Origin of the sequence: Cetobacterium sp., from assembly GCF_051658645.1 — a bacterium.
Taxonomy (GTDB): Bacteria; Fusobacteriota; Fusobacteriia; order Fusobacteriales; family Fusobacteriaceae; genus Cetobacterium_A.
Window position 1 is genome coordinate 1 of the sequence record NZ_JBOFMZ010000034.1, and the last position, 55,200, is coordinate 55,200.

General features: G+C 26.6%; 59 protein-coding genes and 1 other RNA gene. 17 read left to right on the forward strand and 43 right to left on the reverse strand.

The window, feature by feature from the left end; genetic code table 11:
- Positions 1-13 precede the first annotated feature (13 nt).
- Positions 14-112 (forward strand): IS3 family transposase, encoded by a 99-nt coding sequence (locus tag ACRCZX_RS02665; protein ID WP_438581022.1) that lies wholly within the window; start codon positions 14-16, stop codon positions 110-112.
- 24 nt (positions 113-136) lie between these two features.
- On the opposite strand, the gene ACRCZX_RS02670 is transcribed toward ACRCZX_RS02665, so the two are convergent.
- On the reverse strand, positions 137-835 hold the full coding sequence (locus ACRCZX_RS02670) for an adenylate/guanylate cyclase domain-containing protein (RefSeq protein ID WP_438581397.1): 699 nt from the start codon (positions 833-835) through the stop codon (positions 137-139).
- Between the two features lie 39 nt (positions 836-874).
- Complete coding sequence (locus ACRCZX_RS02675) at positions 875-1,360, reverse strand: helix-turn-helix domain-containing protein (protein WP_438581398.1); 486 nt, start codon at positions 1,358-1,360, stop codon at positions 875-877.
- A 158-nt stretch (positions 1,361-1,518) separates the two neighbouring features.
- On the opposite strand from ACRCZX_RS02675, the gene ACRCZX_RS02680 reads away from it, so the two are divergent.
- The 10 genes from ACRCZX_RS02680 (at position 1,519) to ACRCZX_RS02725 (ending at position 6,994) form a co-directional block, all read left to right on the forward strand.
- On the forward strand, positions 1,519-1,731 hold the full coding sequence (locus ACRCZX_RS02680; RefSeq protein ID WP_438581399.1) for a hypothetical protein: 213 nt from the start codon (positions 1,519-1,521) through the stop codon (positions 1,729-1,731).
- A 49-nt stretch (positions 1,732-1,780) separates the two neighbouring features.
- Positions 1,781-2,014 (forward strand): hypothetical protein, encoded by a 234-nt coding sequence (locus ACRCZX_RS02685; protein ID WP_438581400.1) that lies wholly within the window; start codon positions 1,781-1,783, stop codon positions 2,012-2,014.
- A gap of 24 nt (positions 2,015-2,038) precedes the next feature.
- Positions 2,039-2,233: a hypothetical protein gene (locus ACRCZX_RS02690; protein WP_438581401.1), complete on the forward strand. Its 195-nt coding sequence runs from the start codon at positions 2,039-2,041 to the stop codon at positions 2,231-2,233.
- A gap of 106 nt (positions 2,234-2,339) precedes the next feature.
- Positions 2,340-2,792, forward strand: coding sequence for a hypothetical protein (locus ACRCZX_RS02695; RefSeq protein ID WP_438581402.1), 453 nt, complete (start codon positions 2,340-2,342; stop codon positions 2,790-2,792).
- Between the two features lie 33 nt (positions 2,793-2,825).
- Positions 2,826-3,770 (forward strand): helix-turn-helix domain-containing protein, encoded by a 945-nt coding sequence (locus tag ACRCZX_RS02700; protein WP_438581403.1) that lies wholly within the window; start codon positions 2,826-2,828, stop codon positions 3,768-3,770.
- Positions 3,770-3,997, forward strand: coding sequence for a hypothetical protein (locus tag ACRCZX_RS02705; protein WP_438581404.1), 228 nt, complete (start codon positions 3,770-3,772; stop codon positions 3,995-3,997). Before ACRCZX_RS02700 ends, ACRCZX_RS02705 begins: the two co-directional genes overlap by 1 nt.
- A gap of 280 nt (positions 3,998-4,277) precedes the next feature.
- Entirely contained in the window at positions 4,278-4,976 is a 699-nt protein-coding gene (locus tag ACRCZX_RS02710; protein ID WP_438581405.1) for a ParA family protein, read from the forward strand.
- On the forward strand, positions 4,973-5,680 hold the full coding sequence (locus tag ACRCZX_RS02715) for a hypothetical protein (RefSeq protein ID WP_438581406.1): 708 nt from the start codon (positions 4,973-4,975) through the stop codon (positions 5,678-5,680). The genes ACRCZX_RS02710 and ACRCZX_RS02715 overlap by 4 nt, the downstream gene beginning before the upstream one ends.
- 64 nt (positions 5,681-5,744) lie before the next feature.
- Positions 5,745-5,924: a transcriptional regulator gene (locus ACRCZX_RS02720; RefSeq protein ID WP_438581407.1), complete on the forward strand. Its 180-nt coding sequence runs from the start codon at positions 5,745-5,747 to the stop codon at positions 5,922-5,924.
- 2 nt (positions 5,925-5,926) lie between these two features.
- Positions 5,927-6,994: a tyrosine-type recombinase/integrase gene (locus ACRCZX_RS02725; protein WP_438581408.1), complete on the forward strand. Its 1,068-nt coding sequence runs from the start codon at positions 5,927-5,929 to the stop codon at positions 6,992-6,994.
- Between the two features lie 24 nt (positions 6,995-7,018).
- Here ACRCZX_RS02725 and ACRCZX_RS02730 read toward each other — a convergent pair whose 3' ends face one another.
- Positions 7,019-7,945 (reverse strand): PBECR4 domain-containing protein, encoded by a 927-nt coding sequence (locus ACRCZX_RS02730; protein ID WP_438581409.1) that lies wholly within the window; start codon positions 7,943-7,945, stop codon positions 7,019-7,021.
- A gap of 743 nt (positions 7,946-8,688) precedes the next feature.
- Here ACRCZX_RS02730 and ACRCZX_RS02735 point away from each other — a divergent pair.
- A complete protein-coding gene (locus tag ACRCZX_RS02735; RefSeq protein ID WP_438581410.1) occupies positions 8,689-9,390 on the forward strand; it encodes an NAD-dependent protein deacylase in 702 nt (233 codons plus the stop codon).
- Positions 9,391-9,441: 51 nt separating this feature from the next.
- Here ACRCZX_RS02735 and msrB read toward each other — a convergent pair whose 3' ends face one another.
- The 25 genes from msrB to ACRCZX_RS02860 all read right to left on the reverse strand — a co-directional run bounded on the left by msrB (position 9,442) and on the right by ACRCZX_RS02860 (position 39,023).
- On the reverse strand, positions 9,442-9,948 hold the full coding sequence (gene msrB, locus ACRCZX_RS02740) for a peptide-methionine (R)-S-oxide reductase MsrB (protein ID WP_438581411.1): 507 nt from the start codon (positions 9,946-9,948) through the stop codon (positions 9,442-9,444).
- A 137-nt stretch (positions 9,949-10,085) separates the two neighbouring features.
- Positions 10,086-10,307 carry a hypothetical protein gene (locus ACRCZX_RS02745; protein ID WP_438581412.1) on the reverse strand — a complete coding sequence of 74 codons (222 nt, stop codon included), beginning with the start codon at positions 10,305-10,307 and terminating at the stop codon, positions 10,086-10,088.
- Between the two features lie 227 nt (positions 10,308-10,534).
- Positions 10,535-10,924, reverse strand: coding sequence for an ankyrin repeat domain-containing protein (locus ACRCZX_RS02750; RefSeq protein WP_438581413.1), 390 nt, complete (start codon positions 10,922-10,924; stop codon positions 10,535-10,537).
- Positions 10,925-10,942: 18 nt separating this feature from the next.
- Positions 10,943-11,200 carry a hypothetical protein gene (locus tag ACRCZX_RS02755; RefSeq protein ID WP_438581414.1) on the reverse strand — a complete coding sequence of 86 codons (258 nt, stop codon included), beginning with the start codon at positions 11,198-11,200 and terminating at the stop codon, positions 10,943-10,945.
- A 156-nt stretch (positions 11,201-11,356) separates the two neighbouring features.
- Positions 11,357-12,859 carry a glutamate/gamma-aminobutyrate family transporter YjeM gene (gene yjeM / locus ACRCZX_RS02760; RefSeq protein ID WP_438581415.1) on the reverse strand — a complete coding sequence of 501 codons (1,503 nt, stop codon included), beginning with the start codon at positions 12,857-12,859 and terminating at the stop codon, positions 11,357-11,359.
- Between the two features lie 147 nt (positions 12,860-13,006).
- Positions 13,007-13,471, reverse strand: coding sequence for a DUF2147 domain-containing protein (locus ACRCZX_RS02765; RefSeq protein WP_438581416.1), 465 nt, complete (start codon positions 13,469-13,471; stop codon positions 13,007-13,009).
- Entirely contained in the window at positions 13,452-14,399 is a 948-nt protein-coding gene (locus ACRCZX_RS02770; protein WP_438581417.1) for a hypothetical protein, read from the reverse strand. Before ACRCZX_RS02770 ends, ACRCZX_RS02765 begins: the two co-directional genes overlap by 20 nt.
- A 469-nt stretch (positions 14,400-14,868) precedes the next feature.
- Entirely contained in the window at positions 14,869-16,254 is a 1,386-nt protein-coding gene (gene brxL / locus ACRCZX_RS02775; RefSeq protein ID WP_438581418.1) for a BREX system Lon protease-like protein BrxL, read from the reverse strand.
- A 21-nt stretch (positions 16,255-16,275) separates the two neighbouring features.
- Positions 16,276-18,513: a hypothetical protein gene (locus tag ACRCZX_RS02780; RefSeq protein ID WP_438581419.1), complete on the reverse strand. Its 2,238-nt coding sequence runs from the start codon at positions 18,511-18,513 to the stop codon at positions 16,276-16,278.
- 11 nt (positions 18,514-18,524) lie between these two features.
- The gene (locus ACRCZX_RS02785) at positions 18,525-22,469 is read right to left on the reverse strand and encodes a hypothetical protein (protein ID WP_438581420.1); all 3,945 of its coding nucleotides are present in this window, start codon (positions 22,467-22,469) and stop codon (positions 18,525-18,527) included.
- Position 22,470: 1 nt separating this feature from the next.
- A complete protein-coding gene (locus ACRCZX_RS02790) occupies positions 22,471-22,902 on the reverse strand; it encodes a hypothetical protein (protein WP_438581421.1) in 432 nt (143 codons plus the stop codon).
- A gap of 9 nt (positions 22,903-22,911) precedes the next feature.
- Positions 22,912-23,724, reverse strand: a complete 813-nt coding sequence (locus ACRCZX_RS02795) for a DUF4007 family protein (RefSeq protein ID WP_438581422.1) — start codon at positions 23,722-23,724, stop codon at positions 22,912-22,914.
- Between the two features lie 11 nt (positions 23,725-23,735).
- Entirely contained in the window at positions 23,736-24,377 is a 642-nt protein-coding gene (locus ACRCZX_RS02800; protein WP_438581423.1) for a hypothetical protein, read from the reverse strand.
- A 3-nt stretch (positions 24,378-24,380) separates the two neighbouring features.
- Positions 24,381-27,734 (reverse strand): hypothetical protein, encoded by a 3,354-nt coding sequence (locus tag ACRCZX_RS02805; protein WP_438581424.1) that lies wholly within the window; start codon positions 27,732-27,734, stop codon positions 24,381-24,383.
- 2 nt (positions 27,735-27,736) lie between these two features.
- The gene (locus ACRCZX_RS02810; protein ID WP_438581425.1) at positions 27,737-28,597 is read right to left on the reverse strand and encodes a DUF4007 family protein; all 861 of its coding nucleotides are present in this window, start codon (positions 28,595-28,597) and stop codon (positions 27,737-27,739) included.
- 3 nt (positions 28,598-28,600) lie between these two features.
- A complete protein-coding gene (locus ACRCZX_RS02815; protein ID WP_438581426.1) occupies positions 28,601-30,325 on the reverse strand; it encodes a phosphoadenosine phosphosulfate reductase domain-containing protein in 1,725 nt (574 codons plus the stop codon).
- Between the two features lie 17 nt (positions 30,326-30,342).
- Positions 30,343-30,816 (reverse strand): hypothetical protein, encoded by a 474-nt coding sequence (locus ACRCZX_RS02820; RefSeq protein ID WP_438581427.1) that lies wholly within the window; start codon positions 30,814-30,816, stop codon positions 30,343-30,345.
- Between the two features lie 11 nt (positions 30,817-30,827).
- Positions 30,828-33,260: a hypothetical protein gene (locus ACRCZX_RS02825; protein WP_438581428.1), complete on the reverse strand. Its 2,433-nt coding sequence runs from the start codon at positions 33,258-33,260 to the stop codon at positions 30,828-30,830.
- Between the two features lie 8 nt (positions 33,261-33,268).
- Positions 33,269-34,396, reverse strand: a complete 1,128-nt coding sequence (locus tag ACRCZX_RS02830; protein WP_438581429.1) for an aminotransferase class V-fold PLP-dependent enzyme — start codon at positions 34,394-34,396, stop codon at positions 33,269-33,271.
- 108 nt (positions 34,397-34,504) lie between these two features.
- Entirely contained in the window at positions 34,505-35,191 is a 687-nt protein-coding gene (locus ACRCZX_RS02835) for a queuosine precursor transporter (RefSeq protein WP_438581454.1), read from the reverse strand.
- Positions 35,192-35,213: 22 nt separating this feature from the next.
- Entirely contained in the window at positions 35,214-36,179 is a 966-nt protein-coding gene (locus ACRCZX_RS02840) for a nucleoside hydrolase (RefSeq protein WP_438581430.1), read from the reverse strand.
- Between the two features lie 141 nt (positions 36,180-36,320).
- Positions 36,321-36,632, reverse strand: coding sequence for a hypothetical protein (locus tag ACRCZX_RS02845; RefSeq protein WP_438581431.1), 312 nt, complete (start codon positions 36,630-36,632; stop codon positions 36,321-36,323).
- 15 nt (positions 36,633-36,647) lie between these two features.
- Positions 36,648-37,019, reverse strand: a complete 372-nt coding sequence (locus tag ACRCZX_RS02850; RefSeq protein WP_438581432.1) for a GNAT family N-acetyltransferase — start codon at positions 37,017-37,019, stop codon at positions 36,648-36,650.
- 2 nt (positions 37,020-37,021) lie between these two features.
- Entirely contained in the window at positions 37,022-38,161 is a 1,140-nt protein-coding gene (locus tag ACRCZX_RS02855) for a GGDEF domain-containing protein (protein ID WP_438581433.1), read from the reverse strand.
- 115 nt (positions 38,162-38,276) lie between these two features.
- Positions 38,277-39,023 carry a transporter substrate-binding domain-containing protein gene (locus ACRCZX_RS02860; RefSeq protein WP_438581434.1) on the reverse strand — a complete coding sequence of 249 codons (747 nt, stop codon included), beginning with the start codon at positions 39,021-39,023 and terminating at the stop codon, positions 38,277-38,279.
- 260 nt (positions 39,024-39,283) lie between these two features.
- On the opposite strand from ACRCZX_RS02860, the gene rd reads away from it, so the two are divergent.
- Complete coding sequence (gene rd / locus ACRCZX_RS02865) at positions 39,284-39,442, forward strand: rubredoxin (protein ID WP_438581435.1); 159 nt, start codon at positions 39,284-39,286, stop codon at positions 39,440-39,442.
- A gap of 58 nt (positions 39,443-39,500) precedes the next feature.
- Positions 39,501-41,153 carry a hydroxylamine reductase gene (gene hcp / locus ACRCZX_RS02870; RefSeq protein WP_438581436.1) on the forward strand — a complete coding sequence of 551 codons (1,653 nt, stop codon included), beginning with the start codon at positions 39,501-39,503 and terminating at the stop codon, positions 41,151-41,153.
- A gap of 26 nt (positions 41,154-41,179) precedes the next feature.
- Here hcp and ACRCZX_RS02875 read toward each other — a convergent pair whose 3' ends face one another.
- The gene (locus ACRCZX_RS02875; RefSeq protein ID WP_438581437.1) at positions 41,180-41,905 is read right to left on the reverse strand and encodes a DUF305 domain-containing protein; all 726 of its coding nucleotides are present in this window, start codon (positions 41,903-41,905) and stop codon (positions 41,180-41,182) included.
- Positions 41,906-42,036: 131 nt separating this feature from the next.
- Between ACRCZX_RS02875 and ACRCZX_RS02880 the strand changes: the two genes are divergently transcribed.
- Positions 42,037-42,852 carry a ZIP family metal transporter gene (locus ACRCZX_RS02880; RefSeq protein ID WP_438581438.1) on the forward strand — a complete coding sequence of 272 codons (816 nt, stop codon included), beginning with the start codon at positions 42,037-42,039 and terminating at the stop codon, positions 42,850-42,852.
- Positions 42,853-42,880: 28 nt separating this feature from the next.
- Here the strand turns inward: ACRCZX_RS02880 and ACRCZX_RS02885 are convergent, their stop codons facing one another.
- Together ACRCZX_RS02885 and lysA are read right to left on the reverse strand one after the other, a co-directional pair.
- On the reverse strand, positions 42,881-43,582 hold the full coding sequence (locus tag ACRCZX_RS02885) for a hypothetical protein (RefSeq protein WP_438581439.1): 702 nt from the start codon (positions 43,580-43,582) through the stop codon (positions 42,881-42,883).
- A 93-nt stretch (positions 43,583-43,675) separates the two neighbouring features.
- Complete coding sequence (lysA, locus tag ACRCZX_RS02890; protein WP_438581440.1) at positions 43,676-44,998, reverse strand: diaminopimelate decarboxylase; 1,323 nt, start codon at positions 44,996-44,998, stop codon at positions 43,676-43,678.
- 165 nt (positions 44,999-45,163) lie between these two features.
- On the opposite strand from lysA, the gene ACRCZX_RS02895 reads away from it, so the two are divergent.
- Positions 45,164-46,657 carry an ABC transporter substrate-binding protein gene (locus ACRCZX_RS02895; protein ID WP_438581441.1) on the forward strand — a complete coding sequence of 498 codons (1,494 nt, stop codon included), beginning with the start codon at positions 45,164-45,166 and terminating at the stop codon, positions 46,655-46,657.
- A gap of 32 nt (positions 46,658-46,689) precedes the next feature.
- On the opposite strand, the gene ACRCZX_RS02900 is transcribed toward ACRCZX_RS02895, so the two are convergent.
- Genes ACRCZX_RS02900 through ACRCZX_RS02915 form a run of 4 tightly spaced genes read right to left on the reverse strand, consistent with a single transcriptional unit; the run spans position 46,690 to position 48,544 of the window.
- On the reverse strand, positions 46,690-47,175 hold the full coding sequence (locus ACRCZX_RS02900; RefSeq protein ID WP_438581442.1) for a thioredoxin family protein: 486 nt from the start codon (positions 47,173-47,175) through the stop codon (positions 46,690-46,692).
- Between the two features lie 19 nt (positions 47,176-47,194).
- Complete coding sequence (locus ACRCZX_RS02905; protein ID WP_438581443.1) at positions 47,195-47,389, reverse strand: hypothetical protein; 195 nt, start codon at positions 47,387-47,389, stop codon at positions 47,195-47,197.
- 15 nt (positions 47,390-47,404) lie between these two features.
- The gene (locus ACRCZX_RS02910; RefSeq protein ID WP_438581444.1) at positions 47,405-48,070 is read right to left on the reverse strand and encodes a YoaK family protein; all 666 of its coding nucleotides are present in this window, start codon (positions 48,068-48,070) and stop codon (positions 47,405-47,407) included.
- An 18-nt stretch (positions 48,071-48,088) separates the two neighbouring features.
- Positions 48,089-48,544, reverse strand: coding sequence for a YhcH/YjgK/YiaL family protein (locus ACRCZX_RS02915; protein WP_438581445.1), 456 nt, complete (start codon positions 48,542-48,544; stop codon positions 48,089-48,091).
- Between the two features lie 152 nt (positions 48,545-48,696).
- On the opposite strand from ACRCZX_RS02915, the gene lepA reads away from it, so the two are divergent.
- Positions 48,697-50,499 (forward strand): translation elongation factor 4, encoded by a 1,803-nt coding sequence (gene lepA, locus ACRCZX_RS02920; RefSeq protein WP_438581446.1) that lies wholly within the window; start codon positions 48,697-48,699, stop codon positions 50,497-50,499.
- A 107-nt stretch (positions 50,500-50,606) separates the two neighbouring features.
- On the opposite strand, the gene rpmA is transcribed toward lepA, so the two are convergent.
- From rpmA to ACRCZX_RS02960, 8 genes are all read right to left on the reverse strand, one after another.
- Positions 50,607-50,897: a 50S ribosomal protein L27 gene (rpmA, locus tag ACRCZX_RS02925; protein WP_438581447.1), complete on the reverse strand. Its 291-nt coding sequence runs from the start codon at positions 50,895-50,897 to the stop codon at positions 50,607-50,609.
- Positions 50,898-51,233 carry a ribosomal-processing cysteine protease Prp gene (locus tag ACRCZX_RS02930; protein WP_438581448.1) on the reverse strand — a complete coding sequence of 112 codons (336 nt, stop codon included), beginning with the start codon at positions 51,231-51,233 and terminating at the stop codon, positions 50,898-50,900.
- A gap of 7 nt (positions 51,234-51,240) precedes the next feature.
- Positions 51,241-51,552 carry a 50S ribosomal protein L21 gene (gene rplU / locus ACRCZX_RS02935; RefSeq protein WP_438581449.1) on the reverse strand — a complete coding sequence of 104 codons (312 nt, stop codon included), beginning with the start codon at positions 51,550-51,552 and terminating at the stop codon, positions 51,241-51,243.
- Positions 51,553-51,659: 107 nt separating this feature from the next.
- Positions 51,660-52,424, reverse strand: coding sequence for a toxin-antitoxin system YwqK family antitoxin (locus tag ACRCZX_RS02940; RefSeq protein ID WP_438581450.1), 765 nt, complete (start codon positions 52,422-52,424; stop codon positions 51,660-51,662).
- Between the two features lie 81 nt (positions 52,425-52,505).
- An RNA gene (rnpB, locus tag ACRCZX_RS02945) (RNase P RNA component class A) lies at positions 52,506-52,843 on the reverse strand.
- On the reverse strand, positions 52,840-53,403 hold the full coding sequence (locus ACRCZX_RS02950) for a hypothetical protein (RefSeq protein WP_438581451.1): 564 nt from the start codon (positions 53,401-53,403) through the stop codon (positions 52,840-52,842). The genes rnpB and ACRCZX_RS02950 overlap by 4 nt, the downstream gene beginning before the upstream one ends.
- 15 nt (positions 53,404-53,418) lie before the next feature.
- On the reverse strand, positions 53,419-54,207 hold the full coding sequence (locus tag ACRCZX_RS02955) for a Nif3-like dinuclear metal center hexameric protein (protein WP_438581452.1): 789 nt from the start codon (positions 54,205-54,207) through the stop codon (positions 53,419-53,421).
- Positions 54,204-55,040 (reverse strand): sigma-70 family RNA polymerase sigma factor, encoded by an 837-nt coding sequence (locus ACRCZX_RS02960; RefSeq protein ID WP_438581453.1) that lies wholly within the window; start codon positions 55,038-55,040, stop codon positions 54,204-54,206. Before ACRCZX_RS02960 ends, ACRCZX_RS02955 begins: the two co-directional genes overlap by 4 nt.
- Between the last annotated feature and the right edge of the window lie 160 nt (positions 55,041-55,200).

A 55,200-nucleotide genomic window follows, 5' to 3' on the forward strand; every position in this document is an offset into this window, starting at 1 on the left:
TATATCTGATTATATAAAATTTTATAATGAAGATAGGTTGCAAAAAAAATTAGGGAACTTAAGTCCCTTAACATATAGAGAAAATAATAAGCAAAAAAATGTTGATAATTAAGGTGTGCCCTTGACAGGGTACACATCATATTAAACTACATTCATAATAATATCCATATTTGTCATGATATTTCTTTGTAAACCATGAATTAGCATCTTTATTGTTTTTAGTATAGGTTTCTATTATATTATTGTATACTGTTGGTGTAATACAAATTCTTCTAGTATTATATGTATCTCCTAATCCAGATAGTTTAGAAGCTTTACTTACAGCATCACCTATCCATACTTTATTATTTATTCCTGTATCTTTTCTTCCAGCTTTTACTACTAATTCCTTATTTGTAGCAACTCCTATTCCTGCCTTTATTTGATCAAACCCTTTATTTTTTAAAAGTTTATTTAACATATTCATATATGTATTTATCCAAGATGCTTTATCCATAATTTCTACAATATCTAGTATTAATGGCGTTGTATATATACAATATACGCAATCTCCTCTAATCCCTATCTCTCTTTCATTATCATCACCACGTAAAATTTCTATTATTTCAGATGTAAAAGCTCTGATCATTTTCGAGACTTCTTCCTTATCAGATTTTGAAAAAATTGTCGTCGAATCTCTAATATCTACAAATATTGAACTAACCCAACCATAATAACCATTTGAATAAGTAAAGTTTTCATCTTTTGGTATTTTCTCTTGCTCTTTTACCTCTAATTTATTATTTAAAATTTCTTCTACTCTTTTTTTTCCAGCTTTATAATCATAAGTTGCCATAAACAAATACCTCCCCCATATATTATCTAATTAATTTACTTATTTTATATATTCATTTATAAATTTTAATACTTTTTCTTTTTGTATCTCACTAAGTTCATTCATCTCTTTGCACAACTCAGTTCCAGCATAAGAATGATTTATCTTATTTCCATCTCCTACTATAATGTGACCATTGTTGCTATTACTTTCAATATTCAATTGATTTTTGCATTCTTCTAATTCTTTTCTTAATTTTTTTATTTCTTCTGTAGCATTTATATCAAACAAATCACCGTTGTCTAAATACCCAACTATTCTATACAACTCTTTATAATCAATCTTTAAAACTTTAGCAATTCTTTTTAAATGAAATGGATTTATTTTTTTTATTTTTGCATTTAAAATATCATTTAATGTTCTTACATTTAAGTTACTCATCAAAGCTAATTGATTAAACCCTATTCCTCTTTCCTCTCTCAATTGATTAATATAATTTCCTAATTGAATCAACATTTTCTCTGTTATATCAAATGTCTCGTTCATAAAACCAACTCCTTTTATATATTAAGTTTACCTATATTACTTACTTTTGTAAATAATATTTTAAAAAAAGTGTTTACAAAAGTAACTTTATTAGTTATAATTACTTATGTAAGTATTTACTTTTCGAAATGATTATTTTTGTAATCGAAGGAGGATAAATGGAAATTAAGAAAACTATTAAAGTTTTATGCGTTATAAATGATCTCTCAATTGATGATTTAGCTAAATCACTTGACATAAGTTCAAGACAATTGCTTTATCATCATATCAAAAAAAGAAATCTAAATGTTTTAAAACAAATTGAACAAACTTTTAATTTGACACCAAATAGCCTAACTCTAAATACTGTTATATTTAAAGTTATAAGCTAATATTTTTATTTTATAAATACAGATAAAAAATTAAAATTGGAGGTCATTTATGAACATTAAACCTGAATTAATCGAAAAAATTATTGAAGAATATCTTCATTTATCCAAAACAAAAATTAAAGAATTAGAGGATAAAGTAGAGGAACATAAAAAACGTCGTGAAAAAACCATAACTCTTTCTATTCAGTTAGATAATTTAACCGAAAAATATAATGAAGTTACAAATGGAAATGAAATTCTAAAAACAAAAATTAGAGAACTAGAAAATAAAAGTAACTCATAAATTTTTTTATAACAGGAGGTTGTTATGGTAGATAAATTAGAATTGGTTGAAAATCTTATTAAAGAGATTAAATTTTATGGGCTTGAAAATGAAATTGAAACTGAGATTTCTGATATGAAAAGTTTTGAAAAAGAGTTTTTTGAAGAGGCTATACATGGTAATTATTTTTGGAACTATATCTCTATCGTCAGTAAAATTTTATTTGAACACCTTTCATAATTAAGTTGCCTACTCTCTTTTATGGTAGGCACTCTATTAGAGGTCATCATTCCCCCATGGTGGCTTCTAACAGAGTTTTTAAACAAAATATACTAGGAGGTTATCGATGAGAACAGAAAGTAGCAACTCTTTAGCACTTGAAAGGTCTATGAATCTTCAATGTCATATCATGACTTTTGAAGAGGCTCTTAGACACGCAAGTGTTAATGATAAATTGGATGACGAAAGAAGAGAGAAAATGTTTGGACTTATGAAATGGAGACTTGATATGAGTATCCATTTTGACAAACAATATGAAAAAATATTAGCTTTAGAAAATTTAGAAGAAATAAAAAAAGAGCTCTTATCATTAAGAAAAGAGACTAAGAATTTTAATGATCGATTTGAAAAAAGTTTTGAAACTCTAAAAACAGATGAACTTTACTATGAACAAATTGATGATGATGTAAGAACATACTTAATCAATTATGCTGCTAGATGTCGAGAAAAACTAAGAACTGAAAATTCAATTGTTGAAGAAAAATTAATTAGAGAAAACAAAGAAAAATTAAAAAAATAAAAATATTATAAATCAATTCTATTGGAGGAACAAATGAACAATAAAACTTTTTGGGATGCTATGCAAGATTTAAGTCCAGCACTATTTAAAACATATGCTGCTATAAATAAATTATCAGATAACGAGGTTGGATATTGCTTTGCTACAAACGAAAGTATATCTATCAAGCTTAATAAACATGAAAAGAGTATCAGTAGAGATATTAGTGACTTAATTGAACTTGGATATCTATTCGCCAATCAAATAAAGATTGGATTTAAAGTTATTGAGAGACGTTTATATACTGCTGAAAATATCAAAACTTATATGAAGGATCAAAAGAACATTTCAAAGTTAATTAAAACTACAATAGTTGAAAAAGATAAGATATTTTATTACTACAATGAAGCTAATTCTACGGGTAACAAAAGTGTTACTCGTAAATATACAGGTAACAAAAGCGAGGAAGGCACGGGTAACAATTATGGGGAGCGTACGGGTAACAAAAATGTTACGGTAACTAATACTAATATAACTAATACTAATTCTACTACTACTGAAATAAATACTAAACCTAAAAAAGAAAGTAGTAGTAGTCACTTTTTAAATATTTTAGATTCAAGTACAAAAGCAAATATCCTATCAAGTAATCCAAATATCACAGAAGCAGAATTTAATGCTCTCTATGAAAAATGCAAACTTGAAGTTCAACAAGGATTTGCTAAAAACCTAAACAGTATTCTTGTGCAATCAGTTAGAGGACTTTGGAACTTCCAAGCTAAAGAGGTTTTACCTAAACCAACTAAACAAAAACCTAAATCTGAAAAAACTATTGTAACTATAGCAAATGATTGTATTGACTTTTACCAATGTTGTAAAGACTATCACACTGTAGAAGATGTAATTCAAAAATTTCAAAAGTCTTGTACTGGAATGAATGAAGATTTAATTAATAATTATACTGAGAAACTTATAAAAGCATTGAAAGAGATCGGATAATGGAATCAAAACAAAAAGATTTAATCAAATTAAGTAGTTTACTAAATACCGAACTAAACATAGCTAAAAATAATATAGCTAAAGCTGAGCAAGATTTAAGAAAACTTAAACAAAAAAAATCAAGACTTGAAGCTAGAATTGCTAAAGTGAATGGTGAAATTGTTAAAGCTAATAACGGTGGTAAAGAGATTCCAATCTTTTTTTATAACACAAAGGGGATGGTTTAAATAGAATTTACAAAAAATAAAAAAAGGTTCAGTCCTAGAACTAAACCCTCACATAGCAATGAGAGTATAACACTAAGCCTTCTTGCATGTCAATGAAAAAATATCTTGGAGGATAAAATGATAATAAAACTTAATAAAAATGACTTAAAAATCTTATGGAGATTTTAGAAAAACATCAAATAGCTGAAATAGAAGACAGAGTGATTCCTGGTGAGGGGAAGTGTTCTTTAAAACAAATTATCGAAAAAGAGTTAGGTATTAATTTATCGGAGGTAGAAGAATGTCAGTAATCTTAATTAAAAATAATAAAGGGGGAGTTGGTAAGAGTTGGATAACTCTCCAACTTGCTCACGGACTACAACATGTTACAAATAAAAAAGTTTTGATTGTAACATCTGATAACCAGAATAACATTTTAGAATATGCTGGAATGGAAAAAACAGTTTCAAACTCAGGACTTGAAAAATGGATAAAAACTGGAACTGGTGACTTGATAAGATTAAGAGAAAATCTATTTTTTATCCCTCTCAAAACATCACACTTGAACCTACAGTCCAAAGAGAGATTAGAACGGCTATTTGAGGCATTTAAAGAGGAATATGAGTACATTTTAATAGACTCTACACCTGTTGTTGGAATAGATAAATACTTTGTGCAATTATCAGATAAAGTAGTTGTTCCTGGATTTGCAGATAAAGTAACTATAAATTCTATAACTTCACTTTTAGAAGGAGTTGAAATTAGAAAGGTCAAATCAGTTATCATAAATAAATGGACTAAAACAGCTAAAGAAAAAGAATACTATAACGGATTGAAAGAGGTCTTAGAGCCTTTTGAAATACATCTAACTGCTCCAATAAGTCAGAGTGCAACGATTGGAAAACTGATTGATGATGGAAAAACAATCTGGGAGTCTAACTCTAAAAAAATTAAAACAATACAAGAAATTTTTGTTACTGTAATCGAGAAAATACTATGAAAGCATTGGCTAGTTTAAAAGCAAAAGTACAAGAGGACTATCAAAGTTCATTTCAATTTGAAAAATATGAAATTGAGGAAAATATTAAAAAAGAAGTTATTGAAAATGAAGCTATCATATTTCGGAACTTCCGAAATATGTCTGAATCTTTATATAAAGTTTGTAAGGCTCTTTATGAAAATTCCTTAAAATTGAAAAGGTCTGAAGGTAGTTTTATGGCTTGGTATGAAAATATTGGATTAAGTAAAGATAAAGTGTCTGAGCTTTTAAAAAGATATGACTTATATATCAATTTCCCTAATAAAGCTCAATATATAACAAGCCTTTCAACTCAAGCTGTTAAACTACTTACAGGTAAGGACCTTGATATGAATATTATTTATGATACTGTGGAGTTGGAACTTATAAAGGTTGATGATATTAGATGCTTTATAGAGGCTAGAAGTACTCCAAAAGAGGATACCATAGAGCTAGATGATGGATATAAGATTGAACCTCTTATCCAGAAAGAAACTAAAAAATGTGTTAATTATAAAAACTTTGAAAAGTTAAGAAAAAATATATCAGCTATGGATTCAAAACAAATATCTCAGGTTGAAAAAGAGATTGATCTATTCCAGAAATATATCAAAGAACTTAAAAAATCTTTAGCCGATAGGAACTTAGAATTTGACAATAAAAATAATATTAAATTAATTAATTAAATAAAAACACCATATCTTATTAAATAAAACTTAAATTTTACAGGGTATAATCAGGAGGTATATTATGTCTAATATGATAGCAGTGAAAGAAGTCGCTGAACTTTGCAGTGTTGGAAATGGTAAAGCTTATCAAATAATTAGAGAAGTTAATAAAGAAATGAAAGAAAAAGGATATCTTATAATTAGAGGTAGGGTTAATAAACTTTATCTATTAGAAAGATTTGGAATAATAAAAGGAGATTAATTATGCCAGCAACTAAGGATAAGAACGGGACTTGGATGTCCCGTTTCTATTATGTAGATTACGAAGGAAAAAGAGTTAGAACTTTTAAAAGAGGTTTTAAAACTAAAAGAGATGCTCTTGAATACGAAAGAGAGTTTCTATCTAAATATAAGTTTGAAGTCAGTATGACATTTAAAAGCTTATATGAACTTTATATAGAGGATTTAAGTCACAGATTAAGACAACACACCATGATCAATAAAAAATATATAATTGAAAGAAAAATATTGCCATTTTTTAAAAATTTAAAACTGAGTGACATTACTCCAGTTATAATTAGAAAATGGCAAAATGAACTTTTAAAAGCTAAAAATCCAAGTAATGGGAATATATATAGTCAAACTTACATAAAAACTATTCATAATCAACTTACAGCTATTTTTAACTATGCTATTAAGTTTCATTCATTGCAAGAAAATCCTTGTCATAAGGCTGGAAGTATTGGAAAGAAACATGCTGAAGAAATGAATATCTGGACTCCAGAAGATTTTAAATTATTTATTGAAACTCTTAAAGATCATCCTGTTGCTTATGTAGGATTTAATATCTTGTTTTGGTCTGGAATTAGAATTGGAGAGCTACTGGCTCTTGAGGTAAAAGATATTGATTTTGAAAATGAAACTTTAAATATTAATAAGTCTTATCAAAGATTGAATAAAGAGGATGTTGTCACTGAGCCTAAAACTCCTAAGAGTAAAAGAATTATTGAAATACCTGCTCAATTGATTCCAATATTACAAAACTATCTAAAAACACTATATAAACCAAAACCTAGTACAAGATTAATTACTCATACTAAATATATTTTTGAATATGCTATGAAAAAATATTCAAAAATTGCTGGAGTAAAAAAAATAAGGATACATGATCTTAGACATTCACACGCATCCTTACTTATTCATCTGGGTGTTAATCCTCTAGCTATTGCTAGAAGATTAGGACACGAAAAGGTTGAAACAACCTTAAATACTTACTCTCATCTATTTCCTAATAGTAATAAGGAGATGATGGAGTTGCTAAGAAATGTATAAAAAGATTGAATTATCAATCTTTTTTTATTTCTTAACTCTAATTTTCTCTATATTAAAAACTTCTATTACATTTTGCTGTTCTTCATCTTTAAATATCTGAATTGCTTTGGCTTTTTTCAAAATTTGCCAATTCTTCTTTTCAATATCCTCTTTTAAAATCCAGCTTCTTTTTTTAAAGCCTCGTTTTATAAAATGTTTCTCAAGTTGTTCATTTTCAGATTCTAAAAATTTATAAGTATTCTGATAACATATATGATTTATTTTTTTTGATTCGGTATTAAAATGAGATTCTAACGTTTCAGATATTTTAAAATCAACTCTGTTTAAATTCATTAAGTATTCTACTTTAAAATCTCTATCTATATAGTTTAATTTTTTATAAATTTGAATATTATTATCTTTTTCTAAAATATATAATACTTTTTTAGATTCCCCTTCAACTAATTGTGAAAAAACATCTTTTAATAAAGATGCTGGAACAAATTTATTATTTCCAATAGCTTTTACTCCTAAAACTATTTCTTCTAAAGCTTTATCTGTCCCTAAAACTCTATCCACATCTAAATTATCTTTTTTATATCCATTATATCTCGCTTTATTAATTTTACCATTAAATAAATTACTTAACTTAAAAAAAACATCTACTTTTTTATGAAATCCATCACTCAGAACAAATTTAGGTGTTTTTATATGGTGATTTTTTATATCATTGTATATTTTAGCTGCTGGAATATCTTTATCTCTTTTTATTCCTACTAAATGAATAAAATTTTCATCTTTAAAAATTATTTCTGAAAATAATAAAAAACTTGCTTTTTTTTTGCAATCCAATTTTTTTAAATTTTTATTATCAATTTCTGAAAATACAATCAAAAAAGTTTTACCACATAAATTTTCATCATAATAACTTAAACATTTTTTTATTTGCTCTAAAACTTTATCTTCTTCCATTATTATTCCCCCTATTAAAAAAAGACCACCTTTTGAACATAGGTAGTCTTTTTTTCTCCTTATTTTTACGTTGTTCAGTCAACATATAAAATATTTAAAACAACTAACAAGCGCCTTTAGTGTACTAAATGCTTGTGGCGATATCTGAATTATTTAGGTGTAAGGCCACCTGATACTAAGCTGTATTTCTACCCTTTTCTCAATAAGATTATATTCTATTTTTTATATAATGTCAATTTTTTGTTTATTTTTTTGTTTATTTCATCTAGTTTATTTTCTTTTTATTGTTAATATTTTTTCAATGTATTTTATCCAGTTATCTAACTCTACAACTGCACCTAAAATGCACCTCTTTTATTAAAAAGGCAGTAAAAAATACTTGTTTTGAAATTTCAGCCCCCTTAAAAACATAATAAAATCAATACATTTAAAAACAAACAATTTTTTTTAAGTTGAGTGGGAATAATAATTAAAAATACAACACACCTTGATTACTAATAGTTTTCAAGGTGTGTTGTATTTTTATAACATTTTACTTTTATTTATCTGATTTTTATTTTTTCACTAGAGCATACAGCGCTCATGAACTACCACCACCCTAATAGAGAGTGGTGCTACATTGCATACTGAGTACTCGCTGTGCTACAATTGAAACTATCAAGCGATATATTGAATCACAAAAGACTGAAAACTAAAAGATTACCCTGAGAAAAAATAAAAATTTTAAAATTGGAGGAATTTACATGAATAACAAATTGGATAGGTTAGATGAAATTATAAAAATTAGCGATAATATTGTTTTTTTTGGTGGAGCAGGAACTTCTACAGAAAGTGGTATTCCAGATTTCAGAGGAAAAGATGGTCTTTACAGTCGAAAGTATAAGGGATATAATCCAGAAGAGATTTTACATATCAATTTCTTTTTACAAAATAGAAAAATTTTCAACGAATTCTTAGAAGAGAAGATGAACTTTAAAAATATAAAACCTAACAAAGGTCACCTAGCTTTAGTTAAACTAGAACAAATTGGAAAACTTAAAGCTATCATCACACAAAACATTGATAACTTACATCAAGATGCAGGATCACTAAATGTATTAGAACTTCATGGCAATATATCTCACTTTTACTGCTTAGCTTGCGATAGAAAAGAACCTGAAAATTTTAGTTGTGACTGCGGCGGTATAACTCGTCCACCTGTAACCCTTTACGGCGAAAACTTAGATGAAGAAATAACAGAACTTGCTACTAGCGCTATTAAAAAAGCTGATACTTTAATTGTTGCTGGAACAAGCTTAACTGTATACCCAGCAGCGTATTATATCCAATACTTTAAAGGTAAAAATTTAGTTATTATAAATGCCGATGAAACGAAGTATGATAGATATGCTACTTTAGTTATTAGAGATAGCTTTGCTAAAGTTATGGACTACGCTGTAAAATAAATTCTTTACTAAAGAAAAAGTGCCAAATTTAAAATGGCACTTTTTTTATTTTTACATCTCAAACTCTTTTAAAAACTCTTCATATCCCTCTTTTTCCAAATCCTCTAAAGGAATAAATTTAAGAGCAGCTGAATTCATACAATACCTCTTTCCTGTGGGTTCTGGTCCATCATTAAATACATGCCCTAAATGAGAATCTGCATATTTACTTCTCACTTCTGTTCTTGGCCAAATCAATTTAAAATCTTTTTTTAAAACTATATTTTCAGAAATTAAGGGCTTTATAAAACTTGGCCAACCAGTTCCTGATTCATATTTATCATTAGATGAGAAAAGAGGTTCTCCTGAAACAACATCTACATAAATCCCAGTTTTTTTGTTATCATTATATAAGTTTTCAAAAGGTGGCTCAGTACTATTTTTTTGAGTAACTTCATATTGTATATTTGTAAGTTTTGATTTTAGTTCTACATCACTAGGTTTTTTAAAATCTTTCCAATTTCCAAAAACTAAAGTTCCAATCATAATTCCAACTCCCATAAAAAATTTTAGTTTCATAGTATTCTCTCCTATTTCAATTCAATGCTCTCTTTCCTTTAAATACTTAAACAATTCACAATATCTTTTAAATATTTTAATTTACATTTAAAAATATTTCTGTTATTCTTTATATAGTTTTTTTATCTAATTTCATTTTAACACCCAAAGAAGAATCCACCAAATCTTCTAAACATAAATGGTGACATCCCATTCAAGTTGAATCCTATTCTAAAAAGTGCTACTATTACTATTAATATCACAATTCCCACTAAAAAATAAACAAAACTACCTCTTTTACTCGTTGAAGAATCACAACAAAGATTTCCTCTTCTTTCTATTAGTAGAAATATAATCAAAATCACTAAAATTAATACCACAAAACTCACACCCTTAACAAAAATTTGTATTTACAGGTTATAATACAAGAGATTTGTTTCAGAATTATGTCAACAATAAATTTTTGAATCTTTATTCAAAAAAAACTTGACTTTTTTTAAAATTTGAACTATAATTCAATCACACTAAGATTTTTTAAACGTTTTCCAAACAAAACCCAAAATGAAAAGGAGAGTAGATTCGCCATCTACTCTCTTTTTTAATTCTTTTATAACACTTTCAAAATCTCAATTATGCCATCAATATCATCAAAATTCATATTTGTTTTTAAATATGTTGCATACTCTAAAGATGTCATGCCCCAGCTATTTTTTATTTTTAAATTAGCACCACTATCTTTTAAAAATTGAACCATTTCAATATTTTTATTAAAAATAGCTAAATTTATTGGAGTATTTCCTTGTAAAGGCTCTTGAACATCTATATCCGCAGAATAATCTAAAAGTAATTTTACAACTGAAACATCACCTGAAATTGCAGCTTTATGCATAGGATATCTATATTCACCACTTCTATCATTTGGATCTATTCCCTCTTCTAATTTCAATTTTAATTTTTCTAATTCTCCATTTTTTAATGCATTTTTAAATTCAATCATTATCTTCTCCTTTTAATTTTACTCTGAACAAACACAAGGATATTTTGGTGTGGGTTCATCACTTAAATACTCTTCTATTTTTTCTAATCCAACAAAATTCAATTGTTCATCCCATTCTTCAACAACTAAAGTTGGAGCTGATATAACATCTAATTTTTGAGCTAAAGATATATTTTGATCTAAATCTAATATTTTTAAATCAAATCTCTTTTCAAAAAAATTAATTACTTTAGTACACTCTTTACAATTAGCTTTTACAAATAAAGTTTTTTTCATAAATTTCCACCATCCTTTATTAATTTTTAGTGCTTATTTATTCCAATTATAGCACGTTATTAGTGTTTTTACCACTATTTTTGAATAGCGGGTCGATTAACCTATAAAAAAAAGCATGAATCCTCAAATTGTGGATTCATGCTTTTTTTATATTTGTTATTTTTTTAAAAGTTGCTTTTTTTCATATTTTTTATATATAGTTAATGCTAATAAAATAAAGAAGATTGGACCTACTATCATCCAAATAGTATCATCTATTTTTCCTTTTAGAGCTGGCTCTATAATTGTTGAAACATTAGCAAATCCAACAAGTAAAACAGTAAAGAATGTTGCTAATTTTACAGATAAATCTGTTTTAAATATAACAAACGGTTTTTTTATATCTTTATTTTTCTTAAATCTCGGGAATGCTGCTGCTATAAGTAAATATGGTATCGTCATAGCAACGTTTGTCATAAGAGTTAATTTCATAAAGAATGCTTCTGCTCCTTGTCCTCCAAAAGTTATTCCTAATATGAAAAGAACAACGATTGCCCATTGACACCACATAGCATTTTGAGGCATTCCATCTTTAATTTCAGATATCTTTTCAGGCCACATCTCTTTTGGAGCTCCTTCAATCAACTGCTTTAAAGGTGAGTAAATCAATGTAAAGAATGCACCAGTTAAACAAAGTACCATTGATATTCCCATATATCTAGACATTATTTTTCCTACTGTTATTGCTGCTGTTTGACTCATTTTAAATGATAATGCAATTTGGTATCCAAGATTTTCCATACATACATATGAGAAGTTACCAATGTGAACATTTCCTTTACTTACTAAAAATTCCCAGTTTGTAAACATTCCAACAAAGAAGATACCAATAGCATAACCTACTGTTATAACAATTGCTGCTATTGTTATTCCTTTTGGGAAGTTCTTCTCAGGATTTTCTGTTTTATCAACAAGACCACCAACAACCTCTATTCCACCATAAGCAAAAATAGCAAAAACCATAAACGATGCAATTGATATACCACTTAAATAATTCTTATTAGGTGATGTGAAAAATGCAGTGCTTAATGATTCAATTGGTTGTGCTAACTTAAATCCATTATTTGCAAATACAATAAGTGCTCCTAATAGTAAAACTAGATTTAAAAGAGTAACTGCAATTCCACCAATTGAAGCAATTTTAGTTATTTTATTTAAACCTTTTGATGCTACAAATGTAAATACTGTAATTAATCCCACTCCCAATAATCCCATACTTTGAGTTGAATTTAATCCAAACAGATTTAATTGGTTCGTTAAATCTTTTCCAAAAATAGCCGTTGAAACTACAATCCAAATTCCAGAAGATATATTAACTAACCATATAACATATGATGAATACCACATAAATGTAGTTATAAATGCATATTTTGGTCCTACTGATTTTTCCATCCAAGAATAAATACCACCAGTCTCTTTTTTAAAAGCTGATCCATATTCTGCCATCATAAAGGCATAAGGTATAAAAAATAATATTCCTGAGAATATATACCAAGGTATTGCTGAATATCCCATCAAATAGAATGATCTCGGGATGTTATTAAAACCAAAAACCGAAGTAAAAATCATTAGGATTAACGGTATTAGTTTCATTTTACTGCCTGTTTGTACTTTTTCCATTTTAATTCTCCTTGTTGCAACTTTTTTATTTAAACTACCATAGTGAAAATTATATTCCATCTACTAGAAAAAGTCAAATTCTTTTCCATTACTAAGCATTTAGTGATTTAAAATACTAAAAAAACAAACAATTACAAATTAAAAAAACTATTTATAGTCTTGACTAGCTACTCTTTTCACAATCATAGAGTAGCCTAGAATACCATATTTATCAAATGCACCTCTCAATTTCAAAGTGTTTTCATCTATTAATTGAGCTGAACCATAATATTTTTTTCCATTCCATGAATCATAAATCCATCCACCAACAAGCTTATTTTTATCAGAACTTAATTTTAAATTTCCAACAACTTGTAAACCTAAAATTTTTCGATGCCTTAGTGATAACTCTGGATTATTTCTATCTATTTGCTTTAATCCTTCCATTTTGTCACCTTTAGGATAAGTTAAATCTTTTAACCAGTGTACATAACCTTTATACTGAGAGTTTTCCTTTTCAATTTCAATAACTACTTTTTTATCAGGCATTATCCAATCTCCTTCATAAGAATTTTCAACTGAAAAAGTTCTACATCCTAAAATCAAAAAGATACTAATTAATAACTTTAACATAATCTTCTAATCCTCTTAATTTAAAAAGTTCTTTTAACATTTTTTTAGCATCATGCTCAGATATTGGAAATCCATTATTTCTTAAAATAGAAAAACCATTATAAGCTGATTTAATAATTTCTTTTAAAAAACAAATAGAAAAATCTTTATCTAAATTTTCAAAGTTCTTTAGTTCAAAATTTATATTTTTTTCTAAAAACTTACTTAAAGCTAAATTTATTTTTGAAGAATCAATATCTTCTCTTACATCAAAAAGATCATCAATCGCTTGAAGGCTCATTCCAATTTCATATAATCCAGAAGAATATTTATAAAGTAACATATTTTTTTCAATCAACTTTGGTGCAACTAAGCTTATTTCTAAAAGCTTTCCTCCTATTCCACTATGAATTTTATTTAAAACATAATTAGAACTAGGATATTTCTCATATAAACTCGAATCTCTTAAACTTTCACTTAAAGCAATTGAATAAAGCTCTTCAAAAATAGAATTGCTGACATTTGAATCACCATTAGAAATCTTTAAACACTCTTTAGTTAATAAATCTTGGCAAATTAACGATAAAAAGTTATTTTTAACAACAATATTTTCTAAGCTTTTAAAAACAATAGTACCTTTTTCTTCATTATCAATAATATTATCAGTTGAAGTAACTATTTGTCTAAGAAAAATTATTATTTTACCATAACTAACTATTTTTTCAGTAGAAACTTTCGCTTCTAAAAGTATTGATAACATTAGTAAGGTAAAAAAATTCTTTTTAAAAATCTCTTTATAGCTACTATTACTTTTGAAAGTAAAAATTATATCATCTTTAAAAATAAAATTAGAAAAATCTTTTTCGATATTTTGATGAATTTCTTTTAAAATTGAACTAGAGGATAATAAAAGTTTAGCCAACTTTAAATTTTTAATTATTTGTTTCATTTTTTGAATCTCCTTCTTTATAAATAAATTTTTCATAAATGTTTATTTTTTAAATATCGCTCTAAAACATTTTGTAGCACCTTTATTATCTATTTCTATTATATTCATAAAACTATCTTTTTCATTTTTTCATCTCCTATTATTCTTCAATTTTACCACAAAAAAATAGAAGATGCCATCACGACTCTTCTACTTACACTTTTAAATATTTCACTTTTAAATAATTTTAAAACTTATAAATAATTCACTCTTAACTAAAGAACAACCTACTAAAACTTTAAACCTATTTCTCTATAATAGCTAAATTAGACAATTCCACGATTTGTTGTAATAAACATCTATAAAATTGTGTGATGGCTCTTATTTGAATCTTCTTAACTATTATTATAACTTTTAGACGTTTTTTATTGGCAAAAAAGTTTGAATTTAATTAAATATTTCAAAAGATTAATTACAAACTTATTTGATGTCAATAAATACTAAATTCAATCTTTTTATTAAAAATATTTTCTTTACTTATACTATAATTTTGGTCGCATACAAACTGTCTATATTCAACAGCTAATTCAACAATCTCTTTTAGCTCATTATCACTTATTTCACCGTGAGGATAAACAAGTTTCATCATTCCATTTACTATTCTATGAATAGCCTTTGTATCTCTTCCACTTGCTTCATCTAATCTTATTCTATTTTTAATATATTGATAATCTGTTCTTCTTAGCTTATGAATTACCTCACTAAAATAATCAGCAGCAAATCCAAAGTTTTTAGTATATGCCATATTTGGGTTTCCTATACTTTTAATCTCCCAACCTGGAACAACTCCAGCTAATCTATCTAAAAACGCAGAACTAGTATTTCCAGGATTCAAAGCATTTACCAACAGGTTATTCTTATCAAATTCTCCTGGTGGCAAATTACCTACCATCATTATCCCACATTCACTAACCTTTTCAACTCCACCACGATCAAACTTACCAGATTCTAAATATTGAAAGAGTTTTGAATATATATCTTCTGCTAATCCACTTTTCTTAATTTTATCAATTTCATCAAAAAGTAATACATCATACTGAACTAAAAGTCCATCTTGATTTGTTCCTAAATTATAAAATAGCTGAGGTCCTGTTATATTACTTCCAGATATTACTCTTGAATAAGAACTTATATTCTCATAAGCATAAGTCTTTCCTGTTCCAGGAGTCCCAAACTCCATCATAAATATATTGTTCTCAACCATTGGTATCAATCTAGAAAGTAAGATTAATTTCTCTCTCCTACTATAATTCTCATAGTTTAATCCTACAGTACTTATCATTATATTTAACCATTCATCTGAATTAAAAGCTGACCTACCTTCTTTTAACTCATCTACATCAATATCAGAAAGTTGAAAAGGTTTAAAATTGACTAATTTTGTTTCTGTACCATTATAATTAATTTCTCCCATTCCCCACAATCCATCTATCATAAGTCTGGGATGTTCTGCTAAAACAGCATCATCTGCTTCTGCATTATTTATTGCTAAACTTGGAATCTCTAATTGTGTTGGATTTTTCTTTCCTTTTCCTAAATTAATTTTAACTTTAAATTTGTCAATTACTTTCAAAACTCCATCTACTCTTAATGTGTTCTTAAACTTTTCTTTCTCTTTACTATCTATTCTATGCTCAGCAATGTATCTGTTAGTTTCTTGTAATCCACTCTCTGTTATTTCATCTTCACAAAAATACCCTAAAAGATATTCTGAAACATATCTTGGTAATCCTTGTATTTCATTTTTGATAGCCTTCGGTTTATCTACTACTGCACTTCCAAAATTGTCTTTTAGAAGGCTTTCCCATAACTCCATGACTCCTCCTCCAATAAACCTTTAAAGTATTTGTCTATTACTCTTCATTTTTTTATTCATAATTTCTTTTTGACTTTTTATCACTTTTACTTCTATATATTTTTCAAAATTATATTTTTTATCATCAAAATAAAATTCTGCTTCTAATATATCACTATAGCTATCTTTTAAGTTTTCTAATAATTTTAAAGGTATTTGTATCTTCTTATTCCCATCCAACTCAATATACTCTTTTTCATATTCTTGATATTTTAATTTAAGTTTAACATTTTGAATTATATTATTATTTTGAATTAAAATATCTAGCTCAGCTTTTGAATCATTTTTTATCTCTTCAGATTTAATATCTATCTGAACAGGTATATACTCTCTTAACTCAGACTTAAAAATTCCAAAAGGAATCATAACCTCTTCTAAACTTATTCCACCATGGTTATATTCTCCTGTTTTTTTCGGATACTTTCCATATTTATATATTAGGTAGAAATAGTTTTCTTTGTCTTTTTCTACAACTGGTAAATAATATCTATTCATCTCTTCTCTGGTTATAATATAAAAGTCTTCGTCTTCAACCATATACTTGTATAGCTGACTACATAGCTCATCATCATAGTAATCTGAATATATTTTTATATATCTCCCATGATTTTCCATCTGAAGTTTTTTTTCGTTTAATATATTTTTATATTTGCTAAAACTAGCTAACCCATCATCCGAAAGTTTTATAGCTCCATGGTCTGTCATAATAACTATATTAAAATTATCTTTATCAATATTTTGAAATAACTTATTTAGTTTAAGCTCTATACTATTTTGTAAGTATTCATCACTTAAATCTTTTATGCTATGGAAAAAGTTATCTAAATCTATTATCTCATAAAGATAATCTGTATTGTTTTCTAAACTTTCAAAATCATCTATTGATACAATTTTATTTACTGGGTATTTAAAATTATCTCCAAGCTCTATTTGATTATATTTTTTTCCACAATATAAAATTCTTTTACAATAACTAGTAACTGTAGGTATCGCACTTAATACTATTTTATCAGAATGACAATTATAACCTTTTGACTCTATATACTTTTTTATACCTAACCATATATCATATCTTAAACAATCTATAAATATATAAAAGTTTCTTTTCCCATTATTAAGAAGGTTCACACTATTTTGAAGAGAATAATCCAAACCTCTTTGCTCAGATGAACTATAAAGATTATTATAATTTTTAAGATAAAACTCTTCAAATTTTGTATTTTGTACTTTCCAAATATTATGAATGCTTTGCTTTAAAGATGATAAATCAACACAATATCTTCTTTCTAGTTTTTCCACAATTTCATTTAAATTTTTATTTTCAGAAATGCTATTATAGTTTAAATATATTGTGATAAAGTACTCTTTAAATTCTTCTAGTGTCTTCTTTTCTAATCTTATGTCTTTTTTTATAATCAATAAACTAAATATAACATTTTTCAAATCTGAGTAGTCAATTTTAAATAAATTTTCAGCTTTTTCTAAACTGCTAATTATACTTTCATAGTTTTTAAGTTGATTTAGTTTTTCTATATTCATTTTTAAGAAATACTCTTTTTCAAAATAAAGATCCCCATTTATTTCATCTAAATATTTTTCTGTTGGAAACTCTGTAAAAAGATGCATTTTTTTGCTATTAAATTTTAAATCCTCATTACACTTATCTATATATTTAGATAAATTTAACTTTTGAGCTAAAAAACTTTCTTTTAATACAATATCATTTTTGGAAATTTCGTACATCTCTTCTGTATAATCGTCATCCATAAGAACAATAAAATTACATTTTTTATATTTTGAAAAAACAACTATTTTTACAAGAATATTTATAATTTCTTTTATTTTTATATTTTTATTTTTAAAAAGAAATCCATAATTTTTCAAATGTTCTTTTTTTAAAGCTTCAAGAATTTTTTTACTATTTAAAGTACTATTTAAACTATTCAATAATATTTCAAAAATATTTTTAGAAGAACCTAAATCAATTTCAGGTCCTATCACTTCATAAATCTCTTCTATTTGAACATTTTCATAGTTTTCAAAGTCTAGAAAAAATGGAAAATAGCTTTTATTTCTAATAACTATTTCATAATTTTCATTTTTTTTATAACTTTCAAAAAATTGCTTTCTTCCTGCAAAGTAAGTTTTTAAATCTTTGACTATTATGTGCTTATGAAAAGATATATACTCTCGAGATATATCTTTTATAATTTTTACCATACCTTCACCTACTATATCTTAGTATTAACCATTCCCTTGCTTTTATACTTATGAATAATTGTTTCAAATCTATTTTTGACTTCATCTAAATCCAAATACTTTTGACCAGTACCTTGAAGTTCTAATAATAACTCTTCTGTGATTTCTTCAAAATCTATATTCTTTTCAAGTTTCAGTTCACTATTAATTAGGTTGTTTATTTTATCTTCTACTAAGCTTAGTGAATCTGCTATCTCTTCAAGCTCTGTTCCGTTTGTACCTTCATTAGAAACTCTAGTCATAGCAAATATAATTTTTTTAAAATTTTCATTAGTACCTAATTCTAGTTTTAAAGAGTCACCTCTTAATGAATCTATATAGCTTTCAAATATTCCATTTATTATTTTTTTATGTTTTGAGAACAACTCTTTTAACTCTTCTTTTTTACCTTCTAATTTCTTTAAATCTCTTTTATCACAAGATTTACAAGTTGAAATTAACCCTTCTGCATGAACAACTTCACAAGAACTGTAATTTAATAATTCTTTTACAAATTGGTCTACTGAAGATATATTTCTAAAGTTCAACACTTCTAAATTATCTATAATATCCAATTTAAGTTTCATTTCTACTAAAAATTCATCTTTTAATTTAAAAAAACCTTCATAATAAGAATCATGCCTCATTTTATACTCGTTATTATACGAATTTAAAAGCTCATTTATTTTTAAAACTATTTCTTCAATTAAAGTAATATTCAAAAAATCATTAGAATATTTTTGAACTAATAATTCTATCTCTTTTACTGATTCTTTTAAATCTCCATAAGAGTTTAAATCTATAATCTTATCATCTAATTGTGGTAAAACTGTAACTGCGTTTTCAAAGTTAGAAATAAGTGGATTTGTTATGCTTCTTATTTTTATTAATAACTCTTTAAATTTAACTATATTATCTCCAAAAGATAAGTTCTTATTTACTATGTTTGGAAGTTCAAGGACTTTTCTGAAGAAATCTTCTGGCTTAAAAGTTAGCGATACTTCTTTTAAGCTATCTACAATTTTTCTCAACTCTTTTGTTTTTACACCTTTTGATTTTAAACGTTTCTCTTTTTCATCTAAACTTTCAAATATTGTTCTAATCTCTCCATTTAAAATTCTAGCTGGATCAAAGTCATTGTTACTACCTGCTTTAAAATCACGAGCTTTACTATTTTTTACTATTCTTAAACTATTTAAAGCATCCCAAACCTTTTCAATTTCAACAGGAATTAAGAAATCATCATTTTTTTCAATTTTATAAATATCTGGCTTTTTAGATAAATCCTCTAAACTTTTAGCATCTAGATTCATATGCTTTCCTTTATCTGTTAAAATAGATATTTTCCCAGTTTTATTAGCTACAAATATATATAAATCAACCAGCTTATCTGATAATCCATAAGGCGCTGATTCTAACTTTTTATATTTTCTCTCTAAAGTAGTTTTATCTAATATTATATCCATAATCTCTTTAGAATTTTCTGTTGCATTTTCTCCTGGCATTTTTAATTGAAATTTAAATCCTTGTACAGTCTCTGAAAATTTTATTAAATCAAGTGGTGCTAATAGCATTTTTAATTGTTTTACACCAGCAGATGTATCACTTTTAGAAAATTCTCCAACTCCTCTATCTAAACATAACTTTACAACATCATTTATACCCGCTCTTGTATTAAAATTCTCTACTTTTATCTCTCTTGGGAATTTTGTATAATAATCAAATAATAATTTTTCAAAGAATACTCTTTCTGATCTAATAGTTTTATCTACTTTTCCTCCACCAAATACAAAAGTAAAGTTTCTTAAATTACAAAATTTTCTAAGATATTTATTTCTAATTTTATCTTCTAGTTTACGTCTTCTTGTAACTATTATTTTTGCTAGCTCTTCATTTGAGTGAATCTCTTTATCTGTACTTTCTATTTTTAATAGTGCACCATACTCTCTTAGCTCTTCTTCTTTGAAAGGATTCTCATTTGCAAAAGCTATACATATATTACTATTAGTTTCTTTTAACTTTTCAGCATACTGTTCTATTAAAGAATCCTTATCATAAATTTCATGAAAATCAGGAGATACAAAAATAACCTTTCCATATCCTTTATGCTGAGTTATTAAATCTAATTTTTTATTATTTAATTCTTCTAAATTAAGCTTTATTCCTTCTACTTTTATATCAAACGGGAAAAATCCCATATTGTATTTTATATCGTAATTTCTTTTTAAAAATATTCTATTTTCAGATTTTTCTAAAATAGTTTTCATTATGTTTGTAGGAGATATATTCTCCATCTGTTCAGATATTTTTTTATCTAGTTTTACTCCACCTGTTCCTGCTATTAACCTATAGGCTCCATTATTTACTATAACATTTGAATAATTTGTATTAACAACTCTATTTAAAGACTCTCTTACAACCTCTTCCCCTGACTCTTGATAAATATCTTTAATATCTTCTGCTGTAAGCTCTGATTTTGCAGAGGTCTTAGTTAAAGAACTTGAATAAGCTATTGCTATTGCTCTTAAATATTTTACAACATTGTCACTTTCAGAATAATCATTTATACTTTGATTATATATATCTATAATCTCTGGTTTCTTATTTTCTATAGCTTCTTCAAAAGCTTCAAACAAATCACTCAAATTTACCAAATTTAGTTTTCCATTTTCTTCTATCTCTTTAGAGAAATATTTTTCTTTAACAACTTCTTTTATAAATCCTAAAGTAGTTCTTGTTTTTTGAGCATATATTTGAGATATTGGCATTAAGTATTCTATTGTAGCTGGATGAATTGGATAAAAATCTATGAATTTTTGATTGTATTTTTTTTCTAAATTCAGTATATAACTTTTGTGTTTTTCTTCATACTTTCTAAAAGGTATTTTTTCTAAATTTAAGGTGCTTTTTACAAGTTCATTTCCTTGTTCAAACTTCAAAGTATGAGCTTCAAATCTTCCCATAATTTTATCAAGTTCATTTTTATTTCCAACTCCATAATTTTCTAATATATCATTTATATCTTTGTGTAAAGAAACAATAAACCCAACATTTTTTTGAGTATTTCTTGATGTTAACTGACATAAAGTTTGAATTTGTCCTAAATCTTTATTTATTCTTTTGTTTTCAATAGATGCTGTTATATATGCAGAAAATTCATCAAATATTATGACAAGTTCATTGTATCCGTGTCTAGATAATTCAACATTTACTTCATTTAAAAATTCATCGAAACTGCTAACTTCAACTTGAACAGGTAAATGTAGTATATCTTTTATCAAGTTTCTAGCTTTTTCCAATCCTTCTCTTCTATAGTTAGAAAGGCTAGCTAATAAGTCTTCATACAATTCTTGTTTTTCATCTAAGTATTCATCTATTTCATCTGAGAATTTTGAATATGCTTTTTCTAAAGTGTCTTTTACAGATGAATAAATTGAACCTATTCTTAATTCTTTAAACTCTTTTTCGAGACTTTCAATAACCTTGCTTTGGATAACATCAATAAATTCTTTTTGATTTTCAGACTCTCCGTTTATTCTAACAACAAAATATCTCTTTTTTTCTTGAATAGCTTTTAATTGAAATTGTAGCTCTGGATAATCTTTAAAGTGTTTTATCATTTTATCTGCAAGCATACTATTTTTCATTTCTAGTATTATACTCAACATAAGTAAGAAATATGATTTTCCTGTTCCATATTGCCCTGATAAAATATGAGCTCTTTTTACAGTACTATTTATATCACCACTTAATTTATCTCTTCTAGATTCACTTCTAATCATATTGAAACTTTCTAGAATCTCTACGAAAGTTTCTGCTATATCATCAGTCATTATATATTTAGAAAGCATTCTTTCATGCTCATTTATATTTAATCCCCAAGTCAAATCAACTACTGGTTCAAATTCTCTAATAGTTAAAATATCCCTAATTCTCATATTACACTCCTATAACTACATTCTTTTTTGGATAATTAGAATCGAGTAGTTTTTTTATTTTCATTATTCTAATATCTGAAAATACAAATATAACTTTATTTTTAAACTTTTGTAACTGCATCTCTTTAAAAAAATCAATAAACTCACCTTTATTAAAAAGAATATTTTGAATTACTTCCAAGTTATCTATTAACAATATCATCTCTTCGTTTTCTGATATTTTTTTTATATATTCAAAAAATTTCCCTCTATCAAATATATTTAAAGTTAGATTATTTTCTTTAAAAAATTCATAGGCTTTTTCTTCAAAATCAATATATTTCAATTCATCAATATTTTTAAAATTATTTTGTGAATTTAACTCTTTAAAATAAACATAAGCATTTATTCTAGATTCTATATTTCCATTAAAAATATTTTCTATATTTTCCATATTAACTCCCTAGGAATTTTTTATCATCATCTCTAATATATCTTCTTTTGTATACTTACTACTTTTTACTACTTGATTTAATCCCGCTGTTAAATTTATATCTATTAATCCAAGTGCTTTTATCTCTTCTAGTGTTTCAATAATTGCATCTTGGTCCATTAAAAATATTCTACCTAAATTATATTTATCATTAATTATTGAATTTATTGGCATAGCAGTTTGCCCATCTTTCCACAAATCATATATTATATATGCTCCCACTAAAGGCTCAACCCAATAAGAATGTATTTCGTATGTTGGGTTCTTCTTATCTCCTTCAACTTCTTCTAGTAATCCCATTTTTCCAAAGCCTAATTCTGAATCTGCAATTATTTTTGTAGTACTTACTATAAATTCTGGATATTTAGAATCCGCACCAAAATCTAACAAAGTTTTTTTTATACTTTCTTGTGATACTTTATTATCAAAATCTGATATTTTTGTACTTAAATACTCATTTAAAATTTCGGCAAAATAATAATGACCATCTTTTTTTTCTAACTCTGGATTTCGAGCTAAGTGATAAAGCATCAATGGTTCAATATAGTCATGTGATTCTTTTACTTTTAAATAAAATTCCCCTAATTTAGTTAAACTAATTTCCCCATCTTTTACTTCAATAGCCTCTAAGTATTTCAACCATTCTATAAATGTTACAACTTTATTTTCACCAGCTCCAGATTCTTCTTTTAAAGCATTTTTTCCATTTTCTCCGTCATCAATAATTTTTAACAACTTTAAAATATATGGTAGTTCTATTCTAAATTTTTGTTTTGAATGCATTGCTCCTCCAATTATTTGAATAAAATATTTAACATATCTTTTATTTGAATATAAAAATCTTGTTCATAGTTTGGTACTTCTCTTTTTAGTTTGTTTTTATCTTTTTCAGAAATTTTTAAAAATTCAATAATCCTATATTGAATAATTTTTTCTAAAAGATCTTTGTTTTTATCTATAAACTCTTTAAATTTAACATTCAAAATTACAGTTTCTTCTTTTATATTAAAGTTATATGGTAGCTCTTTTAAGCTTTTATAAAAAGCTCCTATTACATTTGTTTTTAAAACTTTTCTTACTAAAATTATATAGTCAATTCTTTCGTCGATTGGAATTTTTTCATAACTATAAATTCCTTCTTTATAAAATTTTTCTATTAATATATCCATAGTTGATTTTTTAGAACGACCATTATATATCGCTATATTAATTGGGTATTCTTTTTTATAATTAAAATAGATTTCTGAAAAACATACTGCTATCTCATTAAATATATCTCCTTTCAACTCTTCAATATCAATCAGAGATTTAAATAGTGATAATTTATATAAATTTTGCATCTGATTTCCCTTTGAAAAAAAATAATAAATAGCGGTTTCTACAACATTATTTGGATTAACTTCTCCTTTTTTTAAGTTCCAACCAGCTCCAGTCATAATTTACTCCCGTATCTCTATTAATATTTTTGCAACTACTTTTCTTTTTTGCTCTGTTGTTAAACTAAACCCCATATTTTTTATAGCTGCAGAAATTTTAGAACTTAGCATTTTTTCCATCACATCTAAATCTTCAAGAGATATTGTTTCTTCTCTATTTTGATACTTTATTTTTAAAGAATTTCCCTCAATATTCTCTTTCACTTCTTTTTTTAGTAGCTCTTTATCTAAAAGCTTTTTATACTCTTCTAAATCTTGCTCCCCTCTCCAATTTTGATAAGAAAAGCCTTTTATTTTTTTAGTTATACTTTGTAATATCTCTTCCACTGAACTATTTTTTAAAGATTCTAAATAATTTTCTATTTCTATATTTTCTTCTTTCGTTTCCAGATTATTAATATAGCTTTTAAAATTGTCGAACTTTTTTTTAGACAGTATTTGAACTGTTAGCTCTTCCAATTCTTTTAAAAACTGAACTTTACTTTCTTCTAAAGTTATCATTTCCAGTTCTAATTTGCTAAGTACATCCTCATATTTTTTAGTTTTGTATATTTTAGGTAGCTCATTTAAGATAAATTCTTTTGCATTACTAATCATAAATATGTTTTTATATATTTTATTTAACCCTTTTAACTTTCCAAGATACATACTTCCAACATATCTAGGTTGATTTAATAAATAATTTTTTACTCCATCTAATACCCTATTATAAATTCTATTGTCAGAACTCTTAATATGATTTTTTAATATATTTTGAAGAGCTTCGGTATAATCTACTTCATCTTTTGTTATACTATAATAAGACATTCTATACTTTTCAGGATTTTTTTCAATTGAATCTAAAATATCTAAACTAAAATTTATCTCACTATTTCCCTCTTCAAAAGAAAATACAATTTTATCTTTATTTTCTATATAAAGTATTCCTAATAAGAATGTAAAAATCCCCTCTCTTATTCCATAATCTCCGCAGTTACTACAATACTTTAAATACATATCTCTTAAAGATTGATTTTTATTTTTAAGTTCTTGTTTGATTTCGTTTATAAAATTAGAGAATTTTAAATAGTTTTCATTTTTTTCATCTTTAAAATATAGTCCTGTATTAAATAGCATCACTCTTGCAACAGAGCTTTCAGCTTTTGTATCTTTAAAATACTCTTCTGTTAATTCTATATTTTTATTTAATTTATTTAGTATTTCATGTCTTGCTCTTTTCATTGGTATAGATAACATTCTCTTATTTATAAGTTCATAATTAACGCCAATATATTTAGGATACTTAAAACTTAAAAAATCATTTGTTATATTCAATAAATCTATCTTTTTAGAAAAATACGAATCTATTCTTTTTGAAATTGTCTCTTTTATCTCTCTTTTATAAATATCTAACTCTATTTTAAGAGTTTCATTTTCTGATATTATCAACTCTTCTTTTAACAAAGCAATTCCTTCGAGTTCTTTTAATTCATTATATATTTCCAATTTTTCTGAATTTCCATCAATCAAAATATACTGATTGCTTTCTTTTAATGATTTAGCTATTTCTTTATAATTTGGATTAGATTCTATATTTGTTAAATAGACTATTCTTCCATCTTCTTTTGTATTTTCTTTTAAAAGTTCTAGTTTACCTAAATCAGAAGCATCAATATAATATTGCCCAAAATACCTATTTAATTTATTTAAATCATTATATTTTAATGGATAATATGTTCCTTTATTTAATTCCTCTTCTAATCTTTTTATATAATCAAATCTTCCTATTCTCTTTTCACAATATTCTTCTATCTTTTTTTCAATATTTAGATTTGTATTTTCTAAAAGTTTATAAAAGTTTTGATACTTCTTAAATACTATTAGTTTATTCTTTTCTAAAAAATTTAAATCCAAAGATTCAGTATTAAATATATATCTCAAAGTTTCTATATCTGGTTTTATTTCAGAAAAATTATTATTTATATATATCATTGCAATTGCTTTAACAACTCTTTTATCAAATTCTTTTTCTTTCGGTATTTTAGAAATAATCTCTTTACTAAATATATACGTTTTATATTCATTAGATTCAACTGATAGTTGTTTTATCTCTCTTTCAAAATAATCATAAAGATAATCTAATGTTATAAAATCTAATGGATTTTTTTTGTTATAAATCAAACTTTTTAATCCTTTTGGCTCATCTGAGCAAATAAAAGCAAAAAGTGTTCTTTCATTTTGAGCTAGTTTTTGAGATAAGTCAGGTAATGCTGTTGCTGTTATATAATCTAATGGATAATAATCTTTTGTAAGTTGCTTTTCATCTTTATCGTCTACAAGGCTTTTCAACAAAATTTCTTTTGTTTTTAATCCAATGCTATCTTCTCTAAAAGTTTCGTAGTTATTTTTTTGAATAATATTTTTTAAAATTTTTAAAATGCTATCTTTTTCAAATATAAGGGGTTCTTTTAAAAATCTTCCACTTACTTTTTCCCACTCATCTTTTTCAACAGTATTTTTGATTTTTCTAGTATATTGAAAAATATCTTTATGAGTTATTACTAATAAGTTTGAGTTGTTTTGTAAATTACAATACTCTGCTGTATCTTGTATCTCTTTTACATCTATATTATTTATATTTGTTTCTAAATATCTTCCAAATTCATCAAAAATATAAATAACTCCAGAATATCCATTGTCTTTTACTCCATTTTCAACATCTTGAAGTAAATCTTTTATATTTTTTACATTTCCATTATAAGAAAACTTTTCTCCACCAAAAACATTTGAATAAACCTCTGAAAATATAGTTTCAACTTTTTTCGTCTTATATTTTAATTCTTCTGAAAAATTATTTTTTTCCAATTCATTTTTAAAATTCTTATAAATATTTTTATGTTTCTCTCTCCAATAAACCAACTTTTCTTCTATAATATCTATTTTTGAAGATATATGAACATCTATATTCTCTTCTTTTAAAGCTCTTCGTACACCTGAAAAAACAGCTTCTGAAAAACTATCCATTGAATCATCTATAAATACAGTTAAATACTTTTTATTTTCATAAACTCTAAAGCTTTCTTCTATATCATAGATATTTTTTGATTTGTCTATTAAATATCTATAATCTTCCAACTTTAAATTTGAACTCAAAATGCTTGTTAATAAAGCTGTAAAATAAGATTTTCCTGTTCCGTATGCTCCTGATAAAATAATAGACCCATTAGTTTTATTTTCAATTGATAATAAAACTTTATCTAGCAACCTCATATTACTAAAGGTTGGATAGTAGGCATTTAATTTTTCTTTATTTTTAAAATCACTTCTTAAATTTATTGAGTAGTTATTCGTATTAAGTATTTTTACAATTTTTTCCATTTTTACTCTCTTTCTAAAATTAACTTGATTATATCTCTATCTGAAATATTTTTGGTCATATTTATATTTTGTAATCCCGCTGCTCTATCAACAAATAAAAAGTCTCTATTTTCAAGCTTAGAAATTATTTTTTCATACTCATTTATTTTCATTTTTATAATTCCATTTATATAAGAATATGAATCCATTACTGAGATTTGATTAAACATTCTCATTCTTCTTTTTAATAAATAGAAAATAATCTCTTCTGCTATTTCAGAATGCTCTATATTTCTAAAATAAAATTGATTGTTTTCATTTTTTAACAAATATTCTAATTTTATAAAAGGAGAATGTAAATTATCTTCAGGATCTAATTTATTATCTAACTCTCTATAGTACATTTTTATAAAAACACTAAGACTATCTTTTACACTTCTCTCAGATATTGTTTCACCCTTCTCTTTATAAAAAACCGACAAAATATTTCTCGCTTCTTCTTCACTAAAAACACTGTTTTTTTTATTTCTTATAAAAAGATTCCAAAGAACAGCATTTTCATCTTTATTATCTCTATCCATTATATATGTATGCAATAACCATAGAGTATTTCTATTTTGTAAATAAGGGTCTTTCTCTAATATTTCTTTTATATCCCTTTTTAAATAAAACTCTTTATTTCTTTTCTCTAAAATATCTAATATAGTCATCCAAAATTTTAAAGATTGAACCATAACACTTCCAATCCCTATCGCATCTATTGCACCTATATTACTTTTAGAAAATATATAATCACTTTTATTTTCTGAAACATATTCTACACCTTTTTTTATCCAACCACTTCTTAAATAAAAAGAGCTGTGTCCAACTAGTAAATCTGCCATTTTTTACTCCTTATTTTTTGTTCTTAATGCTGATGCCACCAAACAACCCATATCAAATTTTCCAATACAATTCAAGCAATTAACACATTTCTTTTCGTCTATTGAATATTTACCATTTATTACACTCAACGCTCCAAAACTACAAGTTGAATTACAAGCTTGACAATATATACAAGTATTAAATTTATTCAGTTGTTTTGTTATTTTTCCATACAAATACCTATCTTTTAAATCTATTAAAGTTATTTTTATTTCTTTATTTTTCTCTTTAAAAATAATTTTAAAAAGTGCTTCTTTATTTTTATTCAAAACAAACATCTCTTGAATTGTACCTTTAGATGAAATAATAATTTCACCAAAAGGTTTAAAAAGAGTTATAAATTCTTCATCAACTTCTCTATTGAGATTTAAAATATACGTATTTTTCTCATTAATACATTCTTTTTGCTTCATTATTGTGTCTTTACTTTTTTCAATGCCATCTCCACCTTGTCTTGCTTTCCATTTGCTTTTAGTAACGTAATCTTCAACTTTCTTAAATAAATCTTCTGAAGATAACTCTATTCCTTTTTTTAAATAAAATTGTTTAACTACTTTATTTGAAAATTCATATAAAAATTTTTCCCAATCAGCATAATCAAATCTTATTTCTGTTGAATCTTTTTTCGAAACATATATCTTGGCTAAAAATTGAGAAATATCAGAGTTGTTAGGACACATCCAACAACCTACTCTTGGAAACCCTTGCCTATAACTATGATTAAAGCTTATATTTTCAGAAATTAGATACAGCCATATATCTAAATCTAACCAATCTATAACAGGTGAGCTAACCATTCCACCGTGAATTTTAGGTGTTTTACTTACTTTTGGATATTTACTTCTTGAAGAAGATTCTTTTCTTCTAACTCCATAAAAAGTTAAAAAATCTTCATCAAAGTTTGATAGTGTTGTTCCCATAGGACCTGTTTTAAATATTGAGCAACACCAACTTTTAACTCTACTTGGTGGACCGATTTCTTTACACATTTCAAAAAAATCATTTTCTTCATTTTTTTCATCAAAAAATGGTGTCATTGGATTTTCTTCTTTAAATTTTTCCACATATCTATATGTTAAAGGAAGCTCTAATGTTGTATCTCCAAATATATGTAAAATAGATTGGTTATTTAAGGCTTTTCTAACTAAATGAGAAACTACTGTTGAATCTTTTCCTCCACTAAATGAAACCATTGAAATTCTATTGGAATATTTTTTAGAAACTTCTTCTATAAATGGATAAGCACCTATAAAATGTCCCTCTTCATCGTATTCTCTCGAGTTAAGAAGATAGTTAATATGTATACTATTTTCTTCTACAAAGTTTTTTAAAATTTTTTCTTCTACAAAACTCATCTCTTCTGATTTTTGAAATGCTAAAACTTCTTCTTTAAAAGCTTCAAAATTTTCTAAACTATTTATTCTTTTTACTATACTCTCTTTTAAAGGAATACCATCTATTATGTATCTTCCTTGCTTTGTGCACCAAACCGACTTATAGTATATCTCTTCTCCAAAATTAAATATTTTTTTCAAAAGATGTTTTTCTTCTAAAAAAACTGGTCTCAAATCTTGAGCTACTTCTATTAAGTTTTGAGACTTTATTTTTATATCTTCCGTATTCTTATCTAATATTATTGGAACATTTTTTAAAACACTCCAATATATACCCCACTCTTTCTTTGCCACGATTTTGCTCCTCTAATCTACTTTATTTCTATACCTAATTTTAAAAGTTCTTGATATGCTTCATGAACTTCATAAATTTCTGAATTATTTAAATCAATATTTTCTAGCCACTCAGCTTTTATATAAGAGTTCTCTAGTCCATATTTTTTAATCTCTTCATATGTTCTTCCTCTTGAGTCTATATCTATATTTAGCAAATGTTTATCATCTATTTCAATTATATATAATTTTTCCAAAATTTTTTTATATTCATTTCTTGAAGAATCTTTCAAAATATTTTCCAATTTTGTCTTTAATACAAACAAATTATTACTAATTTCAATAAAATTAAAGTTTTTCTTTAAACAATCATTAATTTCGTTTAAACCAAATTCAGAATCGTATTTTGAATTTATTAAAGCTTTTAATTTTCCCCCTCTTATTAATTCTATTTTTTCTATATTTAAAATTTTTGTTTTTATTAATTCTTCTATTATCTTACTAATCTCCATAAATTCTCCAATCAATAATTTATTCTGACTCCTCTTTTTTCAAGTATCTCTATAGCTTCATATATATCATAGACTTCATCTTCATTATCAAAATTTACAACTTCTAATTCTTTCATCTCTACAATCCCTTCTTTCAATGCTTGATTTGAAATATCATTAAAAGTTTTTAATTTAATTTTAACTGTATTTTTCTTATCCTCTTTATAATCAACTTCAGGAAGATTATTTTCTATTCCTGAAATTTTATTTTTCTCAACTATTACATCTTCTTTTTCATATAAATTTTGTATTATTTTACAGTATATTTCTTCAATTTTTTTTATATTTAATTTATCTAAAGGAACATCCATTTTTAACCAATTAATTACACTTAGTATTTTTGCAGCTTCCATTTGAGTCAATATATTTCTTTTAACAGATTCTGAATAAATTTCCTTAAAATCATCTAAAGAAAATCTTGTAATAATTGTAATTAAATTTCCTTTATTTAAACAATATTTTTCATAATTAGCCCATTCACCATAATTATTAATCTTATCTTTAGTTTTTGATTTTGTAGAAAACTCTTGTATTTCTATTTCCTCTTTTATAGGTGTTTCTAATATATTTTCAGCATCTCCTAATATTTTCTGTGGATAAATATCTTCCATTAAATTTTCATAGAATACTTCTAATTTTTCTAAACTCATAATTGTTAAAGGTAATTTTAGTTTTAGACGAGTTAAAACATTTGAAAAATCTCTATCTTTAACAATTTTTAAAAGCCCTCTTTTTTTACCTTCTAAATACATCTCTTTAAAATCATTTTCGCTAAAACTTTTCATTAAATTTAGTAAATCGTTTTTATTCTTAAAAAACTTCTCTTTATTAGCCCAATTTCCTTTAAAATTATATTCTTCTGTTTTTTCATAACTGGCTGTAGTTCGTGATTTTGTTACTTCTTTAAACTTATTTAAGTTAACAGGATTCTCTGAATTTTCTTCCTCTTCAGATATCTCTAAACCTTTCTCTAATGACTCTACTATTGCTTTTGAGTTGTTAACTGTTTTTTCTAATTCTAAACTCATTTTATTTTTTTCTGCTAAAAGATCGCTCGCAAATTTAGAACTTTCTAAAGATAATTTTAATTTCAACTCTTCCAGTTCTTTACATTTCTTTAAGTTATCAGATTTTTCTATCTTAACTTTTTCTTCAGATACCTCTAATGCTTTCTTTAATGACTCTACTATTGCTTTTGAGCTGTTAACTTTTTTTTCTAATTCTAAACTCATTTTATTTTTCTCTGATAAAAGATCGCTCGCAAATTTAGAACTTTCTAAAGATAATTTTAATTTCAATTCTTCTAGTTCTTTACATTTCTTTAAGTTATCAGATTTTTCTATCTTAACTTTTTCTTCAGATACCTCTAATTCTTTCTTTAATGACTCTACTATTGCTTTTGAGTTGTTAACTGTTTTTTCTAATTCTAAACTTATTTTGCTTTTCTCTGCTAAAAGATCGCTCGCAAATTTAGAACTTTCTGAAGATAATTTTAATTTCAACTCTTCTAGTTCTTTACATTTCTTTAAGTTATCAGTTTTTTCTATCTTAACTTTTTCTTCAGATACCTCTAATTCTTTCTTTAATGACTCTACTATTGCTTTTGAGTTGTTAACTGTTTTTTCTAATTCTAAACTCATTTTATTTTTCTCTGATAAAAGATCGTTCGCAAATTTAGAACTTTCTGAAGATAATTTTAATTTCAACTCTTCTAGTTCTTTACATTTCTTTAAGTTATCAGATTTTTCTATCTTAACTTTTTCTTCAGATACCTCTAATTCTTTCTTTAATGACTCTACTACTGCTTTTGAGCTCTTAGCTGTTTTTTCTAATTCTAAACTCAGTTTGCTTTTCTCTGCTAAAAGATCGTTCGCAAATTTAGAACTTTCTAAAGATAATTTTAATTTCAACTCTTCCAGTTCTTTACATTTCTTTAAGTTATCAGATTTTTCTATCTTAACTTTTTCTTCAGATACCTCTAATTCTTTCTTTAATGAGGCTACTATTGATTTTGAGCTGTTAGCTGATTTTTCTAACTCTGAAATCCACTTGTTTTTTTCTTTTTCAAAATACAAAGAATATTCATTTTTAGTTGATAACAAATCACTCTCTAATTCTTTTACCTTTGTATAGTAAGTATCTTCATATATTTTTAATTTTGCTTTAAGACGCTTTGCATACTCTTCTGAATATGCATTTTCTAGTTTTTGAAACTCTTCTTTTAATTTAATTATTTCTCCTGTTTTTTCCAAACTCTCTTTTTCTAAATTTTCTTTTAATAAAATATCATAAGCTGATGCTCGCTTTATTTCATTTCTTTTTAGAAAATCACACTTTATTCTTAAACCTTCTAACTCTTTCTCTAATTCTTCACTCTTAAACATTCCCTTTATTTTCTTTAACATATTTTCTCCTAAAACACATTATCTAAAGCTGCTTTTAACTCTTCAAAATCTTCATGACTATTAAAATAGCTTACAGATAGTCTTAATGTTCCTCCATCTGATGTGCCAATATGTTGATGAGCAAGTGGTGCACAGTGCATCCCTCTCCTAGAGGCTATATTGTTATCAATTAATATCTCTTCAAGCTCTGATGGTGAATAATCAACTCCTGTTATTGATAAAATACCTATATTATTTTCTTTATCAGAATGAATTTTCAAATCATACGAATATTCCTCTATCAATTTATACAACTCTTTAAAGTTTTTTTCTTTTTTAGCTTTGATAGAGTCTAAACCTATTTTTAATAACTCATCTGTTGCTAATTTTAATCCAATTATCCCTAATATATTTGGACTTCCTGCTTCAAATCTTTCTGGTAAATCCTCTGGCATCTCTTCGTCTTCTGATTTTATACCAGTACCGCCATACAACAGAGGCTTTAAGAATACTTTTTTATTATATACATATCCTCCAATACCTGATGGACCATATAAATTTTTATGTCCTGCAAATACTATAAAATCTGAATTTTTTGAAATTTCAGAAAAGTTTAAAACACCTCCAGTTTGACTAGCATCCAGAAGTGTAATTGCATTATATTTTTTAGCTAATTCGAATATATCTTTTACAGGCAATATATTTCCAAAAACATTTGAAGCATGATTAGAAACGACTAAATCTGGTTTTTGAGATAAAAATTGTAATTTTATACCTTCAAAATCTAAATTAAATTTATCAAACTTTAATATTTTTAAATCTATATTTTTTTCTCTACTAATTTTTTTTACGACTCTAAATACTGAGTTATGTTCAAATGGAGATATGTAAATTGTTTTTATTTGACTATAGTCTAAGCCCGAAATTATTTCGTTTAGTGAAAAAGTAGCGGACGAATTTAATACAATCTCATTTTTTGTACTAAATATTGTTTTTATATTATTGATTAAGCTATCTTTTATAGCTTTTGCATTTTTACTTTTATCAGAGTTATTACGAGTAAAATTAACTCCTAATTCTTTATATAAAACCATAGTTTCATCATAAACTCGATCAAACTTTGGATATGTCGTGGATGAATTGTCTAAATATATCATGTTTCCCCTCTTTTTCCTTTTATTATAGCACAAAATTTCTTAAATTTAAACAGTGATTCTATTTTGAAAATAAAAAATCCAAGAGTAAAAAATACTCTTGGAAATATACTAACACAATGATTTTTTAGAATCCATTTTAGTAGCTAAATATAAGAATGGTGTATCCATTGCTGCTACTATCCATTTTAAGATATATGTACTTAAGAATATCTCAAACATAATATTAATTGGGAATACTCCTGCAAATGCTAAACTGGTAAATATAATATTGTCTACAAGTTGACTTACCATAGTACTTCCATTATTTCTAATCCATAACTGTTTTGGAAATCTTTCTTTTAACTTTTTATATAAATATATATCAATATGCTGAGATATTGTATAAGATATCAAGCCAACTATCATAAATCTTGGGAACAATCCAAAAATTGATTTTAAATTACCGAATGTTTCTAAACCTTCAGCTTCTGGTGTAAATACAAGTGCAAAGTTAAGCATAAAGGCTACGACTATATTTGTAAAAAATCCAATCCAAATTGCTTTTTTAGCATCCTCTTCTCCATATTTTTCTGAAAGAATATCAGTTACAAAAAATGCACTTGAATATGCTATATTTCCTAGTGATGCATGAATTCCAAATATTTTAACTAAAACCATAACCTCAACATTAGCTATAAACATAGATATTGGAATCCATATAAATAGTCCAATTTTACCAAACATTTTATATGACCCTAAAACTACTATAAAACTTACAAACAACTTTATAATCCATAAAACTTCATTTTTTAACAATATATCAACCATAGTCATAATTCTAATACTCCTTTAATACAGTTTCGTTATCTTTTAGATTTTCTGGAAAAACTCTGTTGAAAAATAAATTGAAAAACTCTTTTTCATCTACTATAGTGTTTATAAAAACATTTTTATCTCTTTTATAAAAATCTCCTATATCTATTAAACTCTGACCTATAGCAACTCCGTTTTCTACACACTCTAGATTTGTTAAAAAACCATTGCATAAATCAGGATTTATAAAATATGCTACTGCTAAAGGATCATTTATAACACACCCTAAAGTTCTTTCTTGCATCCAATGGAAATCTACATAGAATCCTGTTACAAGGTAAATAAACTGTGCTATATCATTTTTCATCTGTTTTAGATACTCTCTGTAATTTGGTGTTAAAACTATTTTTCTAGTTACATCTAAAGGTATTAGTTCTATTGGTTTTACTACATTCTGAAAGACTATATTAACTGATTCAGGGTCAACCCAATAGTTAAACTCTGCTACTTGAGAACAGTTTCCATTAGTTCTAAAAGCTCCACCCATTGAAACAATTCTTTCTGCAGATTTTAAAATATCTTTTTCTCTCTCCACAGCTTTTGCTAAATTCGTCATTGGACCTAAAGCTATAATTGAAACATCTTCATTGCTTTTAAGAGTTTTGATTAAATAATCTACTGCTCCTAATTGGATAGCCGATTCTGGAATGTCTATTTCTGGTAAAACTTCACCTAAGCCATCCTCTCCATGAGTATCTTGAGCTGTTACAAGCTCTCTTTTCATAGGCTTGTTGTCTCCCAAATAGATTGGAATATCCTTTCTATTTAATAAATTCAGAACTCTATAGGCATTAACTCCTCCAAGTTCTACTGGAACGTTTCCAGCACAAATAGTTAATCCAATCACATCTAACTCTGGTGATTTTAATGCTAAAATCAACGCTAACGAGTCATCAATTCCTGGATCACAGTCAATAATTACTTTTTTCATTTTTTCTCCCTTTTTGGGATCCACGCAACAAAAAAGGGCACGAAAAAACCGAGCCCCTTGCTGGTTTTTTTTACAGATGGATCTCCCAAACATCTTTTTTCTATTTAGTTCGATAGCAATTATAACATACAATTGCTTTTTTTACAATTTAATAATATAAAATTTAATTCTATTTACTACAATTGATTCTTCTTTTTTCTTGCTTATATTATCAAATTTAGCATGAGTATATCTTCTTACAAGTTTAGTTGGATAATCTAAAGCTGTTCTCATAGCTATTACTTCCATTGTACCTAAAAGTTCTGCTCTATCATTTGTAACTAAATAATCGTCTGCTCCATAAGAAAATAAAACTCCTTTGTAATATCCATCAGGTTTAATCATCTTAAAATTAAAATTCTTTCCAGTTTGTTTTACTAAGTACTGCCCTAAAGCTGCTATTTTGTCTTTCATGTTTTACCTCTTTCTTTAGATTTCTCTTTTTATTTTTTCACAAAACTTTTTTGTTTTGAAATTACCATTATGTGTTTCTAATTCTATTTTATAACTAGGATTTTCTTCTTTTAAACGAGCAATTATAAAGTATCCTAATCCTTTATTTTGATATTTAGGAGATATAAACAATCTCTCTATTTTAATTTCACCTTCAATTTCTTTTTTTCTAAAAAAAATAGCTCCTATAATTTCGCTTTCTAAAACTATAACTTTTCCAACAAAATCTTTTGTTAACTCTCTGAATTCTTCAAAGCTCTGTTTTTCAGAATCTTTTCTAAAAGCATTTTTATTTATGTTTGCAAGAGTTTTTAAATCATCTATTTTATAATCTTTAACTTTAAACATAATCACTTCCTTTTTAATTTAATTTTTTCGCCTTCTAAATACCATTTTTTACTTCTTTTTGCTTTGTACATAGCTGCATCTGCATATTTAAAAGCTTTTATCATTGTGACGTCTTTATCTTTATAATAATAACCTAAACTAAAAGATATATTTCCACTTTTTAAAATTTTTGAATTTTGAAAATCTTTTTTTAATTTTTCAAGTTTAAACTCTATACTATTCGTAAAATTAGAAAATATATAAAATTCATCTCCTGATATCCTGAATAAATAATCTTCTGTAAAAGTCATAGTTAAACATTGTGCAACTTCTATCAAAATTAGATCTCCATGATGATGACCATAAGTATCATTCACTGCTTTAAAATTATTCAAATCTAAAAGTAGTACACAACCCTTTGTACTATTATTATGTTTACAAAATTCATTATAAACTCTTCTACTTGGAAGTCCCGTTAATTCATCTTTTAATAACTCTATATTTTTATTTTTATGTTTTACTATTTTAATAGTTTGATATATTAAAAATAATCCTAAGAATATTGAAACACACAAAATTAGTACTGAAAAAATTTTATATCTTTTTTGTTCAAGTATATCTTCTTTTCTTTTTTCTAAATTTGATAAATTTCTAAAATCATCTACAACTATGAGTTCTGATAATCCTTTATCCAGTATATCCCTAAGCATTACATTTTCTTTATTTAAAGCTATATTAACAGGCACAATATCTAATATATCAACATTATATTTTAACAAATCATATTTTTCTATATTTGTAGTTAGCATAGAACTTATTTTTTTATTTTTAATATCTCGAATCATTTTATTTTCATTTTTATACTGAACAACCATATTTTTAGAAAAAAAATATTTTGCAACACTTTGTTCTAAAGAATTTTTTATAACTCCAACTTTTTTATTCGTTTTTTTACCTTCATCAAAATTACTTATTTCATAAACTTTTAAATCTACTATTTTTTGAGTGAATATAAAATCTTTTTCTCTAATTGGTAGTTTTGATACAAGTAAAATATCTACATTTTTGTTTAACAATTCTTTTTTTGCCAGCTCCCAATCAATTAAGTTGATTTTTTTCTTTTCAATTATTTTAACATTAAGTTTTTGAGATAAATAATTCAAAATTCTTGGTGCTACTCCTATATAGCTACTTTCTAAACTAGAATACCTACTAATTCCATCTATATTTCTATATGCTACTTTAATAGGTGGTAATTTTTCTAAATATTTTTTTTCATCATTTGTTAAAATTTTGGATATTCTTTTCTTTTCTTTTTTCTAACCAATCATTTATTTTTTTTGAATATTTTTCTTCTAAAGCATTATTTATTATAGCTAATAATTCTGGATATTCTTTTAGTACAGCTATAGATGCTTCTGGTAACCTACCTAACTTTAATTTATTATTATTTCCAATTATATTTAAATTAGAAATAACATATGTATCCATGTTATTTTGATCTATTTTTTCTACTGAAATATATTTCAAATCTAAATTATTCTTTTGAATCAATCTTTTTAAAAATTTTTCATAGATTGTTCCTTCAACTACATTAATAGTAACTCTATTTAAGTCTTGTATTGTATTTATACTTTTATCTTTTGAAACTAAAATTAAATTTTCAGATAAAATAGATGTTGAAAAAAGAGCATATTTTTCAAAATCTTCAGTATAAGTTAAATAGGTTAGTATATCTATTTCTTTATTCTTAAATTTTTCTTTTTCTATTTTCCAACTTTTAGTTTCAAATTTAACATTTAGTCCCAAATAATTAGTTAACATCTCTTCTGTTATACTATCTAAAGATTCTCCATCTATTTTTTCTCCGTTAAAATAATTCGATTTTCCACCAACAATGAGTTGTTTTTTTCTTATATTTTGAAGAAATTTTTCTTCTGAATCATTTCTAGGAGAATAAATCTCACTTGACAATATATAGGTACATATCAAAATATACATAACAAGTACTTTAAATTTCTGCATACATCCCCCACTTGCATTATTTTTTACACTTATACTAAATTATATCTCGAATTACAGAATTTTTCTAGAAAAATTATAACTTTTTTTATAATTTCTGGTTTTTATTGCCTTTTATTGGTTTTTACCTATCTTTTACCTTTTTTTATTCTACCTTTACATTGATAGTTTATTTAATTTATATTAAATTTTTTTAAAGGAACTTTGTAATTTTTTTTGTAAATAAACAGCGTAACATACAAAATAAAAGTTGGAGGTTTATTATGGAAAAATGGAAATGTAATGTTTGTGACTGGGTTTATGACGTTGAGAATGGTGATCCTGATAATGGTGTAGCTGCTGGAACTGCTTGGGAAGATGTTCCAGAAGATTGGGTTTGTCCTGTTTGTGGTGTAGGAAAAGATGACTTTGAAAAAGAGTAGTTTTTTTACTGAAAAATAAACAACCTATTTACTTTAAATATATTTTTAGGAGGTTTTTATGTCAATGTTTTGCTATCAATGTCAAGAAACTGCAATGAATAAAGGTTGTACAGTTAGAGGTGTATGTGGTAAGGCTCCTGAAACTGCAAAGTTACAGGATCTATTAATACATACTGCTAAAACTGTTTCTGCTTATGTCGAATTGTTACATGACAAAACAACTATCTGTAACAGCCTTCATCGTTGGGTTGTAAATGCTCTTTTCGTAACTATTACAAATGCTAATTTTAGTGATAGTGCTATTATAAAAGAGATTGAAAAAGGAGAGATGTATAGAGCAGCCTTAAAAATTGAACTTTCTAAGCAAAAAGTACTTGTACCAGAAAAATATGCAAAATATATAAACTGCCCTATTAATATGAACTCTCATGAAACTCTTTTAGAAGTTGCTGAGAAAGTTGGTGTTTTAAGAACAGAAAATGAAGATATTCGTTCTTTAAAAGAAACTATTCTTTATGGTTTAAAAGGTATGTGTGCATATATTGAGCATGCTTTTAATTTAGGAAAAGAAGATTTTAAAATATATAGATTTATAGAAGAAACTTTAGCTAATGTTGATGATGATTCTCTTGGGTTAGATGGATTAGTTGCCATGACTTTAGGTGTTGGTAGAGTTGGTGTAGACGCTATGGCTCTTTTAGATAGTGCTAATACATCTTCATATGGACATCCCGAAATAACTAAGGTAAATCTTGGAGTTAGAAAAAATCCTGGTATCCTTATCTCTGGACATGATTTAAAAGATTTAGAACTTCTTCTTGAACAAACAAAAGGAACAGGAGTAGATGTTTATACTCACTCTGAAATGTTACCTGGTATTGCTTATCCATTCTTTAAAAAGTATAATAATTTAGTTGGGAACTATGGTGGCTCTTGGTGGCATCAAACAAAAGAATTTATAGATTTCAATGGTCCTATATTGTTTACAAGTAACTGCTTAGTACCTCCAAGAGGATCTATTGCAAGCTATTTAGACAGAGTTTATACAACTAACTCAGCTGGTATGGATGGATGTAAACACATCTCTTTAAACGAACATAATAAAAAAGATTTTAGTGAAATTATAGAAAAAGCTAAATCTTGTAAACCTCCTGTTGAATTAGAGTCTGGAGAAATTACTACTGGTTTTGCACACAATCAAGTTTTAGCATTAGCTGATAAAGTAGTTGAAGCTGTTAAATCTGGAGCTATTAAAAAGTTTTATGTTATGGGTGGTTGTGATGCTAGAATGCAAGACAGAAAATACTATACTGAATTTGCTTTAGCCTTACCAAAAGATACTGTAATTTTAACTGCAGGATGTGCTAAATTTAGATATAATAAATTAAATCTTGGGGATATAGGTGGAATCCCTAGAGTTTTAGATGCTGGACAATGTAATGATTCATACTCTCTTGCTGTTATAGCTTTAAAATTAAAAGAAGCTTTCGGATTAGATGATGTAAATGATTTACCAATTGTATTTAATATAGCTTGGTATGAACAGAAAGCTGTTTTAGTTCTTTTAGCTCTACTATATTTAGGATTTAAAAATGTTCATGTAGGACCAACTGTTCCTGCATTCTTAAGTCCTAATGTATTAGGTGTTTTGAATAAAAACTTTGGGCTTGGAACTATCAGTAATGTTGAAGAAGATTTAAAAAATTTCTAATTTAGACACGTTAAAAAAGGCAAACATTAGTTTGCCTTTTTTAATATGTTATTTATCTCTTTAATCTCTTCTTCTTGAGTTAAAATAACTTTATGAGCTAGTTTTATCAACTCTTCATTTTTACCATACTTTAAATACTCTTTCGCCATTTCTAAAGCTCCTTTGTGGTGAAAAATCATATTTTTTAAATAATGCTCTGTTATTTTTTCTGAATCTTTTGCAACACCTTCATAAAAATTCATATTTTTCATCATCATCATATTTATTCTTTGCATTTTTTTTAAATATTCTGGATTTTCATTATCTCTCAACTCTCCACTTTGTAAAAGTGTTTGCATAATCTCTACTTCTTTCTCTTGTTCAGATATTATTCTTTGAGCTAAAGATTTCACTTCTTTATTTTGAGTATACTTTAAAACTCCAGCGCTCGCTACAATTGCAGCTTCATGATGAGGAATCATATATATTACAAAGTTATTGCCTATATCTTTCGTTAAAAAAACTTGAGAACTATTTGACATCATTAAACTATGAGCATAATCATCATATTCTTTATATCCCTTTAAATTTTCAGGAACAACATTTTTTATTGGTGTTAAAACCGTATAAACTCTGCTTTTTGATTCAATTTTGTATTTTTTATCTTTATGCATATCTAAATGGGAACCATTGCCTGCACCATAGCTTTTTAAAGAAACTGTCGAAAAAAGTGCTGCAATTCCAACCATTATATTTATATTTTTAAAATCCATTACAAATCCTCCTAAATTAACATATTTCTGTACTCTATTATTAAAAAAAATACTATAAATTCCTTTTAAATAAAAGGGAAATTATAATTTAAACAGTAAAATTAGTTATAATGTATCAAAAGGAGAATTTTATGATTAATTATTTAAAAGATTTAAATCCAATATTTTTAGCTTTTTTAGCTACTCTTTTTACATATTTTATTACTATGTTAGGATCAAGTATGGTATTTTTCTTTAAAACAATAAATTTAAAAGTTTTAAATGGAATGTTAGGCTTTGCCTCTGGTGTTATGATTGCTGCTTCGTTTTGGTCTCTTTTAAATCCAGCTATTGAATTAGCTGAAAAGATTGGAATACCTGGATGGCAACCCGCTATTATTGGTTTTCTTGCAGGCGGAGGATTTCTTTGGATTATTGATAAAATTCTACCACATCTTCATCTTAACAAAGAACCCTCTTTAGCTGAAGGTATTGAAACAAAATTAAGAAGAAGTGTTCTTTTGGTTTTATCAATAACTCTTCATAATATTCCTGAAGGCTTGGCTGTAGGTGTTGCTTTCGGTGCTTTATCTGCAGCTGGAAGTGATTCTTCAACTTTAATTGCAGCTATGACTCTTGCACTCGGAATTGGATTACAAAACTTTCCAGAAGGAGCGGCTGTTTCTATTCCTTTAAGAAGAGACGGAATGAGTCGAACTAGAGCATTTCTTTATGGACAAGCTTCTGGAATAGTTGAACCTATTTCAGGTGTTATAGGGGCATTTTTCGTTATCAAGATGACTTTTTTACTTCCATACGCATTAGCTTTTGCTGCAGGTGCTATGATATACGTTGTCGCTGAAGAGCTTATTCCTACTGCTAAAGAAATTAGAAATGATGACTCTGGTACAATTGGAGTTATGCTTGGATTTGCTCTTATGATGTTTTTAGACGTTTCTTTAGGCTAATTATTTACTTAAAACAAAAGCAGAGTTCTTATTGAACTCTGCTTTTGTTTTTCTCGACTTGCATTATTATTATTGTCACTTTATTTGTATATTTTGAAAGCTCGTTATAATCATTTTCAACTTGTTCCCAACTTGGAGAACTCTTTTCTATTTCTATTGAAATTCTTTCACTTAATTCTTCCATTCTCGCAATTTCTCTGCTCGTCATACCTTTTTTTATAGCATCCATTATCTCTTTTTCATCAGCTGGATCTGAACTCATACTTATACCTTGATCTAAAACCATATCTGACATTATTTCATTATTCATTTCCTCTTCAAAATTTGGTTCTGTTTTATCTAAGCCAACCTCTTTTAAAGTTCTCATCATATTAACAGAAACTTTATTTGTATAAACTGAAAGCTCATTATAAAGTTGTTCTACTTTTTTCCAGTTTGGATTCTCTTTTTGAACTTCTGAATCAACTTCCTCTCCTAAAACGTCCATTTTTGCCATTATTTCTGGATCAGCTTCTAAACTTCCAATTACACTTATTATAAAATCTTCATTTGATATATCTGATATTGAAATGTTTTCAATAACTGGTGCAATAGTTACAGGTATTGCTGGCACTACTACTCCTTCAACTAAACTCTCATTTTGAGTTAAGTTTTGAACCTCATCAGATATTTCTTCAGAAAAAGATACTATAGATAAAATAAAAACTAATAAAATTAAAATCTTTTTCATTTTATTTTCTCTCCTTTTAAAATTTAATAAAACCTATTTTATATTATAATACAAATATTTTTATTGTTTTCTTTCTATATTTACATTTTTTCACTAATCTATATTATATATTTTTTTTGGTAAAACGCAATCATTTTTTACTAAATCTTCATATGATTCTCTTTTAGAAATTAAATAAACATCTCTATCTCTTACGAATACAACTGCTGGTTTTAGGGCTTTATTGTAATTACTACTCATTGAATGACCATATGCTCCTGTACAACTAACTAACACCAAATCTTCTTCAGTACATTTTCCTAGCTTTGTATTTTTAGATATTACATCTCCTGATTCACAACATTTTCCCGCTATCGTAACTATCTCTTTTTTAGTTTCATTCAATTTATTTGCAACTACACTTTCATATTTTGCAGAATATAATGCTGGTCTTATATTATCTGTCATTCCACCATCTACAAAAATATATTTCTCTCCACCATATGTTTTCTTATCTCCACCTACTGTGTATAATGTACTTCCTGCTTGAGCTACAATTGACCGTCCTGGCTCTATTGTTACATTTTGAATAATCAAGTTTTCTTTTTCACAGTTTTCTTCTAATGAAGCTATTATTTTTTTCATTATTATTTTTAAATCTACATCTGTATCTTCAGCTGTATATCTAACTCCAAATCCTCCACCTATATTAATTTCTGGAATTGTAATGTCTAATTTTTTTGAAATCTCTTTTGTAAACCGAACCATTATTTTTACTGCTTCACAAAAAGCCATTTCGTCAAAAATCTGCGATCCTATATGGCAATGAAAACCTAAAAAATTAAGATATTCTTTATCTATAATATTTTTTACTATATTTTGAATCTCTTTATCAAAAATTGATTCTCCAAATTTTGATGAATGTTTTGATGTTTTTATATACTCATGAGTATGTGCATCTATTCCTATATTTAATCTAAGCATAACATCCATTTTTTTATTTAATTTTTTACATATTTGAGATACTTTTTCACCTTCAAATCGATTGTCTAAAATAATACTTCCAATTTCATTTTGAACACAAGTATATAACTCTTCAAATGATTTGTTATTTCCATGCATATGGATTCTTTTAGATGGAAATCCTGATGAAAGTATTGTGTATAGTTCTCCTCCTGAAACTGCATCTATATGCAATTCTTCTCTATCTATAATCTGAACCATTCCTTTTGATAAGTAAGCTTTTGATGCATAAACAATAGTTGTTTTAAATTTTTCACTTTTAAAAGTTTTTTTTATATCTCTAATTTTTTTTTCCATAAATTCTAAATCATATATATAAAGTGGTGTTCCAAATTCTTTTTTTAATTTATTTACTGATACTCCACCAATTTCTAAAACACCATTTACATTTTTCATTGTTCCTAAAAATTTCATTTCAACCTCCAGAGAATTTTTTTAAAATGAATTATATTAACATCTTTACACTTTCTTTGCAAGTTTAATCTAAAATTACTAGGTGACAAATTCAGAAAATTATGTTATTAATTATTATATGTCTGTTCATAAAAAAATAAATACTTAATTTAAGGAGACAAAAAAATGAAAAAAATTTTTAGCTTATTTATTATTTTAAATATTTTTATTTTTAATACCAATATTTTTGCAAAAGAAGATCGTAACATTATAATTGCTCAAGGATCAAAACCAAAATCTTTAGATCCACATACTTTTAATGAATTTCCAACTTTAGGAATCACCGAGCATATTTTCAATACTTTAGTCACTCTTGACGATAATGGTATTCCCTCTCCAGAGATAGCTGAAACATTTGAGTATATTTCTCCTACAGAGATTCTTTTTACAATTCGAAAAGATATAAAGTTTCACAATGGTGATACTCTTACAACTGATGATGTTATATTCAGTTTAGAAAGAATGCTCAAAAAACCTGGAAGTAGAGTTATATTAAAAGATATTAAAAATGTTTCTAAAATAAAAGATAATAAAGTTTTAATAACTTTAAAAGAACCATCAGCTCCATTCTTAGCTAATTTAACACTTCCTATCGCAGCTATTATGAATCAAAAATACACTCTTGAAAATCATAACGTTTCATTAAAACCAATGGGAACAGGCCCATACTTTGTTAGTGATTGGGGAGATGGCGACAAAATCGTTATGACTAGTTTTAAAGACTATTTTAAAGGGGCTCCTAAAAATACTGGATTGACATTTAAAATTATGACTGAAAATACAAGCCGTTTAGCTGCACTTGAAACTGGTGAAGTTGATATTATATATGCTATCTCTCCAATTGATTTTGAAATTGTTGAAAAAAATCCCGAACTAAATCTTCTATATAAAAATACTACAACTACTGAACTTATGGTTTTAAATGTTGAAAAAGAAGAACTGAAAAATAAAAATATTCGAAAAGCCATCCATATGTCTATAGATAAAGAGGGTATATTAGAAGCTATCTTCCTAAATAGAGGCTCTGTTGCAACTTCACCTATAAACCCTAATATATTTGGTAGCTCTCAAGATTTGCCCTATTTAAAGCAAGATTTAGAGGGTGCTAGACGCATTCTTGAAAAAGAAGATCCAGTGGCACCTTTAAAAATATGGACAAGTGAAAATATCGTTCGAGTTCAAATAGCTCAAATTATTCAAGCAAACTTAAAAGATATTGGAATAGAATCAACTATTGAAATTGTTGAATGGGGAACTTTTTTAAAAAAGACTTCTGAAGGAGTTCATGATATTTTACTTACAACTTGGATTTTAGGTGTAAGTGATATTGATACTGTTGTGAGCACTCTTTTCCATTCTGCTTCTGCTGGAGCTGAAGGAAATCGTTCTTTTTATAAAAATTATGATTTGGATAAAAAGATTGATTTTGCTCGTTCAACTTTGGATATTAATAAAAGAAAAATTTTATACAAAGAGATTCAGGACATTATTTTAAATGAAAATCCTATTATTCCTCTAGTTTATAAAATAGACGGTATTGGAATTAGTAAAAAAATTAAAAACTTCAATTACAATAAATCTAGTATGAGAAATTACTATGAAGAAATGACGAAAGAATAAATAAAATAGGCACCGCTAAGTGCCTATTTTATTTACTTTATCATCTCTATTAAATCCAAAACAGTTTCATTTAAATATTGACCTTTTAAATAATCCATTTTTACATCTTCATAAACATGTTTTTTGACTGCTTTTGGTCTTTCTACAAAAGATAAACCACACACTTCAAAATCTTCAGAAAGAGGAACTATAAATGGAACTTTAAAATCTTCAATTTCTAAAATTGGTTTTAAAAATTTTTCACCTCTGGCTTTTGTTATAACTGCCATATCAAAATTTGGATTTATTTCACAAAACTTTTTCAATACCGTTATATTAACTTGGAAATCCATACACCAAGGTTCTCCTGAAACCAAAAAGTTTATCTTTTTTTCAATATTTTTTACAATATTTATTTCGTCTTCTGTCATTACCAGTCTTGCATAGTTTTTAGGAATTCTATCTCTTTCACTTTTTATTCCCGTACCCATAAATGCATCAAAATTCATTCCTGCAGAGTATAATGTTTTCATATCCATATTTTTTCCCTCACTTTTCTTATCTATTTAATATTTTACAATTTTTATATTCATTTTTAGCTCCTGACTTATATGTGCAAGCTCCTGTTAATATTTTACATTTTATTGACATATAATCATCTATCATCATTCCTATAGAATTTTGACACTCTAAAGTTGGATACTGCTCTATTACTTCTTTTTTTTCATCTTCTGTTATATAATATCTTTCCATTTAATTCTCCTAAAATTATTTTTTTATTTTATAGTATTGATTTCTCAGTAAAAAATATGCACTACCAGTTAATATATACCCTATTGACATATAATTCAATACATTTTCACCTAAATATTTTAATCCTAATCCAACAAATAAACCACCACTAATAAATGAAATTATATTTACAGTATAGTGTTTTATCTTCAATCCCTCGTCTTTATCTCCTCTTAAGAAATGTCCAATTACAACTCCTAAATCTGTAACAGTACCTGTCATATGAGTTGTTCTAATTACCATTCCTTTATAACGTATAAATAATCCATTTTGTAAACCTAAAGAAAATGCTAAAACAAATACAAATATTAAGTTTTCTCTTAAATATATTTCTGAAACTTTTAATAATATACCTATAAATATAAAAGTGTCACCATATCTTTTTCTAAATTCAAAATCTCTACCTTCTCCAATTAAAACTCCAGAAGTTATAGCTCCAATAAAAAAAGAACTAACTAATCCTAGCATTATTTTTAAATGTGGAATATTATAATATGCTAAATCAGTTGATATTTTTGTTACACTTCCTGTTATATGACTTGCTGTTAAAGAAAATTTTAAAATTGCATAAGCATTCATTCCTCCACCTAGAAGTGCAAGTAAACTAATCCATAAAAACAGTCGATTATTAATTTTATCCATTGTTACCTTCTTACATTATTAATACATTATTTTAAAAACTACTTTTTTTAACTCTTTAGGATTATTTTCTTTTGAAATTAATGGCATATGAGGTTCATCTGGAAACACTATCAAAAAATTATCATTTGTCATATTTAGTCTATACTGTTCTGGTCCTTCTACAACTCCAAAATCAGTTTTTTCATTGTATTCTGTTTTATTTTTTAAAGAATCTTTAGACGAATACCCTATTCCCTCTTCTCCATCAATCACAATGTGAATATCTATATATTTTTTATGTACTTCAAAAAAACACTCTTCTAATATTTTTGTTTTACACTTTTGAAGATTAAAAAACACTTTATCTCCATCTATTTCATTTTTTCCTTCAACACCGTTTTTATAACTTCCACTTTCTATAGCTTTTATTGCTAAGTCTAAATCTTTAGAAATTCCTTTATAAAATTTCAGTTCATTCAATTGTCCAAAAATCATTTTAAATCCTCCCTTATCAATTTATTTAACTTATAATCTAATAATATTCTAAAATCATTTAGAAAGTCAAGCTATAATTTAATTTTGATTGATTTTTTTTGATAATTCTCTTATAATATAGTGTGAAGAAAATATTTTTAGAGGAGGACATTGTGTTACAAAAATTTAAAAGAAACTTTTCAATTATAGCACATATCGATCATGGTAAATCTACTGTAGCTGACAGATTATTACAAGCTACTGGTACAGTTACTGCGAGAGATATGAAAGAACAACTTCTTGATTCAATGGAATTAGAGAGGGAAAAAGGAATTACAATAAAAGCCCAAGCGGTTACTTTAAATTATACAGCAAAAGATGGTAATGATTATGAATTAAACTTAATTGATACTCCAGGTCACGTTGACTTTATATATGAAGTATCTCGTTCTCTAGCAGCTTGTGAAGGAGCTCTATTAGTTGTAGATGCCGCTCAAGGTGTTGAAGCTCAAACTCTTGCTAATGTTTACTTAGCATTAGAAAACAATCTTGATATCGTTCCTGTTATCAATAAAATAGACTTGCCTGCTGCTGATGTAGAGAAAGTTAAAAATGAAATTGAAGATATTATTGGTTTGCCTGCTGATGATGCTGTTTTAGTTTCAGCTAAATCTGGTATTGGAATTGATGGTCTTTTAGAAGCTATTGTTGAAAGAATTCCTGCTCCCACATTTGATGAAGAAGCACCATTAAAAGCTATGATATTTGACTCTTTATTTGATGATTACCGTGGTGTTATAACTTATGTTAAAGTACTTGATGGTTGTATTAAAAAAGGAGATAAAATAAAAATATGGTCAACTGGAAAAGAGTTTGATATTCTTGAATGTGGAATTTTCTCTCCTGTTAAAAAAGAAAGAGCTGAATTAAGTTCTGGATCAGTTGGATATATCATAACTGGTATTAAAACAATTCAAGATACACAAGTTGGAGATACTATAACTCATGCTAAAAGACCTTGTCTTGAACCTTTACAAGGATTTAGAGCTGCTCAATCAATGGTATTTGCTGGATTATATCCACTATCTACTGATGATTACGAAGACTTAAGAGACGCTTTAGAGAAGTTACAACTTAATGATGCTTCACTAACATTTGTTCCTGAAACATCTCTTGCACTAGGATTTGGATTTAGATGTGGATTCTTAGGTTTACTACATATGGAAATTATTGTTGAAAGACTTAGAAGAGAATATGATATTGATTTGATCTCTACTTCTCCATCAGTTGAGTATAGAATTACTGTCGAAGGAAAAGAAACTTACATTATTGATAATCCTTGTGATTTCCCTGAAGGTGGAAATTCTAAGTTCATAGTTGAAGAACCTTACATAAAAGGAAATATTCTTACTCCAAAAGACTATGTTGGAAATGTAATGGAACTTTGCCAAGAGAAAAGAGGAGTTTACATTGATATGAAATATATTGATGATAACAGAACTATGGTAATTTATGAGTTACCTCTTGCTGAGATTGTTATAGATTTCTATGATAAATTAAAATCTAGAACGAAAGGATATGCTTCATTTGAATATGAGTTAATAGGATACAAAGAAGCTACACTTGTTAAAGTTGATATTCTTGTTTCTGCAAATCCTGTTGATGCGTTTTCATTTATCGCTCATACTGATCATGCTACTTCAAGAGGAAGAGCTATCTGTGAGAAATTAAAAGATATCATTCCTAGACAACAATTTGAAGTACCTATTCAAGCTGCTTTAGGAGCTAAAATAATAGCGAGAGAAACTATAAAAGCATATAGAAAGAACGTTCTTGCTAAATGTTATGGTGGAGATATTTCTAGAAAGAAAAAGCTTTTAGATAAGCAAAAAGAAGGAAAGAAAAGAATGAAACAAATTGGAAACGTAGAGATTCCTCAAGAGGCATTTGTATCTGTACTTAAACTTAGCGATTAATATATTATAAAAATGGACTGCAATGGTCCATTTTTTTTATTTTATATTGAATATACTTTAATTTTGAGTAAAAAAAAAGGAGAGATAAATCTCTCCTTAAAAGAATCTTAGTTAGCTTTTTCAGCGTAAACTGAAACTTGCTTTTTGTCTCTTCCTAATCTCTCGAACTTTACGTATCCAGGGATTAATGCGAATAGAGTATGATCTTTTCCACATCCTACGTTGTTTCCAGCGTGGAATTGGTTTCCTCTTTGTCTAACTATGATGCTTCCAGCTGTTAACGCTTCTCCATCATACTTTTTAACTCCAAGGTAATTTGGATTAGAATCTCTTCCGTTCTTAACTGAACCTTGTCCTTTTTTCTTAGCAAATAATTGTATATTTAATGTAAATAGCATCTAAATTTCCTCCTTCTCTACAAGCTTTATGTGTTTAGGATAACCCTTAGATAGTTCTTTTAACATTAATACCATTGTATTTAATAATACATGAACTTCATTTTCCTTTTGAGAAAATTCCATTCCTCTCATATCAACGTCTAAGTACCCATCAGAGTCAATCTCAAATCTTGGCGTTATATCCAAGATTTCCTGCAGCCCTCCTAAGGGAAACTGCATAGCCATTGAAACTGCTGCACAAACAATATCCTGTCCATACTCAGCGTATTCCGCATGACCAGTGGCTTTGTATCTAACTACTTTGCCATCTTTTCTAAATACTTCAATCTTCGTCATAAATTAATTACGCGTTGATTGCTGTAATTTTTATCTCAGTGAAAAGTTGTCTATGACCTTTCTTTCTGTGATATCCAGTTTTTGGCTTGTATTTGAAGTTAACAACTTTTACTCCTTTACCTTGCTCTACAACTTCTGCTACAACTTTAGCACCTTCAACAACAGGAGTTCCAACTTTAACCTCTCCATTGTTTGATACTAAAAGAACATCCGTTAATTCTACAGTTGTGTTAACTTCAGCATTTAGTTTTTCAACTCTTAATACTTCACCTACTGTAACTTTGTACTGTTTTCCACCAGTTTTTATAACTGCGTACATTCTAACACCTCCAAAAGTATAAAGATCGCTAGATTCGGTTGCTGACGACCTTATCCAAGCTTAATCTACCGTTTATATTATCATTTTTTTCTAATAATGTCAACTATTTATTTGAACCATTCTTGTGAAATTGGAGATCCATTTCTAAAAGTCGCTACCTTTGTAACTTCTCCTTTAATATTAAAATATTTCCACTCTCCATTAGGTAAACCTGATGCTAATCTTCCTTTTTCTCTTACTTCACCATTATCCCAATAAGCTATCCATTCTCCATTTCCACCTTTAAAATCTTCATTGTTTATTAGATTTCCAGCTTTGTCATACCAGCTCATAGGACCTGAAATTCTTCCATTAGAATATGTCACTCTCGAACGAATATTTCCTGTATTTCTATAGTATGTTTCTTGAACACCATTTTTTAATCCATCTGAGTAAGGCTCTCTCATTCCTACTCTTCCAGCTTCTGAATACCAAACTTTATATCCATTTAATTTTCCATCTTTATATTCTTCTGTATAATATTTATGTACACCTATAACCGCAACAAAAGTTCCTGTAAATGGAGCTGTTGATTCTTGATTATATGCTAATTTATTTTTAACTCTTTTTTTTGCCATATTAACTTGGTCTATTCCATTTAAAGAAAACTCTGAAATTGAACTATCTGCTAAAGCAACATTTTGTTTACTATGAATTATATCTGTTTGAGGAATAAAATTCCCTTCTTTCATTGTTGATACTTTTACATTATGTGCTTGCTTCGGTATTGTTGGTAGTAAAATACGTTCTTCAACACTTTGATTTTTTTCTAAAGGAGTACATCCAATTAATGTTAGTAATAATACACCAATTACTATTTTCATTTTTTTCATTTTTTTCTCCCGATATTATTTTTTGTAAAAAATAAAGCCAAGAAATTTTATAAAAAATTCTTGACTCAACATTTTCTTTTTTTTGATAGGCATTAAGTAAGCCGGGTTTTGTATTTGTTAATCATTTATCTAGAACTATAATTGCTTATAGCCTCAAGCAACTTACCCTGAGAGAGGACGAGCAGCCCCTATTTCTCTCCTATTTAGTCTTGCTCCAAAGGGGGTTTACCAAGCTTTTTTAGTCTCCTAAAAAACTGGTGGTCTCTTACACCACCTTTTCACCCTTACTACTCGAAAGTAGCGGTCTATTTTCTGTGGCACTTTCCTTAAAGTTTCCTTTAGTAGCCGTTAGCTACCCTTTTGCTCTGCGGAGCCCGGACTTTCCTCTTGCAATGCAAGCGATTAACCCTAATACCTATCTTTTGCTAAATTTATATTTTTTCTTTTTTCTTTTTATCTGTAATATTCTAATATATAATAAGAATATTGTCAATAGTATCCCTAAAAAAACTTTGTTAGATAGAGTAGACTGTACTGTTTCTTCGTTTTCCTGTTCTAAATCCGACGCAGAAGCAAACACTTCTTTTAAACCATCTATTAAATTAACTGCCAACAAACTCTCATCTTTTTCAGTTATAAACTCTTTTAGATTCTCTAAAAGTAATGATAAATCTGATGACATATCCTCTGGGTTTAAATCTTGAGATATTTTTATTTGAACTTTTAAAATATCATCTTGTTGCTCTTTATTTTTTATTAAATTTACAACTATTGTTTTTTCTTGCTCTTCTGATTCAAAACCTTCGTTATCTTCCAATGTATTTAAATATATTTTTTTACCTGTTTCTTTTTGAAAACCATCTATGGATATTTTCAACTTTTCTTTATTTTCATCAGAAAAAGTACCTCTATAGTCATTTATTTTTCCAAGGACCAAAGTAGAAAAAATCATTGTAATAATTGTTACTTTTTTTAGCATGCCTCTTTTTTCTCCTTAAATTTTTTCAAAAACTGGGCCATCATTAAATGTTGTTATATTTATTTCAAACTCTTTTTTTAATAACTCTTCTATCAAATTTGAAAATATATGCTCACTTTCAAAATGTCCTATATCAATAATAGTAAAGTTTTCCTCTCTCGCATCCATAGCTTCGTGATACTTTACATCTCCTGTTATTAAAACTGTTGCTCCAGCTTTCTTGGCTTTTCTCCAATATGAAGCTCCTGATCCACTAACTAAAGCTACTTTTTTTATATCCTTTATCTCTTTCGCCTTCACAAAAGTTATACTATCTAAAACTAACTTTTCTTTCAACATCTCTAATAATTTTTCTAAAGTGATAGTTTCATCTAACTTATATACTCTTCCAATTCCATATTCTCTCTCATTTTTTTCTAAATGCTCTAGAATTTTACCATCTTTAAATCTTAATATATCCTCACCTAAAAAATCATTTAATCCTGATTTCGAAGAATCTAAATTTGTATGCATTGAATATACAGATATTCCATTTTCAATTAATTTTATAATTTTTCTTCCTATCAAAGTATCTGAAGTAATATTTCTAAGTGGTTTAAAAATTATTGGATGATGAGTTATAATTAAATTAGCTCCAAGCTCTATAGCTTTATCTATAACACTTTCTGTTAAGTCTAATGAGAGTAACACTTCTTTTATTTTCGAATCTCTTCTACCTACTAATAATCCAACATTATCCCAATCTTCTGCTAAATAAAGTGGAAACTTATTTTCTAAAAAATTGATAAGTTTACTTAGTTTCATATTTTTAAACTTCTTCCCCCTCCTAAAGAGATTTTAGTTAAAGCTTTTTCAAATATCTTTTCACCTTCTCCTCTTTTCAAATCTAATTCATTTTCAATTTCAAATAATGACTCTCTTTTATTTCCAACTAATCCATAGTATCTTTTTAATATTTCCTCTTCTGTATGAGAAATCTTTTTTGCTACTGATGTATAATCTAATTTTTCAACTTCACTTATCTTCTCTTCAATTATTTCTGATCTTTCTTCTAAAGGTACAGCTTCTACTTCCTCTTCATCTTCCAACTCAGCTACAATTTCATGCTCTATTAGGTCTTCTTTTCTTTTTAAAAAATAACCTTTATACATATGTTTTTCTGTTTCTACTTTTTCAGTTATGAAAAGTATCATCTCTCTTCTTACCCAAAGTTTAATATATTCTAACAACTCTCCATTTGATGGTCTATACTCTTCTAGAGCTTTTATAACACCAATACTACCCTCTTGGATTAAATCTAAATAATCAATACCTGCGATTAAATAATCAAAAGCTATTTTAGCAACTTCTCTCAAATTACCTTCTGTTAATTTATGAATACTTTCTTCTTCGTCTAAAGATTCTAATAAAACTGCTATCTCTTCTGATGTTAAGTGGTTTATATAAGATATTTCCTCTAAGTATTCTCCAACTATACCTTCTACAACGTAGTTATTTTCTTCAACTTTTTCTTCTTTTCTTACATCAACAGTTTCTAATTCTAATTTCAACTTTGGGTTCTCTTTTAAGAACTTTATAAATTCTCTATCTTCTACACATTTTTTTAATATCTCTTTTTCGAATTCTCTTACTCTCATTTTTTCCCCTTATCTTTCTTTCGTTTCTGTTAACTTAAAAATTATTGAAACTACTCCAATCCTTTGAGGTATAATAGTTATTCAAACAACCAATATTCCCCCCAAGAAAGGAGCAGTTTTTAACTATGTATATTAATAATATCTCTTGTCCTCGTTGTTT

Coding starts and splice junctions, on each gene's coding strand:
- ACRCZX_RS02670 (WP_438581397.1), bottom strand. CDS start 835: ATGGCAACTTATGATTATAAAGCTGGAAAAAAAAGAGTAGAAGAAATT.
- ACRCZX_RS02675 (WP_438581398.1), bottom strand. CDS start 1,360: ATGAACGAGACATTTGATATAACAGAGAAAATGTTGATTCAATTAGGA.
- ACRCZX_RS02680 (WP_438581399.1), top strand. CDS start 1,519: ATGGAAATTAAGAAAACTATTAAAGTTTTATGCGTTATAAATGATCTC.
- ACRCZX_RS02685 (WP_438581400.1), top strand. CDS start 1,781: ATGAACATTAAACCTGAATTAATCGAAAAAATTATTGAAGAATATCTT.
- ACRCZX_RS02690 (WP_438581401.1), top strand. CDS start 2,039: ATGGTAGATAAATTAGAATTGGTTGAAAATCTTATTAAAGAGATTAAA.
- ACRCZX_RS02695 (WP_438581402.1), top strand. CDS start 2,340: ATGAGAACAGAAAGTAGCAACTCTTTAGCACTTGAAAGGTCTATGAAT.
- ACRCZX_RS02700 (WP_438581403.1), top strand. CDS start 2,826: ATGAACAATAAAACTTTTTGGGATGCTATGCAAGATTTAAGTCCAGCA.
- ACRCZX_RS02705 (WP_438581404.1), top strand. CDS start 3,770: ATGGAATCAAAACAAAAAGATTTAATCAAATTAAGTAGTTTACTAAAT.
- ACRCZX_RS02710 (WP_438581405.1), top strand. CDS start 4,278: ATGTCAGTAATCTTAATTAAAAATAATAAAGGGGGAGTTGGTAAGAGT.
- ACRCZX_RS02715 (WP_438581406.1), top strand. CDS start 4,973: ATGAAAGCATTGGCTAGTTTAAAAGCAAAAGTACAAGAGGACTATCAA.
- ACRCZX_RS02720 (WP_438581407.1), top strand. CDS start 5,745: ATGTCTAATATGATAGCAGTGAAAGAAGTCGCTGAACTTTGCAGTGTT.
- ACRCZX_RS02725 (WP_438581408.1), top strand. CDS start 5,927: ATGCCAGCAACTAAGGATAAGAACGGGACTTGGATGTCCCGTTTCTAT.
- ACRCZX_RS02730 (WP_438581409.1), bottom strand. CDS start 7,945: ATGGAAGAAGATAAAGTTTTAGAGCAAATAAAAAAATGTTTAAGTTAT.
- ACRCZX_RS02735 (WP_438581410.1), top strand. CDS start 8,689: ATGAATAACAAATTGGATAGGTTAGATGAAATTATAAAAATTAGCGAT.
- msrB (WP_438581411.1), bottom strand. CDS start 9,948: ATGAAACTAAAATTTTTTATGGGAGTTGGAATTATGATTGGAACTTTA.
- ACRCZX_RS02750 (WP_438581413.1), bottom strand. CDS start 10,924: ATGATTGAATTTAAAAATGCATTAAAAAATGGAGAATTAGAAAAATTA.
- ACRCZX_RS02755 (WP_438581414.1), bottom strand. CDS start 11,200: ATGAAAAAAACTTTATTTGTAAAAGCTAATTGTAAAGAGTGTACTAAA.
- yjeM (WP_438581415.1), bottom strand. CDS start 12,859: ATGGAAAAAGTACAAACAGGCAGTAAAATGAAACTAATACCGTTAATC.
- ACRCZX_RS02765 (WP_438581416.1), bottom strand. CDS start 13,471: ATGTTAAAGTTATTAATTAGTATCTTTTTGATTTTAGGATGTAGAACT.
- ACRCZX_RS02770 (WP_438581417.1), bottom strand. CDS start 14,399: ATGAAACAAATAATTAAAAATTTAAAGTTGGCTAAACTTTTATTATCC.
- brxL (WP_438581418.1), bottom strand. CDS start 16,254: ATGGAGTTATGGGAAAGCCTTCTAAAAGACAATTTTGGAAGTGCAGTA.
- ACRCZX_RS02780 (WP_438581419.1), bottom strand. CDS start 18,513: ATGGTAAAAATTATAAAAGATATATCTCGAGAGTATATATCTTTTCAT.
- ACRCZX_RS02785 (WP_438581420.1), bottom strand. CDS start 22,469: ATGAGAATTAGGGATATTTTAACTATTAGAGAATTTGAACCAGTAGTT.
- ACRCZX_RS02790 (WP_438581421.1), bottom strand. CDS start 22,902: ATGGAAAATATAGAAAATATTTTTAATGGAAATATAGAATCTAGAATA.
- ACRCZX_RS02795 (WP_438581422.1), bottom strand. CDS start 23,724: ATGCATTCAAAACAAAAATTTAGAATAGAACTACCATATATTTTAAAG.
- ACRCZX_RS02800 (WP_438581423.1), bottom strand. CDS start 24,377: ATGACTGGAGCTGGTTGGAACTTAAAAAAAGGAGAAGTTAATCCAAAT.
- ACRCZX_RS02805 (WP_438581424.1), bottom strand. CDS start 27,734: ATGGAAAAAATTGTAAAAATACTTAATACGAATAACTACTCAATAAAT.
- ACRCZX_RS02810 (WP_438581425.1), bottom strand. CDS start 28,597: ATGGCAGATTTACTAGTTGGACACAGCTCTTTTTATTTAAGAAGTGGT.
- ACRCZX_RS02820 (WP_438581427.1), bottom strand. CDS start 30,816: ATGGAGATTAGTAAGATAATAGAAGAATTAATAAAAACAAAAATTTTA.
- ACRCZX_RS02825 (WP_438581428.1), bottom strand. CDS start 33,260: ATGTTAAAGAAAATAAAGGGAATGTTTAAGAGTGAAGAATTAGAGAAA.
- ACRCZX_RS02830 (WP_438581429.1), bottom strand. CDS start 34,396: ATGATATATTTAGACAATTCATCCACGACATATCCAAAGTTTGATCGA.
- ACRCZX_RS02840 (WP_438581430.1), bottom strand. CDS start 36,179: ATGAAAAAAGTAATTATTGACTGTGATCCAGGAATTGATGACTCGTTA.
- ACRCZX_RS02845 (WP_438581431.1), bottom strand. CDS start 36,632: ATGAAAGACAAAATAGCAGCTTTAGGGCAGTACTTAGTAAAACAAACT.
- ACRCZX_RS02850 (WP_438581432.1), bottom strand. CDS start 37,019: ATGTTTAAAGTTAAAGATTATAAAATAGATGATTTAAAAACTCTTGCA.
- ACRCZX_RS02860 (WP_438581434.1), bottom strand. CDS start 39,023: ATGCAGAAATTTAAAGTACTTGTTATGTATATTTTGATATGTACCTAT.
- rd (WP_438581435.1), top strand. CDS start 39,284: ATGGAAAAATGGAAATGTAATGTTTGTGACTGGGTTTATGACGTTGAG.
- hcp (WP_438581436.1), top strand. CDS start 39,501: ATGTCAATGTTTTGCTATCAATGTCAAGAAACTGCAATGAATAAAGGT.
- ACRCZX_RS02875 (WP_438581437.1), bottom strand. CDS start 41,905: ATGGATTTTAAAAATATAAATATAATGGTTGGAATTGCAGCACTTTTT.
- ACRCZX_RS02880 (WP_438581438.1), top strand. CDS start 42,037: ATGATTAATTATTTAAAAGATTTAAATCCAATATTTTTAGCTTTTTTA.
- ACRCZX_RS02885 (WP_438581439.1), bottom strand. CDS start 43,582: ATGAAAAAGATTTTAATTTTATTAGTTTTTATTTTATCTATAGTATCT.
- lysA (WP_438581440.1), bottom strand. CDS start 44,998: ATGAAATTTTTAGGAACAATGAAAAATGTAAATGGTGTTTTAGAAATT.
- ACRCZX_RS02895 (WP_438581441.1), top strand. CDS start 45,164: ATGAAAAAAATTTTTAGCTTATTTATTATTTTAAATATTTTTATTTTT.
- ACRCZX_RS02900 (WP_438581442.1), bottom strand. CDS start 47,175: ATGGATATGAAAACATTATACTCTGCAGGAATGAATTTTGATGCATTT.
- ACRCZX_RS02905 (WP_438581443.1), bottom strand. CDS start 47,389: ATGGAAAGATATTATATAACAGAAGATGAAAAAAAAGAAGTAATAGAG.
- ACRCZX_RS02910 (WP_438581444.1), bottom strand. CDS start 48,070: ATGGATAAAATTAATAATCGACTGTTTTTATGGATTAGTTTACTTGCA.
- ACRCZX_RS02915 (WP_438581445.1), bottom strand. CDS start 48,544: ATGATTTTTGGACAATTGAATGAACTGAAATTTTATAAAGGAATTTCT.
- rpmA (WP_438581447.1), bottom strand. CDS start 50,897: ATGCTATTTACATTAAATATACAATTATTTGCTAAGAAAAAAGGACAA.
- ACRCZX_RS02930 (WP_438581448.1), bottom strand. CDS start 51,233: ATGACGAAGATTGAAGTATTTAGAAAAGATGGCAAAGTAGTTAGATAC.
- rplU (WP_438581449.1), bottom strand. CDS start 51,552: ATGTACGCAGTTATAAAAACTGGTGGAAAACAGTACAAAGTTACAGTA.
- ACRCZX_RS02940 (WP_438581450.1), bottom strand. CDS start 52,424: ATGAAAAAAATGAAAATAGTAATTGGTGTATTATTACTAACATTAATT.
- ACRCZX_RS02950 (WP_438581451.1), bottom strand. CDS start 53,403: ATGCTAAAAAAAGTAACAATTATTACAATGATTTTTTCTACTTTGGTC.
- ACRCZX_RS02955 (WP_438581452.1), bottom strand. CDS start 54,207: ATGAAACTAAGTAAACTTATCAATTTTTTAGAAAATAAGTTTCCACTT.
- ACRCZX_RS02960 (WP_438581453.1), bottom strand. CDS start 55,040: ATGAGAGTAAGAGAATTCGAAAAAGAGATATTAAAAAAATGTGTAGAA.